Source organism: Alteromonas sp. KS69, from assembly GCF_003989595.1.
Taxonomy (GTDB): Bacteria; Pseudomonadota; Gammaproteobacteria; order Enterobacterales; family Alteromonadaceae; genus Alteromonas; species Alteromonas naphthalenivorans.
In genome coordinates this window covers 1-57,671 of record NZ_PYHU01000024.1, presented here as the reverse complement: position 1 = coordinate 57,671, position 57,671 = coordinate 1, and the positions used below count along the sequence as shown (strand labels likewise).

General features: G+C 45.1%; 47 protein-coding genes (1 of these 47 running past the window's edge). 24 read left to right on the top strand and 23 right to left on the bottom strand.

All coding sequences use genetic code 11. The features are described from left to right. From rapA to C7Y69_RS14400, 6 genes are all read left to right on the top strand, one after another. Window positions 1-2,361, top strand: partial view of an RNA polymerase-associated protein RapA gene (gene rapA, locus C7Y69_RS14425; RefSeq protein WP_126873176.1) — the 3' portion only. 468 nt of this gene lie to the left of the window's left edge; the window shows 2,361 of its 2,829 coding nt (coding positions 469-2,829); its start codon lies beyond the left edge, outside the window; it ends in the stop codon at window positions 2,359-2,361. After that, a complete protein-coding gene (locus C7Y69_RS14420; protein WP_126873175.1) occupies window positions 2,361-3,140 on the top strand; it encodes a pseudouridine synthase in 780 nt (259 codons plus the stop codon). Before rapA ends, C7Y69_RS14420 begins: the two co-directional genes overlap by 1 nt. A 147-nt stretch (window positions 3,141-3,287) precedes the next feature. Further along, window positions 3,288-4,142 carry a DUF3530 family protein gene (locus C7Y69_RS14415; RefSeq protein ID WP_126873174.1) on the top strand — a complete coding sequence of 285 codons (855 nt, stop codon included), beginning with the start codon at window positions 3,288-3,290 and terminating at the stop codon, window positions 4,140-4,142. A 137-nt stretch (window positions 4,143-4,279) separates the two neighbouring features. Then, window positions 4,280-4,603: a hypothetical protein gene (locus tag C7Y69_RS14410; protein ID WP_126873173.1), complete on the top strand. Its 324-nt coding sequence runs from the start codon at window positions 4,280-4,282 to the stop codon at window positions 4,601-4,603. Window positions 4,604-4,721: 118 nt separating this feature from the next. Beyond that, window positions 4,722-6,056, top strand: coding sequence for an AmpG family muropeptide MFS transporter (locus tag C7Y69_RS14405; RefSeq protein WP_126873172.1), 1,335 nt, complete (start codon window positions 4,722-4,724; stop codon window positions 6,054-6,056). Between the two features lie 248 nt (window positions 6,057-6,304). Then, window positions 6,305-8,491: a response regulator gene (locus C7Y69_RS14400; RefSeq protein ID WP_126873171.1), complete on the top strand. Its 2,187-nt coding sequence runs from the start codon at window positions 6,305-6,307 to the stop codon at window positions 8,489-8,491. An 83-nt stretch (window positions 8,492-8,574) separates the two neighbouring features. Here C7Y69_RS14400 and C7Y69_RS14395 read toward each other — a convergent pair whose 3' ends face one another. The 7 genes from C7Y69_RS14395 to rppH are packed head-to-tail and all read right to left on the bottom strand — an operon-like array spanning window position 8,575 to window position 15,979. Beyond that, a complete protein-coding gene (locus tag C7Y69_RS14395; RefSeq protein WP_013785510.1) occupies window positions 8,575-9,534 on the bottom strand; it encodes a sensor domain-containing diguanylate cyclase in 960 nt (319 codons plus the stop codon). Next, window positions 9,534-10,559 (bottom strand): response regulator, encoded by a 1,026-nt coding sequence (locus C7Y69_RS14390; RefSeq protein ID WP_126873170.1) that lies wholly within the window; start codon window positions 10,557-10,559, stop codon window positions 9,534-9,536. The genes C7Y69_RS14395 and C7Y69_RS14390 overlap by 1 nt, the downstream gene beginning before the upstream one ends. 9 nt (window positions 10,560-10,568) lie before the next feature. Continuing rightward, window positions 10,569-11,402: a thymidylate synthase gene (locus C7Y69_RS14385; RefSeq protein WP_126873169.1), complete on the bottom strand. Its 834-nt coding sequence runs from the start codon at window positions 11,400-11,402 to the stop codon at window positions 10,569-10,571. A gap of 12 nt (window positions 11,403-11,414) precedes the next feature. Beyond that, entirely contained in the window at window positions 11,415-12,218 is an 804-nt protein-coding gene (gene lgt, locus C7Y69_RS14380; protein WP_013785513.1) for a prolipoprotein diacylglyceryl transferase, read from the bottom strand. Window positions 12,219-12,222: 4 nt separating this feature from the next. Next, complete coding sequence (locus C7Y69_RS14375; protein WP_057794086.1) at window positions 12,223-13,029, bottom strand: sulfite exporter TauE/SafE family protein; 807 nt, start codon at window positions 13,027-13,029, stop codon at window positions 12,223-12,225. A gap of 59 nt (window positions 13,030-13,088) precedes the next feature. Continuing rightward, on the bottom strand, window positions 13,089-15,380 hold the full coding sequence (gene ptsP / locus C7Y69_RS14370) for a phosphoenolpyruvate--protein phosphotransferase (RefSeq protein ID WP_041452591.1): 2,292 nt from the start codon (window positions 15,378-15,380) through the stop codon (window positions 13,089-13,091). A 56-nt stretch (window positions 15,381-15,436) separates the two neighbouring features. After that, window positions 15,437-15,979 carry an RNA pyrophosphohydrolase gene (gene rppH / locus C7Y69_RS14365; RefSeq protein WP_041453052.1) on the bottom strand — a complete coding sequence of 181 codons (543 nt, stop codon included), beginning with the start codon at window positions 15,977-15,979 and terminating at the stop codon, window positions 15,437-15,439. Between the two features lie 116 nt (window positions 15,980-16,095). Between rppH and mutH the strand changes: the two genes are divergently transcribed. After that, on the top strand, window positions 16,096-16,770 hold the full coding sequence (gene mutH, locus C7Y69_RS14360; RefSeq protein ID WP_126873168.1) for a DNA mismatch repair endonuclease MutH: 675 nt from the start codon (window positions 16,096-16,098) through the stop codon (window positions 16,768-16,770). Between the two features lie 37 nt (window positions 16,771-16,807). On the opposite strand, the gene C7Y69_RS14355 is transcribed toward mutH, so the two are convergent. Together C7Y69_RS14355 and C7Y69_RS14350 are read right to left on the bottom strand one after the other, a co-directional pair. Then, window positions 16,808-17,893, bottom strand: coding sequence for a helix-turn-helix domain-containing protein (locus C7Y69_RS14355; RefSeq protein ID WP_013785518.1), 1,086 nt, complete (start codon window positions 17,891-17,893; stop codon window positions 16,808-16,810). A 36-nt stretch (window positions 17,894-17,929) separates the two neighbouring features. Continuing rightward, the gene (locus tag C7Y69_RS14350) at window positions 17,930-19,435 is read right to left on the bottom strand and encodes an inorganic triphosphatase (protein WP_126873167.1); all 1,506 of its coding nucleotides are present in this window, start codon (window positions 19,433-19,435) and stop codon (window positions 17,930-17,932) included. A gap of 177 nt (window positions 19,436-19,612) precedes the next feature. Between C7Y69_RS14350 and C7Y69_RS14345 the strand changes: the two genes are divergently transcribed. Beyond that, window positions 19,613-20,215: a TIGR04211 family SH3 domain-containing protein gene (locus C7Y69_RS14345; protein WP_126873166.1), complete on the top strand. Its 603-nt coding sequence runs from the start codon at window positions 19,613-19,615 to the stop codon at window positions 20,213-20,215. 117 nt (window positions 20,216-20,332) lie between these two features. Here the strand turns inward: C7Y69_RS14345 and C7Y69_RS14340 are convergent, their stop codons facing one another. The 6 genes from C7Y69_RS14340 to putA form a co-directional block, all read right to left on the bottom strand. After that, a complete protein-coding gene (locus C7Y69_RS14340) occupies window positions 20,333-21,646 on the bottom strand; it encodes a sensor histidine kinase (RefSeq protein WP_126873165.1) in 1,314 nt (437 codons plus the stop codon). 1 nt (window position 21,647) lies between these two features. Next, window positions 21,648-22,319 (bottom strand): response regulator transcription factor, encoded by a 672-nt coding sequence (locus tag C7Y69_RS14335; RefSeq protein ID WP_126873164.1) that lies wholly within the window; start codon window positions 22,317-22,319, stop codon window positions 21,648-21,650. Window positions 22,320-22,333: 14 nt separating this feature from the next. Then, window positions 22,334-25,465, bottom strand: coding sequence for an efflux RND transporter permease subunit (locus C7Y69_RS14330; protein WP_126873163.1), 3,132 nt, complete (start codon window positions 25,463-25,465; stop codon window positions 22,334-22,336). After that, window positions 25,458-26,894 carry an efflux RND transporter periplasmic adaptor subunit gene (locus C7Y69_RS14325; protein WP_126873162.1) on the bottom strand — a complete coding sequence of 479 codons (1,437 nt, stop codon included), beginning with the start codon at window positions 26,892-26,894 and terminating at the stop codon, window positions 25,458-25,460. The genes C7Y69_RS14330 and C7Y69_RS14325 overlap by 8 nt, the downstream gene beginning before the upstream one ends. Then, on the bottom strand, window positions 26,891-28,237 hold the full coding sequence (locus C7Y69_RS14320; RefSeq protein WP_244360423.1) for a TolC family protein: 1,347 nt from the start codon (window positions 28,235-28,237) through the stop codon (window positions 26,891-26,893). The genes C7Y69_RS14325 and C7Y69_RS14320 overlap by 4 nt, the downstream gene beginning before the upstream one ends. 227 nt (window positions 28,238-28,464) lie before the next feature. Beyond that, complete coding sequence (putA, locus tag C7Y69_RS14315; RefSeq protein ID WP_126873160.1) at window positions 28,465-32,262, bottom strand: bifunctional proline dehydrogenase/L-glutamate gamma-semialdehyde dehydrogenase PutA; 3,798 nt, start codon at window positions 32,260-32,262, stop codon at window positions 28,465-28,467. 421 nt (window positions 32,263-32,683) lie between these two features. Here putA and C7Y69_RS14310 point away from each other — a divergent pair, with 421 nt between their 5' ends. The 11 genes from C7Y69_RS14310 (at window position 32,684) to rpoS (ending at window position 42,778) form a co-directional block, all read left to right on the top strand. Beyond that, window positions 32,684-34,306: a methyl-accepting chemotaxis protein gene (locus C7Y69_RS14310; protein ID WP_126873159.1), complete on the top strand. Its 1,623-nt coding sequence runs from the start codon at window positions 32,684-32,686 to the stop codon at window positions 34,304-34,306. A 140-nt stretch (window positions 34,307-34,446) separates the two neighbouring features. Continuing rightward, entirely contained in the window at window positions 34,447-36,165 is a 1,719-nt protein-coding gene (locus C7Y69_RS14305) for a TIGR03545 family protein (protein WP_126873158.1), read from the top strand. Between the two features lie 107 nt (window positions 36,166-36,272). Next, complete coding sequence (gene ftsB, locus C7Y69_RS14300; RefSeq protein ID WP_013785529.1) at window positions 36,273-36,563, top strand: cell division protein FtsB; 291 nt, start codon at window positions 36,273-36,275, stop codon at window positions 36,561-36,563. Between the two features lie 5 nt (window positions 36,564-36,568). Further along, window positions 36,569-37,300 (top strand): 2-C-methyl-D-erythritol 4-phosphate cytidylyltransferase, encoded by a 732-nt coding sequence (ispD, locus tag C7Y69_RS14295; protein WP_126873157.1) that lies wholly within the window; start codon window positions 36,569-36,571, stop codon window positions 37,298-37,300. Beyond that, complete coding sequence (gene ispF / locus C7Y69_RS14290; RefSeq protein WP_126873156.1) at window positions 37,291-37,764, top strand: 2-C-methyl-D-erythritol 2,4-cyclodiphosphate synthase; 474 nt, start codon at window positions 37,291-37,293, stop codon at window positions 37,762-37,764. Before ispD ends, ispF begins: the two co-directional genes overlap by 10 nt. Further along, a complete protein-coding gene (truD, locus tag C7Y69_RS14285; RefSeq protein WP_013785532.1) occupies window positions 37,761-38,831 on the top strand; it encodes a tRNA pseudouridine(13) synthase TruD in 1,071 nt (356 codons plus the stop codon). The genes ispF and truD overlap by 4 nt, the downstream gene beginning before the upstream one ends. Window positions 38,832-38,841: 10 nt before the next feature. After that, the gene (gene surE / locus C7Y69_RS14280) at window positions 38,842-39,585 is read left to right on the top strand and encodes a 5'/3'-nucleotidase SurE (RefSeq protein ID WP_126873155.1); all 744 of its coding nucleotides are present in this window, start codon (window positions 38,842-38,844) and stop codon (window positions 39,583-39,585) included. 42 nt (window positions 39,586-39,627) lie between these two features. Further along, window positions 39,628-40,263 carry a protein-L-isoaspartate(D-aspartate) O-methyltransferase gene (locus C7Y69_RS14275; protein WP_126873154.1) on the top strand — a complete coding sequence of 212 codons (636 nt, stop codon included), beginning with the start codon at window positions 39,628-39,630 and terminating at the stop codon, window positions 40,261-40,263. Further along, a complete protein-coding gene (locus tag C7Y69_RS14270; RefSeq protein WP_013785535.1) occupies window positions 40,260-40,838 on the top strand; it encodes a YqaA family protein in 579 nt (192 codons plus the stop codon). The genes C7Y69_RS14275 and C7Y69_RS14270 overlap by 4 nt, the downstream gene beginning before the upstream one ends. 10 nt (window positions 40,839-40,848) lie before the next feature. After that, window positions 40,849-41,712, top strand: coding sequence for a peptidoglycan DD-metalloendopeptidase family protein (locus tag C7Y69_RS14265; RefSeq protein WP_013785536.1), 864 nt, complete (start codon window positions 40,849-40,851; stop codon window positions 41,710-41,712). A gap of 73 nt (window positions 41,713-41,785) precedes the next feature. Beyond that, window positions 41,786-42,778, top strand: coding sequence for an RNA polymerase sigma factor RpoS (gene rpoS / locus C7Y69_RS14260; protein WP_013785537.1), 993 nt, complete (start codon window positions 41,786-41,788; stop codon window positions 42,776-42,778). Between the two features lie 62 nt (window positions 42,779-42,840). Here rpoS and folA read toward each other — a convergent pair whose 3' ends face one another. After that, window positions 42,841-43,329: a type 3 dihydrofolate reductase gene (gene folA, locus C7Y69_RS14255; RefSeq protein WP_013785538.1), complete on the bottom strand. Its 489-nt coding sequence runs from the start codon at window positions 43,327-43,329 to the stop codon at window positions 42,841-42,843. 375 nt (window positions 43,330-43,704) lie between these two features. Between folA and C7Y69_RS14250 the strand changes: the two genes are divergently transcribed. Beyond that, complete coding sequence (locus C7Y69_RS14250) at window positions 43,705-44,073, top strand: hypothetical protein (protein WP_013785539.1); 369 nt, start codon at window positions 43,705-43,707, stop codon at window positions 44,071-44,073. Between the two features lie 149 nt (window positions 44,074-44,222). Here C7Y69_RS14250 and cgtA read toward each other — a convergent pair whose 3' ends face one another. The 3 genes from cgtA to rplU all read right to left on the bottom strand — a co-directional run bounded on the left by cgtA (window position 44,223) and on the right by rplU (window position 46,176). Next, entirely contained in the window at window positions 44,223-45,419 is a 1,197-nt protein-coding gene (cgtA, locus tag C7Y69_RS14245; protein ID WP_126873153.1) for an Obg family GTPase CgtA, read from the bottom strand. A gap of 172 nt (window positions 45,420-45,591) precedes the next feature. Further along, on the bottom strand, window positions 45,592-45,849 hold the full coding sequence (gene rpmA, locus C7Y69_RS14240; protein ID WP_013785541.1) for a 50S ribosomal protein L27: 258 nt from the start codon (window positions 45,847-45,849) through the stop codon (window positions 45,592-45,594). Between the two features lie 15 nt (window positions 45,850-45,864). Beyond that, window positions 45,865-46,176: a 50S ribosomal protein L21 gene (gene rplU, locus C7Y69_RS14235; RefSeq protein ID WP_013785542.1), complete on the bottom strand. Its 312-nt coding sequence runs from the start codon at window positions 46,174-46,176 to the stop codon at window positions 45,865-45,867. A 568-nt stretch (window positions 46,177-46,744) separates the two neighbouring features. Here rplU and C7Y69_RS21595 point away from each other — a divergent pair. Beyond that, complete coding sequence (locus tag C7Y69_RS21595; protein ID WP_126873152.1) at window positions 46,745-46,936, top strand: hypothetical protein; 192 nt, start codon at window positions 46,745-46,747, stop codon at window positions 46,934-46,936. Window positions 46,937-46,954: 18 nt separating this feature from the next. Continuing rightward, a complete protein-coding gene (ispB, locus tag C7Y69_RS14225; RefSeq protein ID WP_013785543.1) occupies window positions 46,955-47,929 on the top strand; it encodes an octaprenyl diphosphate synthase in 975 nt (324 codons plus the stop codon). Window positions 47,930-47,933: 4 nt separating this feature from the next. Here ispB and C7Y69_RS14220 read toward each other — a convergent pair whose 3' ends face one another. From C7Y69_RS14220 to C7Y69_RS14210, 3 genes are all read right to left on the bottom strand, one after another. Then, window positions 47,934-48,653, bottom strand: coding sequence for a ZIP family metal transporter (locus tag C7Y69_RS14220; RefSeq protein WP_013785544.1), 720 nt, complete (start codon window positions 48,651-48,653; stop codon window positions 47,934-47,936). 179 nt (window positions 48,654-48,832) lie between these two features. Continuing rightward, a complete protein-coding gene (gene pepQ, locus C7Y69_RS14215) occupies window positions 48,833-50,152 on the bottom strand; it encodes a Xaa-Pro dipeptidase (RefSeq protein ID WP_013785545.1) in 1,320 nt (439 codons plus the stop codon). A gap of 254 nt (window positions 50,153-50,406) precedes the next feature. After that, the gene (locus C7Y69_RS14210) at window positions 50,407-52,470 is read right to left on the bottom strand and encodes a transglycosylase SLT domain-containing protein (protein ID WP_260563520.1); all 2,064 of its coding nucleotides are present in this window, start codon (window positions 52,468-52,470) and stop codon (window positions 50,407-50,409) included. A gap of 448 nt (window positions 52,471-52,918) precedes the next feature. Between C7Y69_RS14210 and fadB the strand changes: the two genes are divergently transcribed. Continuing rightward, the gene (fadB, locus tag C7Y69_RS14205; RefSeq protein ID WP_013785547.1) at window positions 52,919-55,069 is read left to right on the top strand and encodes a fatty acid oxidation complex subunit alpha FadB; all 2,151 of its coding nucleotides are present in this window, start codon (window positions 52,919-52,921) and stop codon (window positions 55,067-55,069) included. An 18-nt stretch (window positions 55,070-55,087) separates the two neighbouring features. Further along, window positions 55,088-56,251 carry an acetyl-CoA C-acyltransferase FadA gene (gene fadA, locus C7Y69_RS14200; protein ID WP_013785548.1) on the top strand — a complete coding sequence of 388 codons (1,164 nt, stop codon included), beginning with the start codon at window positions 55,088-55,090 and terminating at the stop codon, window positions 56,249-56,251. An 89-nt stretch (window positions 56,252-56,340) separates the two neighbouring features. Here the strand turns inward: fadA and C7Y69_RS14195 are convergent, their stop codons facing one another. Next, window positions 56,341-57,309 carry an integron integrase gene (locus C7Y69_RS14195; protein ID WP_126873150.1) on the bottom strand — a complete coding sequence of 323 codons (969 nt, stop codon included), beginning with the start codon at window positions 57,307-57,309 and terminating at the stop codon, window positions 56,341-56,343. Between the last annotated feature and the right edge of the window lie 362 nt (window positions 57,310-57,671).

Here is a 57,671-nt window from a genome sequence, read left to right as displayed (position 1 = left end):
CTCATTCCCCACCAGCTACATATTGCCTCTGAAGTGGGTGGACGCCACGCACCACGTGTTTTACTTGCCGATGAAGTTGGCTTAGGTAAAACCATTGAAGCCGCGCTTATTATTCATCAGCAACTGCGCACGGGGCGCGCTCAGCGAGTATTAATATTAGTGCCCGATTCATTGGTACATCAGTGGTTAGTTGAAATGCTGCGCAGAATTAATCTGCCTTTCGCTATTTTTGATGAAAGTCGATGCGAAGCTTTAGATGATGATGGAGAAACCAACCCATTTGATAACGACCAGTTAGTGCTATGTAGCATAGACTTTTTAAGTCAGAGCGAAAAACGTCAACAACAAATTCAAGCGGCGTCGTGGGATTTAATGGTGGTTGATGAGGCCCATCACCTTGCGTGGTCTGCCGATGCCCCTTCTGCTGAATACACTTTGGTGGAAGCGTTGGCTAATGAAACCCCAGGGGTATTGCTATTAACCGCAACACCAGATCAACTTGGCCATGAAAGCCACTTTGCCCGCTTGCGATTACTCGACCCTGCCCGCTTCCATAGTTACGAAGCGTTTTTAACAGAAGAGTCGCGTTACAGTCAGCTTGCTGACGCGGTAGCCCCGTTACTTTCAGACACCACACCGGACGAAAAGCAGCGCACTAAGCTAACCGACTTCGCCCCGGATGTGATGGAAAATGCAGGTAATTTAGCACAACCTGAAGCACGCCGAGAACTAGTACATCAGCTTATTGATTGCCACGGTACTGGTAGAATGCTGTTTAGAAACCGCAGAGCCAATATTGAAGGCTTTCCTGACCGCGTATTGCTTGGCTACCAACTTGAACTGCCAGAGGTATATGAAAGTGCGGTAACCGGTGGTGATTTAACCCATGCGTTATACCCTGAACGTATGCCAAGCGTGGTGAATAGCTGGATGGATGAAGATCCTCGGGTAGGCTGGTTACTTGATTTTATGCAATCAGTAAAACCAGAAAAGATATTACTGATTTGTGCCAGTGCGCGCACCGCACAAGAACTTGGTGAAGTCATTCGCACTCAAACCGGTGTACGTCATAGCGTATTCCACGAAGGCATGACCATTGTAGAACGAGACAAAGCCGCCCATTATTTTTCTGATGAAGAAGATGGCGCGCAAATATTGCTGTGTAGCGAAATTGGCAGTGAAGGGCGTAACTTCCAATTTGCTCATCACTTGGTGTTATTCGATTTACCCGTCACTCCCGACTTACTTGAACAACGAATTGGTCGCTTAGATCGTATCGGTCAAACTCAAACCGTTGAAATTCACGTGCCTTATTTGAAAAACACCGCTCAGCATGTGTTGGTGGATTGGTATCATGAAGGGCTTAATGCGTTCGAGAAAACCTGCCCTACCGGCTCAGGTGTGTTTGACGACGTAAAAACCTTGTTGATTGGTGCGTGTTTGCATCCTCACGATCTCCATACTCGTGATGAACTTATCAACTTAAGTACCACGTTAAATAGTCAGTTAGTGGCACAGTTGGAAGCCGGCCGTGACCGTTTATTAGAACTTAATGCCTCTGGTGAAGGCCGCGTTGAACAGTTGCTTGAAGACATCATATTGCTTGATAACTCGCAAGATTTGTCACGTTTTATGGGCCGTTTGTTCGATGCTATTGGGGTTCAACAAGAAGAAAAGGGCAGCGATTGCTTTATTCTAATGCCAACCGAATCTATGGTTAGCCAATTACCGGGGCTTGATCCTGAAGGCATGACGGTAACCTATAAACGCCGCGTTGCTACCACCTTAGAAAATGTGCAATTCTTAAGTTGGGATCACCCTCTTGTACATACCGCTATCGATTTAGTGCTTAGTGATGTGCACGGTAAGAGCAGCATTGGCTTTATCGCCGATCCTGACCTCCCTAAGGGCGCTTACTGGTTAGAGGCCTTGTTCGTGTTAGACGCCAATGCCCCCAAAGCCCTTCAGCTTGGCCGCTTCTTACCTCAAACGCCACTGCGTATTTGTTTAGATGCACAAGGTAACCAAGTAGATTTAACCTTCGAGATAAAGCGTAAAGTAAACCGCAAAATTTCGCATCAGTTAATAAAAGCGCTTCAACAGCCACTTACCTTAGCGATTGAGAGCAGCCGTAAACTGGCGCATCAACAAGCGAATCAAAAGCTACACGATGCACTGCAAGACATGCATAAAACCCTAAACAGTGAAATCCAGCGTTTAGTCGATTTGCAGAAGCGTAACCCGTCAGTACGTGACAGTGAAATTGAGTTTATTGAAAATCAAATGAACGCATTGGACAAAGTAATACAAGGCGCTGATGTGCAATTTGATGCCCTTCGTCTAGTGGTGAATAACCCTTAATGGCTAATCCAGCGTTTGTTTATAACCCGCCCGTACAGCCCTATTTAACCATTCTCTACCAAGATGATGACATCTTGGTAGCGAATAAGCCCAGCGGCCTGTTAAGTGTGCCAGGTAAAGCAGAAGAACATAAAGACTCACTCATTAGCAGAGTTAATACTGTGTTTCCTACGGCGACAGTAGTCCATAGGCTAGATATGGCCACATCGGGCATTATGGTGATGGCCCTTAACAAAGAAAGCCATCGGCATATTTCAAAGCAATTTGAACTACGCAAAACCAAGAAGCGCTATTTCGCTCGTGTTTTTGGCAACGTGAAAAGCAACCAAGGGGAAGTGAACTTACCCCTTATTTGTGATTGGCCTAACCGTCCTAAGCAAATGGTGGATTTTGAGCGAGGCAAAAAAGCCCTTACCCATTATGAAGTAGTAGACGTTATACCAAAAGCATCACCTCAACCCGTTAATTCAGCCGCCAGCGCTAGTTCTTGTGCTAGCCCCAGCACTACGAGTGAGCTAAGCGAAACGTTAGTGGCCTTGTACCCCGTTACTGGGCGCTCCCACCAACTACGTGTGCACATGCTTGAGTTAGGTCACCCTATCTTAGGTGATAGGTTGTATGCTCATGCTGAAGCGCTGAGTATGGCCGAACGTTTGCAGTTGCATGCAGAAAGCTTGAGCTTTGCGCATCCTGCCTCGGAAGACTGGTTAACCTTTCAAACGCCTATCCCGTTTACTGCTTATGCCCATTACTCCCCCGCCCCACTATCTATAGATTGAGACTTTGGGGCGCTTCTTAGCTACCTGTTTCAGCTTTTATCATTTAAGCGGTTGATTAACCAAGTGCTAAAAAATACTATTGGTTCGAACTGAAGTTTTCAAAGCTTTAGCCGATAATAAAACTGTTGAGTGCTTTATTGGTACGCCATGTTACGTTTATTTCGCTTTCTCGTGGTGGGTTGCAGCTTTAGCTTTATGTTTTTGATGGGATATTTTGCGCCTGGTGCGCAAGCCCAAAGCTTGTATGAGGATATTACCCACGCTTTTTTACCCGATGACATTACTTATGTAATGGCTGGGGAAATCCGCGTGCCTATATTTGAGAGCCCCTCAGCATTACCTATTTCACGCGGCGCCGCCATTATTTTAGCTGATGCCTCGCCTAGCGGTCTTTCCATAGGGGATGCACGTCACTTAGCCAGTTTACTGAATGAAAAAGGTTGGCATGCTGTGGTTAGCCCAGTTTCATTCACGCTAGAAGAAGAGCCTGACCTTCCCGTTGATGAAGCCATTCACCCGAAAAGTGACAGTCGACTTCAGCGACAAAGTTACGTATCGTCCAGTCAGCATTTAACCATCTTAATCAATGCGCTTAATACGCACCTTGAAAGTCATCAAGGGTTTAGAATGAACATTGCTTATGGTATGCAGGCTGCACAATTGCTGGATTTAGGTTCTAAAGGCATTATTCCCTCACCAGACACTTTAGTCGCCATCACCCCCTTTTGGCCGAATGCCGACATTAATCGCGGTGTACCTGAATTTATTGCCGGAACAGAATTTCCGGTATTAGATTTATCTATTAACGACACCAATACATGGGCGTCGCAAACAGAAACGAAACGAAAACAACTTGCCATCACCTCCCTCAAACTCCACTACAGACAACAGTCACTCTCAACCCATAATTCAACCTTTGGTCTAATGGACAATGAAAATAGCGCTAAAATTCAGTTAATTGCTGGCAGCGTTCTTGGATGGACTCAACATTTAGGCTGGTAATTAGAATCTAAACCAACTAGTCTAATTTACAGCTCAAAACAGATAATCTATCTCATGTGCCTTATGTTTCACAAGGTATCACTGAGTGTTCTGAACTATAATTCATTTTAATCTTTAATAACGGCGGCTGTGTGTCTATGACTGTTCAAACATTCGTAAACAAAAAGGCCAAGCAGCTGTGTTTTTATCTGAGGTCATTTTGGCAAGGAGAGCTTCCTATCGAGGAGATAGAGCTATTCTTTTGGGATAGCATGGAAGAGTGGGGCCAGATAGAATACACATTTACCCAACCTTATACTTATAAGGAGCGGGTGTTTTGGCATTTGCTTCATCAAGTCCATTTTTGGCAAGAAGATAAGTTACGTTCAGATAAATACCTCGTCGATGAGTTAATGAATTGTGTATTGTTCCTAGAAGGCAAAGGGCACTGCCCCATCGACTGTGTAGGTATCCGCCCCTAGCGGCTTTCTTTATTCGTTAATTTATCAGTGATTCAACCCTTTATTGCTCGTTTTCATTGAAACTCAAGCGTGATCATGGCTCAATACGAATGGATCACGCTTTGGCCATGGAACGCAATTGTTAGACTCTCTCAAAACTTATCACGACCGACGTTACCTCAGTATTTTTCTATTTGGCATTACCAGTGGTTTTCCATGGATTATGATTGGTTCAGTGCTATCTGCTTGGTTAAAAGATGAAGGCCTATCTCGGTCAGCCATTGGCTTGTTTGGTGCTATCTTTGCGGTCTATTCATTCAATTTTCTTTGGTCTCCTTTAATTGACCGCGTAAAACCTCGCTTTCTTGGCCAGCGTCGAGGCTGGATTTTCATCATGCAAGGTGGCATAGCCCTGTGTTGTGCGTTGATGACACAGTTATCGGCCAATAGTCACTTATTTTATTTGGCATTGGTGGGTTTGCTCATCGCCATTTTTTCTTCTACTCAAGACATTGCGATAGATGGTTATCGAATTGATGTTATTGAAGAAAATGACAATGACGGTTTATCTGCTGCCTCTTCCGTTGCCACCGCAGGATGGTGGACGGGTTATGGTGGACTTGGGGCCATCCCGTTTTTTATTGCAGACAACAGCAGCTGGTATTGGCCTGATATTTACGGTTTACTCGCCCTTTTTATGCTTGTGCTTATGGTCACTACTGTGTTTGCTAAAGAGCCAGACATAGATCGGGACCTATTGCGTAGCCAAGCAACGGGGAACCCAGCACACAGCAATACAGGCGCAACGCCTTCTAAAATAGCGCTTTGGTTTAAACAAACCTTAGTGGCCCCCTTTTCTGAGTTTTTCTCACGCAATGGCGTAAAACTCGCTTTGTCGTTTTTACTGTTTATATTCTTGTTTAAAATTGGGGAAGCTTTCTTAGGAAGAATGAGTATCGTTTTTTACAAAGAAATTGGTTTTTCAAATAGCGATATCGGCACTTACTCAAAGCTGCTCAACTGGTGGGTAACCATTATCTTTTCTCTGATAGGTGGGTTGGTCAATATTCGCTATGGTATTTACAAGGGCCTAATGACTGCCGGCATTGCTATGGCGGCTTCCAACCTTATGTTCTCGCTTATTGCCACTACCGGGCCTGATGTTACCCTTCTGGCCGCTGCGGTCATTATCGACGGCTTTACGGCTGCTTGGAGCACCGTGGCCATGGTCGCTTTTATTTCCCTGTTGTGTAATCGCGCTTTCAGTGCCACCCAATACGCCCTTATGGCATCGCTAAGTGTAGCGGGAAGAACCTTAGTAGCATCCAGTAGTGGTTTCGTGGTTGATTTCCTTGACGGTAATTGGAGCCAGTTCTTTGTTATTACAGCACTTATGGTTATTCCCAGCTTGCTGTTCTTACACAATATTCGACATAAGATCACTCATTTAGAAAAATCTAAAACTTCTGAGTAATAAGGTTGCAATAACTCATTTCCCATCTAAAGTTAAACTACTGTGCATATAAGCAATAATGAGGAATGAGTTCGTAAAAGGATGGCCTAAATTAGCCATACGATAAGCTTTCACTTGGCTTCAATGTAGCCGATTAAAACGTAGTAGTAGTGGGTTTGGCGAAAGCCCTATGGCTAAGTGGAAAGCTAGTAACGTCTAAGAGAAAATCAAGAAAAGACCAATAGTAGGCGTAGTAGCATGGAGTCGCTATGAGCAAGAATGAAGTACCGTTTAACGAAGCAACGCATTGGAATTTATACATCGCTACAGGGTTTGCCGTAGTTATATTGTGTTTTTTCGCCTACCTATACCACTTTTTACACACCCACTATACGTTGTCGCAATCGCTAAGTGCGAGCAACTCACTGCATCATGCACTCATTGAAATAGAAAACCATATTGAGACACTTACTAAGCCACAACCTTCAGATGAAATAGCCACTATTCAGAGGGAATTAATGCCCCTTGTCGTTGAAGCAAAGTATCACTTTCAACATGCTTTTTTAATTGACGATGCGCATTTCGATGACTTTAATACCCAAGCACTCAGTTTAGATGCCTATATCAGCGAACAACAAATGAGCACTTCACTTTCACTTCCCGAGCAGGTGAAAGTCACTTTTTATTTGCTCCGTACTATTGTTGGTTTACCCCCTAGTGAAGTAGCGGGTTATCTATCCCCCCCGCTTCAGCTTTCGCCACTCATTAGAGATATTCGGCTTCAAGAACAAATCACCTTGAATCGGTTGAGTCACAGTGCTCAGAACCTCAAGGTAAGCTTGTTCGTGATTACCGCCTTGTTAGCACTTTCTCTTATGGCGCTGTGGCTATTTGTTTTCTCAAAAATCAACCAAAATAGAACTCGCCTACTTAAGAAAGAAGCGCATATCTCTTCGAAATATCGAGAATCTGAAGCCTTACTTGAGAATGAAAAGCGCGACTTCCTAAACTTAATGAGCCACGAGTTTAGAGGACCAATTAGTGCCATCATTACTGCACTAGAACTTATTCCTAACATGAAACAGCAGCAAGGAAAGCTTATTCAACAAGCTGAGCAATCATGCTATCGGCTATTGAATTTAACCAACAACTTGCTGGATATCTTGTCGATTGGCAGCGAACAAGATAAACACATCGGTCGTGTTGACCTCATCAGCTTGCTCGACGAATGCATTGCCCCTTACTCCGTTCAGGTTAGAGGGAAAAAAGTCGAATTCACAATGCATTGCAACCATAGCGTACCGCACTTTATTGAAGGGGATGCCACAAACTTATCTAAAGTCATCCGCAACACGTTAGACAATGCCGTTAAGTTTACACCCAATGGCATTATCCACGTAGATGTCACAACTTTGGTGAAAAACAAAAAAATATTTTTAGTCATAAAAGTTAAAGACTCAGGACTAGGTATTGCAGATGACATAAAACCTAAAATTTTTGAACGCTTTTTCCGTGGCGAACAGCCGCTAGATCATCGGTTTCCCGGTGCTGGCATTGGGCTCACCGTGGTACAAAAAAGCATTAATCAACTCGGTGGCAGCCTTTCCTTTACTAGCCAAGAAGGCATTGGCACTGAGTTTGTTGCCACTATTCCCATTACGCCTTTACCTGATATCGAAACATCCAAAACGAACACTAGCAATGCGCGCTTCGCTATCGTTGATGATTTAGAAATTTCTCGACTGCATATTCAAAACATTATTACGGGCGAAGGATTTTCCGCGCGTTGTTTTGCTTCAGGTTCAGACCTACTAAGTCTGCATGATGAGTTACTTCAATACACCGCCATTTTCGCTGACCTTTACATGCCGGGTATCGATGGCTTAGAGCTTACTCGAACACTTCATGCTATTTACGGAAAGCGTACGCCACCTATTGTGGTGTTGTCGGCGACACCAGATATTGCCAATGTTATTGCAAACAGTAAGCTTGAAATATGGCAATCTTTTGTTAAGCCAGTTGATAAAAACCGTATTGTAGATACGCTTCATCACTTAGCACATCCGAATAAATCCGCCTATCAATCGGTGAGTCATGCCAAGATACTGGTGGTAGAAGATGAGCCTATCAATGCACAGATGCTTGAAAATATGCTGATATGCATGGGTCACTCACCTAAGACAGTAACCAATGGTAATGACGCCATCATGCTAGCGAGTGAAGAGTCCTACGACTCTATTTTGTTAGATATTAATTTACCTGATATAAGCGGTTTAGAAGTGGCAAAAATTATTAAAGAGAAGAAGCCGAACATTCCTATAATTGCTATTACGGCTAACGCACATAAAGACGATAGAAAGGCCTCTGAGCTTGCAGGTATTCGCTACCACTTGGTCAAGCCTGTAACCTTTCAAGAATTGAAAAATACGCTTGGATTGACGCTGCTAAAGTTATAGAGCGTAGACGCAGAGTTGGTGTGTAATAAGCGCACCACCAACTCTGTTTTATACTACCGAAAACGACGATGTAAATAGCAGCGTTACGCTCCGGCCAGCGCGCTAATACAGTATTTGTTTCGACCACTTTCTTTAGCTTCGTAAAGCGCCTGATCGGCTTTCTCAAGCCAAGCCATAGAGCTTTTACTGTGAGGGTCGAATTCAGCTAAGCCTAAACTCACTGTAAAGGTAATTTCTTCACCATCATGCTCTACCACCAAACGCTCGGCCAAACGACGAATACGCTCAGCGACTATGACGGCTTTTTCAACGGAGGAATCGGTGAGAATAACGGCAAATTCTTCGCCGCCATAACGGCCAGCTAAATCGGTTTCTCGGACACAGCGCTTAATAAGGGCAGAAAGCATTTGAATAACTTTATCGCCAGCTTGGTGACCATAAGTATCGTTCACTTTTTTAAAGTGATCGATATCTAACATCATTGCGGTACTCGCCTTATCTTGGCGCTTCGCTAACTTATAAGATTGCTCAAAACGCTCCTGCCAGTATCGACGATTAAATAGCCCTGTTAAGCCATCAATTCGACTGGCTGTTTTCAGCTCTTCATTCAGCCTTTCCATACCAATTTTGCTGAGTGCTTGGTCTGTTACGTCATAAACTACGATACAGAACCTCTCAACCTCACCGGTTTCAGAAATTAAGGGAAACATGGTCACGTTCTGATACATGTAACTGGCTTGGCAAGTAATGGGCCTATTGCCGCCAAATTTAAATAAATATTGGCGCTGTTCCCAAATAATAAATACAGGGCTTTTTAAGTTGAAGACCGGACCTGATTTAAGCCTTAACCATTTTTCATCTATTTCTGAAAAATGGTTAAACAACGAGGTGCCTTTAATATCGTGCGGTGGAATGGAAGAGTGGTTTTCCATGAATTTATTCCACTCCTCTACATTGAAATCTCTATCTAACACGACAATACCTACTTCGATAGAGTCGAGCAGTTCAGCAGGCAAATTTCCGTTTTGGGTGAGTGAAATCATTATGAAGCTTCCTTGTCTACATCCACTAAACGACCATAAATATGGTTCATCGCTTCATCGGGAAACAGCAGTAACAAGTCGAATGCAATATCTCTGGCTTTAATAGCGTAACCAATCTCGATTGCCATGACTTTGCCCCACTTCTTAACATTGTCGTTTAGTAACGCAGCTAGCCCCTGATGACGACCGAGCAATACAGGAAGCGTATGGCTAAACGACACGTTTAATTGTTCAGACAGTCCATTTAGGCATGCGCCGATTAAAATGTTCGACACATCCATTAACGCTTCAAGTTCTAAGCTGCCAGTGGATTGGTGGGCATCGTATTTTAATAACTCAACAATGTTCTGCGAGTTAGTATCATTGAAGATAACCAGCGCTTCACCGCGAATTCCCGCACTGACAAAACCTTTCGATACTGCCGACACACAGTCATTGCGATTAATTTCGGCAATCGCCATCGACAGTTCGTTACTTTCTAGTAAATTGACATTGGGAATAGGCAGGTCGACAAACTCGCCCATAAGCTGCGCTAGGCTTTCACCTGCTCGCCCCATAGCGATGTTCACCATTTCACGGTAAGCATCTAGCTTGTCTTCCAGCGACGACGCATCGGTGTCTCTGGCAACGGCTTCTCGCTGTACTGCAGTCGAAACACCGCTATAAATGCCATAGGAGGATAAAATGTTGGTGAGTTTTTCGTTATCGATAGGTTTACGGATGAAATCAATGGCACCTAAGGCTAGCATTCGTTCTCGCGCTTGGGCTTGAACATCTCCTGATACTACGATAACTAAGCAAGGTAGGTCTTCTTTTCGAATGGCTTCCATGGTTTCATAGCCATCCATGACCGGCATATTCAAGTCAAGAAAGACTACATCGCCTTTACCAGCACGTATAACCTCAAGCGCTTCTTGTCCATTACCGGCAAATGAAATCTCAACCTCCCAACTATCTGGGATACTGCGTGCCATTTGGCGTCGTGCAAAGCCTGAATCATCACATATAAGAATAGGTGTAGACACAAAACCTCCTTATATTGCGACAGGTGCTTTGATGTGAGGGTGAGACTGATAGCCTTTAAGCGTAAAGTCCTCAAATGAAAAATCAAAAATGTCTTTCACGCTTTTGTTTAATTCCATAACGGGCGGCGCGAAAGGCTCTCGGCTTAACTGCAGGTCAACTTGCTCTAGATGATTACTGTATAAATGTGCATCACCTAAGGTCAGGATAAAATCACCTGGCTCAAGGTCACACACTTGGGCGATCATCATGGTAAGTAAGGCATAGCTAGCAATATTGAAAGGAATACCTAAGAAAATATCACCGCTGCGTTGATATAGCTGACAACTCAATTTGCCATCAAGTACATAGAATTGAAACATGGTATGACACGGTGGCAATGCTTGCTTACCCATACTCGCATTTTCACTTGGCGAATATTGCGTATCTGGCAAGACAGACGGATTCCATGCACTGACAATAAGACGGCGAGAATCTGGGTTGGTTTTAATTTGTTCAATCACATCAGCTATCTGATCGATAGTGGTGCCATCGCCATTGTCCCAACTGCGCCACTGCTTACCGTAAACAGGGCCTAGTTCACCCTCTTCTGTTGCCCAACCATCCCAAATGCTCACGCCATTCTCTTTCAAATAAGCGATATTACTTTCGCCTTTCAAGAACCATAGCAGTTCGTGAATAATAGATTTGAGGTGGCATTTTTTAGTGGTAACTAACGGAAAGCCTTGTTGTAAGTCAAACCGCATTTGATAGCCAAATACACTTAACGTGCCGGTTCCAGTGCGGTCTTCCTTTTTTACACCTGTATCACGTACATGGCGCATCAATGCGAGATATTCTTTCATCTTTCTTCTTATTTATTGTTTAGTTTGTTGCTGTTGGCGGGTGTAGGCGCGCACTATTAGCCCTATGCCTAATGCAATCATAGGTAAACATAATAGCTGCCCTTGGCTAAGCCCCATTTGGTATAAACCAATGTGAGCATCTGGCTCTCTAAAGTATTCCACGATAAAACGGAAACTCCCATAACCAAGTAAAAAGACACCACTTACCGCGCCAACCGGTCGAGGTTTGGCAGAATAAAGCCACAAAATAACAAACAATAATACGCCTTCCAAGGCAAATTCATATAACTGGGAAGGATGGCGAGGCACATTACCGGCGTTTGGGAAAATGATAGCCCAAGGCACATCAGTGGTACGGCCCCATAATTCAGCGTTAAGGAAGTTTCCGATGCGTCCTGCGCCTAAACCAATGGGAACTAGTGGTGCGACGAAATCGCCTAATTGCAAGAAGGTGGCTTTCATTCGCTTAGCTTGCCACATTAACGCCACTAATACGCCAACAAGCCCGCCATGGAACGACATACCACCGGCCCATATTTTAAACAGGTAGAGGGGGTTTTCTAGAAACATGCCAAACTGATAGAAGAACACATAGCCAATACGACCACCTAAAATCACACCAACAAAGCTCCAGAACAATAAGTCGCTAAGTTGATCTCGCGTCCATTCAGTGCGCGACAAACGCTTCTGCGCTAACAAATACGCGGCAATAAAACCAACGAGGTACATCATGCCGTACCAACGGACACTTAATGGCCCGAGGCTAAAAATAATAGGGTCTATACTGGGAAAAACCAAATAACTGCTTTCAGCCATACGCTTAATTAATTCCTACAAACATTTTGATACTTACCAACACTAACAAACACGCTAGCATTGCTTTTAAAACTCGAGTATTTACTCGCTGGCCCAGCTTAGCGCCGATACCTGCGGTAAATATTGATGTGGTGACAATACCTGCTGTGGCGGGCAAATATACGTAACCTAAACTCCACTGTGGCATACCTGCTTGCTGCCAGCCCGCAGCAACAAAACTAGCGGTGCCAAATACTGCGATTAGCAAGCCACTAAATGCCGCGCAGCCAATCGCCAATCTTATGTTAATTCTGAACCACACTAAAGCTGGTACTAACAAGGCGCCACCACCAATACCCATCAGTGCGCTAATTAAACCTGTGCCGCTACCCACGCAACTTAGCACCCATGGCGATGCTTCGCTGTCTGATGTTTTCTGCTTACCAAATATCATTTGTGCGGCAATAATAATAACCAAAACCGCAAAGATGTCTTTTAATAGCGCACCGGAAATATGACTGGCAATTTGCGCCCCTAAGATAGCACCTATTGCTATACCAAACCCAGTATAAAGCACCGTTGGTTTATGGATATTACCTAAGCGATAGTGTGCGAACGCAGACGACATGCCCGTAAAAATGATGGTAGAAAGTGAGGTAGCTATGGCCACCGGCATCACGGTCTCAACGGTCATACCAGCAAAGTGAATCAGTAAGTAGGAGAGTACAGGAACGATGATAAGACCACCACCTATACCTAACATTCCTGCTAATAACCCGACGACCACGCCAAGGACTAAGCAGCTCACAAAAATGATGGTTAACGGTTCCATACAAAATCCTTTATCACACAGCAGAAACTAGCATTTACACTGCTAGCGCCATGCCTATTTTACGCACCTGCCCGTATTAACCCACCTAAGCCTTTTGTTTCTAAATATTCGTTTAAATGTCCGAATACTTGTTCATGGCTTTGCGACGTTAACGCGAGAGAAAGAAGCTGTTTGCTTTCCGCCAGCGAAACCTTACGAATAAGCCAATTAATTTTTCGAATATTGAACGCATTCATACTTAAACGACGATACCCCATGCCCATTAATAAAATAGCACCTGCCGGTTCACCGGCAATCTCGCCGCAAATGGTAACAGGGATTTGGTTCTCGTTTGATTGCTGCACAATGTCGTAGAGTGCAGCCAATACCGCAGGATGGTAGCTGTTGTACAGCCCCGCCACACGAGTGTTGTTTCTATCTACCGCCAACAAGTATTGCGTTAAGTCGTTACTGCCCACCGAGAAGAAATCTACGTGTTTCGCAAGCTGCGGCAGTTGATACAATACCGAGGGTACTTCTAACATGATACCTAACTTAGGCCGCTGAAGTACTTCACCCGACTCACAAACCTCGTCACATATCTCAAAGTAGGCTTGGTTAACTAAGCGCTTGGCTTCTTGCACTTCTGCCACCGTGGATATCATTGGTAACATAATGCGTAGGTTTTTAAGCCCAATACTGGCTCTTAGCATGGCCCGTACTTGTACCAAGAATATCTCGGGGTGATCGAGTGTTAACCGTATGCCCCGCCACCCTAAGAACGGGTTCTCTTCATTGATGGGGAAATAAGGAAGGGGTTTGTCTCCTCCCACATCAAGGGTACGCATGGTAATCGGTAAATCGGGTGCCGACTCTAAGATTTGGCGATAAAGCTCAACTTGCTCTTGCTCAGAAGGAAAACGCTCCCGTAGCATAAAGGGAATTTCAGTACGGTACAGACCAATACCCGAGCCAATATGCCCAGCATTAAGCTCGGCTTCAGCAGACAAACCCGCATTGATGTATAGCGACATGCGACAGCCATCTACGCTTTCACAAGGCTGCCCGGCTTCGGCGTCTATGCGCTCGGTTATTGCCGACTCTTCTTCAATAAGCTGAATAAATTCAGTTTTGATGTTCCGCTCTGGGGAAACAATTACCTCACCTGCATAACCATCGAGTAAAAGCTCTTTACCCTCAAGCAGTGCAGGAGACACATTCTGACACCCCATCACCGCAGGCACACCCATTGCCCTTGCTAAAATAGCGGCATGAGAGTTGTTTGACCCCCGTATAGAGATAATGCCTTTGAGCTTTTCTCTTGGAAACTCAGCCAGCATGGTTGCCGATACTTCATCGGCCACCAAAATACTATCTTCGGTGGCGAGTTTTTCTACCAGCTTTTGCCCTTGGCCTTCGGTAAGAATATTCGCCAAAATACGATCGGAAAGGTCGACGATATCGATGGCACGCTCTTGCATGTAAGGGTCGTCCATCGCGCGAAAACGTGCGGCGTAATTTTCGACCACCATTTTAAGTGACGACGCAGCATCCCAACCTTGCCTGATTTTCTCTTCTACCTCGCGGCCTAAGCTATTGGCATCAAGTAAATGGTGATAAAGCTGAAATATGGATTTAACGTCATCAGGAATATCGTCATCTAAACTTTTCGATAATCCATCCACGTGTTGGCGCGTGACTTCCACGCCTTTGCGGTAGGTTTGGATTTCGTCGTTTGGATTTTTACTGCGTTTAACAACCCAGTTTTTTAAATTAAGTGACTTATCTGGTGAGAAGCCTTTACCAATTGCTAAGCCGGGCGAACCCGCAATACCAGAGACATTTTTTTGCAGTGCAATACTGTTTACATTGGCGGTATTGTTTAGTGCGCCGCGCATGTCAGCATTGGTAATTTCAAGCGCTAGCTGGGCAGCGAGGGTGACTAAGAATGCTTCTTCGTCTTCACTGAAACGGCGCATTTCACTTTGCTGTAGGGTAATGACGCCTAACACTTTACGCTGGTGAATAATGGGCGTACCCAAAAATGCGTTGTAATTTTCTTCTTTAACTTCAGGGTAGTGTTTGAATCGAGGATGATGCTGGGCGTTAACAATGTTAAGCGGTTCTTCACGCTGACCGACTAAGCCAATTAAGCCTTCAGAAAAGCCTATATGAACTTGCTCTACTGCATCAGGGTGCAGACCGTCGGTAGCCTTTAGAATAAAGGTTTGTTTCTCGTAATCGGCAAGATAAATAGAGCATGAGTCTACATCCAGCGTTTGTTTAACGCGAGATGCCAGACGAAACAAGGCAGTATCTAGCGCAGGAATTTGATTCATTTCCTGCACGATACGTTTAAGCGTGGTTAACATTGCGCCTTTGTGACCCTGAGTGTCCAATCGCTACTCCCTATACTTTGCTCGTTCGCCTAGCCTCGTCTACGCTTTTTACCGCGCTTTTGCGACGACGTATTATGGCGCTGTTGTGGACGCTGTTGAGCAGCCATTACAACAGGGGAAAACTCCTTCATAACCCGACGGTAGACGTCTCGCTTGAACGACACGACATTTCTAATTGGATACCAATAGCTCACCCAACGCCAATCATCAAATTCTGGGTGCCCTGTTTTCAATACATTCACGTCCCGCTCATTACAGTCAAGCTGCAGCAGGAACCACTTTTGTTTTTGGCCTATACAGACCGGATTACTTCCCTGACGAATTAATCGCTTAGGAAGCTTATATCTAAGCCAGTTACGTGTAACACTTAAAATGGTGACATCTTTCGGCGTCAGTCCCACTTCTTCGTGCAGCTCGCGGTACATAGCTTGTTCGGCAGATTCCCCTTCATCAATTCCGCCTTGAGGGAACTGCCATGAATGTTGACCATAACGCCTTGCCCAAAATATTTGACCCATTTTGTTGCAAATCACTATGCCCACATTCGCACGGAATCCATCGGCATCTATCACATAGACTCCCGGGCACACTATACTTTTATATCTCTGCATTCTTCCATAATATATACACCATTCAAAGCATTAATCGAAATTCATGCTTTCCTTATAGAAAATTACTGAGCTGAACTATGCGTCCACCCGAGTCTCCACCTGAAAATTCAACCACGTTATTAGCGCGCTGTGACGCCATTGCGGGCTTAACCTTGGGAGAATTAGCAGCCATGGCTGAGGTTGCCATACCAGAAAACTTACAGCGTCATAAAGGTTGGCCAGGCATGTTAATTGAACGTTGGCTAGGGGCCAGTGCCGGCTCTAAACCTCAGCAAGACTTCCCAGAGCTGGGTATTGAACTTAAAACTATTCCCATCGATGCCAATTTTATGCCTCTTGAAACCACCTATGTTTGCTACGCCCCCTTATTGATGCAGCCAGGGTTAACGTGGGAAACAAGCAGTGTACGCAATAAAATTCAACAAGTGCTGTGGTTACCTATTGAGGGAGACAGGCGCATACCATTGGCGCAGCGCAGAGTCGCCAGTGCGTTTTATTGGCAGCCGAGTGCACTAGAAGATGCGATGTTAAAACAAGACTGGGAAGAGCTTACAGAGCAAATACTGACGGGGCATGTAGAATCAATCACTTCACGTCAAGGGGAGGCGTTGCACCTTCGCCCTAAGGCTGCTAGCGGCAAAGTATTAACTGATGCTTTAGGTCCGCAAGGCGAGCGAATTAAAACTCGCCCTCGTGGGTTCTACTTGCGTAAAACCTTTACCCAGCAGGTGCTTTATAATGCGTTTAGCTAGCATGGCTTTGTAGATTAAATAAACAAAGCCTACTGAACTAGTGTGGTTCTTGGCTATTGCGCAGGTATTTCACTAACACATCGCCTAAAAACTTTTCAGAATTAAGACCTAAGCGTTTCGCCACTTTTGCTATTTTGGCATCACTTCGCAGCAGTACATTTTTGGCGTAGTCCAGCCGGTACTGGTACACAAAACCGCGAAAGTTTTTCTTAAGCTCTAAGTGCAAGGCAATCGCCAAGGTGGTGGGATCGACTCCTGCCTCATCGCTAAAGTCTTTCAATGTTAGCCCCAGCTTCTTGTAGTTTTTACCATCAATCATGGTGCGCTTAGCTTGACCAATGACCGCTCGCACTTCGGCTGGCTTTACTGCACCTTCATCCAGCCGCTCGTAATCTAAAGGCGACGGTGACGTTACCCTAGGAAAAGTAAGGCTGAATAGCACCACGAGCAGAGAAACGCCAAGGGCCGTATGATGTAGGCTTTCCCAAAAAGGCACTGCAAAAAAGCCAAAGGTGGCAGCAGTCACCAGCAAAATACTGGCAAACGCCACAACAACCGTATTTGCCATGACGCTGGCAAGTCTTGGTACGCGAAACTCTTGAACGTCAACCGCCTGTTCGGGTAAATGCCTATGATACATTTGAATGTGTTCAATGATGAGAATACCAATGAGCAACACGCAGAACCCTGTAGTTAACGAAGCTAAGTAAGCTGGCCATAACATTAATGGCTCGCCACTTGGGGAGGCTTCTAACCACAATAGCTTGTCTTCAGTGGGAATAAGCAAAATAGTTAGTTGCAGCACGGCCATTACCCAAAAAGGCACCCACAATCGAGAACGTTTAGACGGATAAGCCAAAAGCATGGGCTTTACCATTCTATAGCTACAGCTCATTAATAGCACCGCAAAGACGTCTGATAGCCCATACAGTGGCGCCAGTTGGGTTAACTGCCACAACCGCATCCATTCATCTAGCATGAAAATGGGCCAGCTCAGAATAGCCGCAGCTAGCCAGGGGCTCTGAAATATACGGTGGCGATAATACACAAATCTTATTACCACAATAAAATAGAAGAACAGCGCCGCATAAAGGGCGTAGTCATACACCATATCTGCTTTCACCTTACTACATCCTTGTTCACGATTTACCTAGTGTCATTACCAGTAAATATCTCGTTCTAACGCCACAGCGCGGGTTCGCTCCATGACTTTCACGAGCACGGTCAGCTTACTGCTTGTCCACTTACTAAGTTCATCTTGTGTCTCTAATTCGGAGTCTTGTACCGCTTGGCGAAGCATAAGTAACGCATTAAGCTCCTCTATGCCGGTTAACAAATCTAACCAAGGTGCTCTGAAGTTACCCCGCTCTTCTAAAAACAAATCCCCAAGTAAAAAACCGCTCCACAAGGTTTGTCGAAGCACAACTTCTACCAACGTATAGTTGGCGGGGCCCATGGTTTTATTGGCTGGCATACTTTGCTGCACCGTTTGCCACCCCTGAGATAACCACCCTTTGGCATGATCTAATACCAGCAAATCGTACCCTGTAGCTTCTCTACGCCATGGTTTTGCGTTAATTAAGTCGATAGCTTTCAGCTTAATATCGGTAGCCATGCTGTCGAAAAATAAACTGGCTGGGTCATGTGCATGCAGCAGCCCTGCTTTACGTCCCTGCAAATAACTGACAATAGCCGGGTGTTTGCTTAAGGTTTTGTGGAACAGGCTCTTTTTAGACAATAAATACCGTAAGCTTTGCAAGTCATCTTGCCAGGCCCATTGCTGTGCGTAAGCAATAAGCTTTTTATGCAACGCAAGCATTTCTGGGCACTGTAAAACAGGTAAATACAAAGACACACTTTGTAACAGCAAGCGCACGCTCTTGGCCACTTCAGCTAAGGTTTTAATAGAGCCACTTTCAATAAATACATGCTCATGGTGCTGCCAATGGGCTAAAGCCAATTGAAGTGCGCTTGAAAAGGCTTCTTCGGTAGACGATTTTGGATTTAGCGGCAAAAAGTCTGGCAAGGGTTTTACTTTGGCGTTAAAGCCATGCAGTAGCTGATACCCTTGCGCCGCTTTAGACACGTCGCTTAGCCTGACATCCATACAACTATTTATGTGCGTTGCCAATATAAAGAGGCTGTCTAGGTCTCCACTTTGCAATTCTAGCTCAATTTCATTAATGGGCGAGCTGGCTTTATCGGTAGCCGCCTCACCGCAATCAAGCACTACCTCTACGCGACTCTTCTCTACCTCTACAATATAAGCATGGCGAGTAAAGTGGGTACTAAATTGCTTTTCCAATTTGCTGTTCATGCTGGGAATATTCCAGCTAGAAGGCCACACTGAAGTATCAAACAGGGTTAAGTCGGGTTCAGGTGCATCAAGGTCAATGTTGTATTCTGCACGTTGATGTAACCCACCACTGACTTTCCCATTGGTTTTTAAGGTTTGCTCGTAGCTGCCATTATTGCCGCGCACACGAAAACCCATCTTACTTTCTTGAAAATCGTGATTTACCGTATCGTAGTAATCGTTTTCAAGCCGAAGTTCGGTGTGGGAAATGAGGGTAATATTATTTTTTTCAAAAAGAGGGAGTACGCGGTCTTTAAAAGCTTGATGCGCACCATCTTGAGTAACAAATTTTAGTTCAATTTCAGACATATTTGCGCAGTGGCACACGTGATAATGATGCAACCTTACCTGTGTCCAAACTAATTCGCAATGACACTGTTAACTGGTTGCGATGAAATTAACCAGTAGACAAAAGTGGAACAAACTTGCCTTTATCGCGGTCAACCAATACCATCTCCATGTTTTAGACGAGTATTTGGACTACCTATGATTCGAAAGTGGTTAGCAGTTGCCCTTTTTGCATGCTCTTGCCAAGCGCTGGCTCTTCAAGAGAGCGATACGCTAGAAGCGTCGTCGTCGCACTATATTCGCGATGATTTATTTATCTTTTTACACACGGGCCCAGGCCGAAACTACCGTATTCTAGGGTCTGTAGAGGCAGGCACACCGATTACTGTGCTAGACCGTGATGCTGATGCAGAGTTCACACAAGTGACCGATGATGAAGGTCGTAAGGGGTGGATTGAATCAAAGTATGTGACTACAGAGATGTCACAAGCTGAAAAACTACCTATGCTAAGTGAGCAGTTAGCACAAAGCCAAACCAGCTTACAAACTACCCAACGTGAGAATGCAAACCTGCGCCAGCAGCTTAATGATGCGCGCCAGCAAATTACGCAACTCACAACGGATACTGAACAACAAAGCAACGATATTAAACGCTTAAGTGCTCAAGTAGAAAGCGCTGATAAAGATGAACTGGTCACCTGGTTCACCCGTGGCGGTATTGTTGCCGGCGCAGGTATTTTATTAGGCGTACTTCTGACTTATATGCCGAAAAAGCGTAATCGCAGTAAAGAATGGATGTAATTACCTGTACTGCTCTATCGACAAGGCAAAATTGTCGAGGTTAAACAAAATAAGCGGCATGTTAGCCGCTTATTTTAAATCCAGCCTGTTAAGTGACATTCACAATTACACTCACAACTACACATCGGTATTTTCAGGTTCATTGAGAGTTAGCGTGACGTGATAACCATTTACGACCACACCTGCTTGGCACTGCCATCCCAACCGTTCTGTTAATTTAGTAATTAGCTTAAGTCCCAACCCGTAACCAGTATCTTCAACGTTTGATAGTGGAGAAGCCTCTGCGTCATTCTGGTTCTCGATGGTTAAGGTAGTGTCACATAATGTAATAGACACTACGCCGCTGTCGGTATGTTGGAAGGCATTTCGGATAACATTACCAATAATTATTCTACTAGCAGTATCTGGCAGGTACATTGTTGTACTTGGCACATTCACATCGACGGTTACGGTTTTTCCTTTTAGTAAGTATGCTAAGTCATCACAAAGCTGCTCAACCGTGGTGGCAATATCCACGGGATGATAAGGCAAAGGTTGACTGTCTTCGCGCGCTAACCACAATAAGGTTTCAGTTAAATCGGTCATTGTTTTAGAGGCATTATCAATCCGCATTAAGGCATTTTCCCCTTTACTGCCTATTGTATGCGCTTGATTTTCTAACTGCTCTTTTTCCAAAACACGCTGTAGCAATTCCGTACTGCTTCGAATAACAGCAATGGGAGTACGTAACTCATGACTCGCGTGATTAACAAAAGTACGCTCTCGCTCAAGGGTTTGTTTCACGCTTTGCAGGCTGTTGTGTATCAGTGACGCAAGCGCATTGAGCTCTTTGTAACGAAACCTTGGGATAGGCGCATCAAGTTGCTTTTCATCTAGCGCCGCCGCCCAATCCTGAAGCATTTCTACGGGCTTAGTCACGCTTCGCATGATAAGCAACAATACAATTGCAAACACAACCAGTGCACTTATTCCAATAATGATACTCACCAACTCATGGCTTAACCACACCGGCCGACGGCCACGCCCTTTTGGCTCACCAAACACCTGAGAAATGTACCTTACCTCGCCGCTTTCAAGCGGTACCATCACTAAAAATCGTGCTGCGTACGGGCGCGTGAAAAACCAATCACGCTTTAAATCTTTAGCTAAAACAAAAGGAATAAGCTCGTCTTGCCTAAATGACGCGAGGATTTCTTCTGGTTGTTGGTCAAATTCGGCACTGATGTAGAAGTTCAAAACACGTTGAGGTAACTCACCTGTTAACTCGGTATTGCTTGCCACGCTTACCATAGTGCCGCGCAACATGCCGTCCATACCTTGAAAAAAGCGCTCAGCTGAAAACATTGAAAACAACGTGATCAGCACACTTCCTACGGCAAGCAAGGTCCACAACACATAGCGACGTAAACTCAGGTGTAAGCCTTTAACCATATCAAACGTCCTCGGCGAGGTAAAAACCACTGTTTGGTTTACTTAGCACCGAAAGTGAGGCATTCACCTGTTCTAGACTTTTTCGTAAATGATGCATGTGCACTTTGAGCACATTGCTTTCGGGTGCTCCATCTTTCCAAGCTGCTTCAATAAGCCGTTCTCGGCTAACCACTTCCCCTTTAGCTAACAACAGTTTTTTAAGCAGTGCATAGGTAATGGGGCTAAGTTTAATAAGGTTGCCACTTGTATGGGCTTCTTGCGTATTCATGTTGAGTGTCACATTACCCATAGCGATTTGATTTACCTGCCCAGAACGGCGCCCCGATAATGCGGTTATCCGCGCCACTAATTCAGCCATCGCAAAGGGTTTAATCAAATAATCGTCGGCCCCTTTTTGAAACCCCGTGAGTTTGTCTTCAAGCTGATCTCGCGCGGTGAGCATAATAACAGGGGTATCGTTGCCGTCGTTTCGCAAACGCTCACAAACGCTGAAACCGTCGAGTCGAGGCAAGTTGATATCAAGCACTAGCACATCGTATTGATGCTGATTAATAAACTGCAATGCCGCCACGCCATTGCTGGCATGGTCGCATTGCATATCCTCTAGTTCCAAGTAGTCAAGAACGTTACCAGCCAAGCCAATATCATCTTCCACTAACAACACCCGAATCATTCCGTCCACCTTTTCTACCCTGCCACTTGTACAGCAGCGTCTTTGGTTTTTTTACCTAGCTGCGCTACATCTTCGTAAATTAACAGCAATGCAGGAATTAATACTAATGTAATAGCCGTGGCAAACAAAATACCATACCCCAAGGACGCAGCGGCAGGTATTAAGAATTGTGCCTGCATGGAGGTTTCACCCAATATGGGGTACAAACCTAAAAAGGTAGTAATGGAAGTAAGCAATACGGCACGAAGACGACTTGAACAGGCTTCAATAACCGCCTCTTGCACACGCATACCCGCTTCTTTCAATGCGTTATAGCGAGACACCAACAACAGGCTGTCGTTAACTACTACCCCGCTCAACGCCAATATTCCGTTAAGAGAGAGTATGCTAAGCATTAGCCCGTTGCTCCAATGTCCTAATACCGCACCTACAATGCCAAACGGAATAGCGGTCATAATAATAAGCGGCTGAACGTAAGATTTAAGCGGAATGGCGAGCAAGGCGTAAATAGAAATTAACGCTAATATAAATACGCTCTCCATTGAGCTTTGGGTTTCTTCTTGCTGCTCGGCTTCCCCCGCAAAATGCAGTGACAAGTCTTGATACTGACGAGATATAGTAGGCACGAAACTTTCGTTTAAGTAGTTCACCAGTTCAGTGGCGGTTATTACGTCACTGTCTACTGAGGCGCTAACAGTAAGCGCACGAAGCCCGTCAATACGCACCACCTGCTTTTGCTGAACATCAGGTGTCATAGTGGCGATAACACTTAATGGCACTACCGTACCGTTATCTAAACGTACTCGCGTATTCATCACATCAGACGGGTCCATTCTGTCTTCTTCAGGGTAACGTACGCGCACTTTCACTTCGTTTTTATTGCGCAAGTAACGCTGCACTATTTCGCCCCCAAACGCTTTTAACAGCTGTTGCGATAAGCTTTGGGTGTCCATGCCCATAGCACGACCTTCAGGCGTTAACTCAAAGCGCATCATGGCTTCACCGGGCGTTAAAGAACTTTCCACACCAAATACGCCATCTATGTTTTCCAATGCGTCTTGAAAGGCGGTGTTAGCCGCTGTTAAGGTGGCGTCGTCTATACTTTTTAGCTCTACTCTGAAGGCATCAACCATTTCACGTCGCGCTTGAATCTTAAGCTTTTTCACCGCCTCTAAGTTGCCACTTAGTGCTGTCCAGCGTGCGGCTAGTTCATCCAAGGTATAAGGCTTATCTTCAGACAGCGAAATGGTAATTGTGCCACTTTGATCGCCACTAGCTGTCACTTGCAGGCTCTTCATGCCACTCGCACTCACACCCTTTTCTTCTACCAGCTGCTTGTCGGCTTCAAGTGCAGCGTTTTCTAAGCGTAATAAGTTACGTTCGGTTTGACCAAAGCTGGCATCACTGTAAAGCGACATATTGGCCGACACGGTATCGCCTTGCATACTTGGGAAAAACCCTACCCGTACTACGCCGGTCAACGGCAAACTCATAACTACAATAAACAAGGTAATGAACAACAGCACCGCCGCATAGCGATAAGCAATCGTGGCACTTAATGCTGGTTGATAGAGCTTTTCGTTAAACCAATTTAGCCCATTGTCGGCACCGTCTTGCACTTTACCCCACAAACCAGCAATGCCTTTTTTCGTAGTTTTCTTGGTGGGTAGATGCGCCAAATGAGAAGGCAGTATTAATTTAGATTCCACTACCGACAATAAAAGGCAAAGGGTAACAATGGTACCGAACTGAGAATACAAGGTGCCAAGGCCGCCAGATACGTTCGACAAGGCAAAGAAAGTGGCCACCGTAGTAAGCACACCAAAAATAGTAGGGACGGCGACTTTTCGGGTACCTTCTATGGTATTTGCTAAAGTATCGCCGTAACGTCGCCTAGTGGAATAAACACTTTCGCCCACCACTACTGCATCGTCCACCACAATACCCAGCGCCATAATAAAGCCGAACGTGGTCATTTCGTTAAGTGTCATGCCGGTATAAGAATCGGTCATGAAATATAAAGTGCCGAAGAAAATAAACGGTAAACCAGCAGCAACCCAAAAGGCGACCCGTAAGTTTAGAAAAACCGCGAGGGTAATAAATACCAGCACAATCCCCATTAAAGCATTACTGGTAAGTAAGTCTAAACGCTCGGTAATAAGCGTACTTCTGTCATACCAAGTTTCTAGCTGCACGCCTTCGGGCAATAAGCCGCGCTCGTGCCAGCTATCTACCACCGCATGGGCTTGCGCCACCATGTCGGTTACATCGCCGTATTTATCCATAAGTACTTGCAGACCATACCCATTTTGGCCGTTATATCGTGCTAATGAGTAGCTATCGTCTGCAAACGTGTCGTTAATTTCTGCAACATCACCTACCATCAACACCGTACCATCGGCGCTTGTCACGAGGGGAATTTTGGCAAAATCGCCCGCGTAGTAAGCTTGTTCAGACGCTTTTAAGCGAATCACTTTTTCTTGGTTTCGCAAGCTTGTGGTGAGTGCCGTAGAAGACTCTTCGTTTATACGCGAGGCTACATCTGACAACGTTAATCCGTAGGCTTGTAGCTTAGCCTCATCAATTTCTATCGACATCATAGGGTCGATAAAGCTGCCCGCGTTCACATCGCGAATATCATCTTGTGCCAATAAGTCACGCTCTAACTGCTCACCTAAATACTGCAATTCAGCATGACTGGCATCGCCGTAAAGCTGCACCCAGATAACATGTTCATCGCGGGTAGCTTTGTCGATAATGGCGTTTTCAGCATCAGAAGGTAAGTTTGAAATACTATCAACTTCGGTTTTAATGTCGTTAAACAGTGTGTCTAAATCGTAGTCGGTTTCTTTTTCTACCTGAACGCTGGCGCCGTTGGAGTTGGAAGTAGACGTAATGCGTTTAATACCCGGTACGGCTTCTAATGCGTTTTCTATTTTAATCGCGATGCCTTCTTCGGCTTGTTCGGCATCACCACTTTCATAGGTCATAGATATAGTAACAAACCTAGGCTCCATACTAGGAAAGGCTTCCTTTCTAATATCGCCGTAGGACACCATGCCTAGCACGATAAGACCAACCATTAGAAGGTTGGAGGCCACCGAATTTTGCGCAAACCACGCAATAATGCCCTTGTGACTATTCATTGCCATTGCCCTCAACTACAGGCTTCACCAGAGTGTTTACAAGATAGTTATTAAGCGGGCGCGCTACAATAAGCGCTTGGTTAGCACCCGCCATAGGCGTGATATAAGCAAAACCTTCGTACTCAAAAAGCACGGTAGGGGTAAACTTGTTGAGCAAGTTAGTGTCGGGCGCGACAAACCATACTTCTTGTTTTTGCGATATGGCCGAGGACGGCACTTTCCATACATTATCAAGGTCACGGCCTTCAATTTCAGCCACTAGAAACGTACCGAAATACAAAGGGCTCGCTAACGATAATGGCCTTTCCACAACGGCAACAGCTCTGCGCTGACGGGTATCTTCGTCTTGGTGTAACTCTATACGCTCAATACTTGCCAGCCACTGATGTTCGCCAGTGGTATCGGTTAGTTGTACTTTCCAATCTGGCTTTTCACCTACCTGTGCTTGGGGCAACTGTGCCCATTGGCTAGGCGAGAGTGGGATAGAAATTTCTGCCACATCAGCGGAATACAAACCGGCCACTTCGGTGCCCACTTGTACATAACTTCCAGGCTGAATGCTGCGGCTAACCACTAAGGCATTAAATGGGGCGCTGATGTTAGCAAAAGCTAAATCGCGCTTTGCCGCCGCGACATTCTGCTCGGCTTCTCGCAATGCTGCTTGCGCTGATTTAAGTTGAGGTGCGCGAAGCACTAAGGCCGACTCTGGCTCACCGGTCAACCCTGAGCGTGTCCATTCGTCTTGTGCTTGCAACCCTTGAAGGCGTTCTTCTTCAAGAGCGACGAAAGCAGTTTCATAAGTTGCTTCGGCAGCGGCTAGTGCTTGGCGATAATCAGTATTATCTACATACGCCATCACCTCACCTTTATTTAACAAAGCGCCGGTTTCAAAGCGTGGCGACAATTCAGTAATTTGCCCACTCACTTGCGCTGATAACGTAAGCATGTGAGTAGCACTGGCTTGCCCGTACCCTTTTACTTTTGCATTGTAGGTAGTTGGGTAAACCTCTACCACGCCCACTTCGGCAACATCTGCTGAGCTACTGCCAGCCGTTTGATTATTGGCTGCACTTTTCGCCCCGTTTTGATTTTGGCTTTGATCAGGCTTTTGACCTGACTTTTGACTAGACATATCGCGATGCGGGCGCTCACCAGGCTGACGGCCTTCACCTTGTTCATCTGTCGGCGCAAGCACGGTTTGTTCTACACCACGTTGTGCTTCTACTTGAGTAATCGCTTTTTCAGCATTCGCATTTCTAGGCGCACTAATCTCTTGATTTCCTTTACCTGCCCGGCCTTCTTTTCCTCCTTTGGGGCCAGGGCCCATACCCGGACCTCCTGAGCCACCTAATTGGCTCATGGTATAAAGAATGGCAATAACAATAGTCATTGCGGCACCAAGGGTTACGATAATTTTTTTCTTGTTCATTGTGACACTCCAAGGCCTAGCGCAAGGCCCAAGTCGATACGATTACTTAACTGAGAATATTGAAGCTCGACGCGCTGCGCCTGCAAATTAAAGGTGGTGTCGTAAACTGACAGTAAATCTAAAATGTCTACCAAGCCTTGACGGTATTGCCCCGAAAAAGTTTCGGCGCTATTTAATGCATTACGGTAAGCAATGTCGGTGTAATACTGACGCTGAGTAAACGCTTTTTCGTTATCTAACGCGTTTTGCACTTCTTGTACTGCGTTAAGTAATGTTTCCCGATATTGCCACCAACTGTTTAACGTATTTAACTTGGCATCATCGATTTGCGCGCGAAGAGCGCCGCCTTGAAACAAGGGGGCGGTTACCTGCCCAAGAAGATTCCACAGAGGGTTAGAAAACAGCGATTGAGAAGGTGTGACACCGTTGTCAGTTAGTCCCGCCGACAGATTGATACTAGGTAGGAGTGCTTTGTATGCGACTTTCACATTGGCTTCATCGGCTTTAATAGCATAGTAAGCCGCTTGTAAATCGGGGCGTCTAGCTAGGTCTTGCTCTGGCAAGGCAAGCATTGGTTCAAGCACTTCTGGAAATTTCGTTACTGCGGGAAAGTCAGATAAAGATTGGTCTTGGCGACCTAGCAACACCGCTAGCGTTCGCTTGGCAGCACTAATCGTATTTTCATACAATGCGATAGAGGCTCGGGTATTTGCGCTACTGGTTTTCGCGTTGTCTAAATCATCAAGAGATCCAAGCCCAGTACGGTAGCGCTTAAGGATAATACTTTCACTATTTTCGTAAACGCCCAACCGTTCCTGCTCAATAGCAAGCAATTGTTTCTGCGTGATAATGTCTAAGTAATTACGGATAACACTGGCAACAAGTGCATCGCGAGAAGATTGATACGCTGAGCGGGCGCTAGCAGCATCAAAACTAGCGGCAGTTACACTGTCGCTAATTTTTTGCCATAGATCCACTTCCCAGCTAACGGTTAAGCCGCTAGTGTAATTTGCATCACTATTTTCCGTTTTAGCGCCTGAAAAGCTGGCATCTACATTAAGGTTATCTGCCGCATCAGCCGACTTAATCGCCACCTGCGCTTTCCTCAACGTAATAAGCGTTTGCTGCAAGCTTGCATTGTTTTCAAGCGCTTCATCAATATAGGCTTGCAGCCCTTCTACCGACACTAAGTCGGTTAATGCAGTGGCCGCAACAGCATCTTCTGATTGCACTTGCCACGTAACACTTTCTCCTGTCATTGCAGATGCCGACTCGCTAAGCGAAGCCTCGTCATGACTGGCACACGCGGTTAACCCCGTCAGTACAAGTGCCACAAATGGCATAAATGAAATTTTACCTAACCCGATCATTGTAATTCGATTATTGCCTACCATGCATACAGGGTGTCACAGCGGGGGTTAAGGCGGGGTTAACGACCAAAATTTTGTTTGAAGTTTTTTATCGCGCTCAAATAAGCGAGTCACTAATGCACTATGAAATAAAAAAAGCCAGTCACAAGGACTGGCTTTACATGGTTACCGATTACTACAAGGAAAATTACCTTGTGCTATTACTCATCGTCTTCCACTAACGTCATGAGAGATGTATTACCACCGGATGCCGTAGTATCGATACTAATGGTTTTTTCAGTCATTAAACGCTGAATCAACTTATCGTTATATTCAGCGGTGATCACTGGCAAAATAGCCCCTTCACGCGATGACAGCATTGCGGTAATACGCGCCGTACGTTCAGTGCTTGAATCCACAACTACGCCCGCTAAGTCTTCATCCATCAATAAGGCATCGAAGTGACCTAAACGCGCTACTTGGAATACCCCTTTCGGCGCACCCGTAGATTCAAACTTATTTTGAATCTCAATAGCTTCTTCGTAGAAGATTTCAGATACCACCGATACCACCGTGTTACCTGTAGCAAGTGCGGTAACGATAGACAGCATCCAGTACTCAAACGATACGTCTTTATCGGCGAAACATACCAGGGTGCCTCTGGGTTCAAGGTAAAGTTTGTTAGATTCGCCTGTAGGACCAGGAAGCTCGGTAGGTTTCGCTAACTTACGCTCAACACTGGTTAACTGCTGGCGGGCAGTGGCCAACGTGCGGTTTAAATCATCGGCTAGGTCGTCAACAATGTCGACCTTGGCAATTTTGGCCAGTAACTGACGTACCATAGAGATACGATCATTTAAGGCCATATGTCGCCACTGGGCTTCAACTTCCTTAGCTTGATCCATCACAACATGGGCACGTTCGGCAATTTTATCGTCACCGACTAGCGCGTTATCTGTACCATCAACATCATCAATCAATGTTGGTTTCGGTGTAGCACGTTCCATCATTAAACGTGGCAAGTAGTTAGGCCCACCCGCTTTTGGACCCGTACCTGATAACCCACGTCCACCGAAGGGTTGTACGCCAACAATAGCGCCAATCATGTTGCGGTTAATATAGACATTACCTGCACGGCTCTTAGCAGCAAGCTCGTATGCACGCTCTTCAATGCGCGAGTGAATACCCATGGTTAGGCCGTAACCCGTACCATTAATTTGCTCTAAAACATTGTCTAGCTCTTTCGATTTAAAGCGCACTAGATGCACCACTGGGCCAAATACTTCTTTTTCCAGCACATCCAAGTTATCAATCTGATAAAGCGTAGGTGGGAAGAAAGTACCGTTTTCAGTGCCTTCAGGCAGATCGTTTCGATAAAGCAGTTTTCCTTTTCCTTCCATAAAGTCTACATGGTCGGTTAGGCTCTTAAGTGCTTTTTCGTCGATAACTGGGCCAACGTCAGTGGCCAGCATGGTCGGATCGCCAATGGTTAACTCTTTCATGGCACCGATTAACATACTGATAAGATCATCAGCAATTTCTTCTTGCACGAATAATACGCGAAGGGCTGAACAGCGTTGTCCCGCACTTTGGAAACCAGAATGAATAACATCATCAACTACCTGCTCTGGTAGCGCGGTTGAATCCACAATCATGCAGTTTTGCCCGCCAGTTTCAGCAATGAGCGGTACTTGCTCACCACCACGATTAGCAAGTTCTTGTGAGATTAGCGTGCCCGTTTGGGTAGAACCGGTAAACATCACCGCTTTAATGCGTTCATCAGAAAGCAGGGTTTCACCTACTTCTTTACCTGGGGCAATAATGAGTTTTAACGCGTCTTCAGGCAGGCCTACCGATTGCATAATATCCACAGCGCGTTTCGCCACCATACTGGTTTGTTCAGCTGGTTTGGCAATAACCGTATTACCGGTAACTAATGCTGCGGATACCTGACCTAAAAATATTGCCAGAGGGAAGTTCCACGGGCTAATACACAGCACCACACCACGAGGAAGCAAGCGCTTGTCTTCAGCCAATTCTTGGGCACGGGCCGCGTAGTAACGACAAAAATCCACCGCTTCACGTACTTCATCAATGCTGTCTTGCGCGACTTTACCTGCTTCACGCATACAAATAGCAATAAGTTCTGCCATGTGGCGCTCTAGGGCATCAGCGGAGCGATTAAGAATTTCAGCACGTTCTGAAGTGTCACGCTTAGACCAAGCGTCGAAGCCTGCATCTGCGTCGTCTAACGCTTTTCGCATATCATCAGGTTGTGCGTAATAATGGTAACCCACCACATCGTCGTGGTTCATTGGGTTTCTTACCGCTGTTGCGCCCTCAGGAACACCATCGGTTACACTGTAAAACTCTTGCCAACGCTCTAGTTCGTGTTGAAGCGCGGTAACCGCGTTCACGTCGGTTAAATCTAGTCCGCGAGAGTTATCACGTTCAGGTGCGTATAAACCACGTGGTGTTTTAATTAGTTTGTTGAAACGCACTTTAAGGCGCTGGGTTTTTTCCACCGGATCTTCAAGTAATGATTCAACCGGCTTTTCATCATCAACAATGGCGTTTACGAACGACGAGTTTGCGCCATTTTCTAATAAGCGACGCACTAGATAAGCTAATAAGTCTTCATGTTCACCCACAGGCGCATAAACACGGCACTGAATTTTTTCTTCGGTTACTACCGTATCGTAAAGGGTATCGCCCATGCCGTGTAAGCACTGGAACTCAAACCCTTCTTTATCGTCGCCAGCCAGTTCAATAATCACTGATGCAGAGTAGGCATTGTGAGTAGCAAATTGCGGGTACAAAGTATCGCGGTATTCTAATAATCGGTTTGCACAAGCATGGTAAGACACATCGGTAGATGACTTACGGGTAAACACAGGAAACTCTTCTAAGCCCGCTTGTTGGGTAAGCTTAATTTCCGTATCCCAGTAAGCGCCTTTTACCAATCGCACCATTAACGAACGGCCGACTTCTAACGAAAGCGCGCGTAAATGTTCAATTACATGAATAGCACGTTTTTGATAGGCTTGAACCGCTAAACCAAAGCCAGTCCATCCGTTTAAATCTTCATCACGGAATACCGCTTCAATGATATCGAGGGAAAGCTCTAAACGGTCAGCTTCTTCAGCGTCAACCGTTAAGCCAATATCGTACTCTTTAGCCAACATACACAAGGCTTTTAAGCGCGGCGGAATATCACGCATTGCGCGCTCTCTGTGTAAGAACTCAAAGCGTGGATGTATTGCCGACAACTTAACTGAAATACCTGGTGAGCGCTTAGGTCCACGGCCGTTAGCCGCTTTACCAATCACTTCAATAGCTTTAACGTAAGAATCATAATAACGGTCTGCATCTTCCATAGTGCGAGCGCCTTCGCCCAGCATGTCGTAGGAATATACATAGCCTTTGGTTTCTTTTTCCTTAGCACGCTCTACCGCATCTTTGATGGTTTCGCCCATCACAAACTGACGACCCATTACCCGCATGGCAATATTCATTGCGCGGCGGATAACCGGCTCACCTAAGCGACCCAAGGTTTTCTTCAACAGTCCAAACTGTTCTTTCTTGCGCTTGTCAGCATAATTGACCATGTTGCCAGTAAACAATAAGCCCCATGCTGAAGCGTTCACGAACAAAGAATCTGAATTGCCAAGGTGTGGTGTCCACTGCCCTTTAGATAATTTGTCGCGGATGAGTTCATCTTGCGTATCGCCATCAGGCACACGCAACAAGGCTTCAGCCAAACACATCAATACCACACCTTCTGAGGTGGATAGTGAATACTCATTTAACAACGCATCTACGCCACCATGGCCTTCTTGGTTTCGACGAATTTGCAGTACCATTTTACGGGCGCGTTCCCACGCACGACTTCTCGCACGAGGGTTTACCTCAGCAATGGGTAAAATTTGATCTACAGCCACAGATTCACTAATTCGATAGTAGTCTCGAATGCGCTGGCGTAGGGGAGATGTAGTATGAAGTGTGTCGTTAATGAGCATTGCAACCCTTTATTCGAATAGCTGTAGAAAATGGTTCCGGTAACGTAAAACTAGCATAACGTTACATGGAAAAAATGAATTAACAAGTAAAGCTAAGCTTTGCTTGAAGCGCCCCACCTAAAGTGGGCCGCGCTTGCGTCAATAGGTATTTAAACTTCGATCTTCTCAATGAAGATCACGATATCGCCGAAATTGCGCGGATACTAGCATAAATGCGTCTTTCGCCAAGCCCTCGCTGTCAACTTTTTGCGCCACTGTGATAGAGCGTCTAAGAACGCAGGTGAATAACATTTCACAGGGATTCAACTCACGGGTGGCACTCCACACCATGTTAAATAAATGTTTAAAAATATCTATTCAAGGCCAACAACTTCAATATAAGGTCTACACTAGATAATATAAAAACTGGAGGTTCCTGCTGATGTGGTTACGCAATTTTAGTTTAATTCAAAGGCTCAGTATCATTGTCGCGCTGACGGCGCTGTTGTTTTTGGTGCTAACCGGTGCGGTATTAAACCAGCACTACAAGGCGCTCAAAGAAAAGTCGTATAAAGAAAATCAACACCTGGTAGAAGTTGTTCATACCTTGCTTGCAAGCTTTGAATCCTTGGAAGGAGTAGATGAAGACGCCGCTAAACAACAGGCGCTGACCGCAGTTAGCCGCCTTAGATACGATGAGAGCAACTATTTTTGGATTCAAGATGCTACCCCTGCCATGGTCATGCACCCCATCAAACCATCGCTGAACGGGCAAGATTTACGAAGCTTTAAAGATGGAAACGGTAAAGCGTTTTTTGTGGAAATGGCCCAACTGGTTAAGTCTTCAGGCAGTGGCTTTGTTGATTATGTTTGGCCACTACCAGGTGAGGAAACGCCGGTAGACAAAATTTCGTATGTTAAAGAGTTCAAACCATGGGGTTGGACTGTAGGTTCAGGTATTTACTTATCCACTCTTGAAGCAGAGTACGCCAACTTACGCAATTTGCTTATCGTTATTTGTATTATTAGCGTGTTATTGGTGGTAGCGCTTATCTTCTATATTGGCGGCAGTATTGTTAAACCTGTCCATGAAGTCACTGAAAGAATGAAAGATATTGCCATGGGAGAGGGCGATTTAACACGGTCACTTCCAGAATCAGGCCACGATGAAATAACGCGCCTTGCTCGCTACTTCAATGAATACACCAATAAAATGCGGCAATCCTTGTTAGGTATACGTGAAAATATCACCGCCCTAACGCAGCAAGCCGTTCTGGTTGAAACCGTTAGCCAAGATAGCAATGACCAAGCGCAAAGCCAAAATGAAAATATGATGCAAGTTGCCGTGGCCATGGAACAAATGACCACCCAAATTCAGCAAGTGAGCCAAAATGCAGATACTGCTGAAACGAGTACTAGCGGCGCACGCGCCAATGTAGAACAAGGCACCAGCGTAGTAGAAAGTACCGTGAGTGATATTCGTTCTTTGACGTCGAACATTGAGAGCGTGAGCCATGTGGTGAGCGAGCTTGCCGAACAAACTAACAGTATTGGCGCTGTACTAGACGTTATTCGCGGCATTGCCGATCAAACTAACTTACTTGCACTGAATGCTGCTATTGAGGCCGCTCGCGCTGGGGAACAAGGCCGAGGGTTTGCCGTGGTGGCCGATGAAGTTCGTACGCTAGCCAGTCGTACAGGCCAAAGTACCGATGAAATTCAAGCGATGATTGAAAAGCTACAGAGCAATGCAAAAGCTGCTGTAGACGCCGTGCAAGTCAGTCAGAGTGCTTCAGCAAATACGGTGGACAATGCCAACAAAGCAAACGATAGCTTAAAAGAAGCCGACCGGCTTATGAATGAGATTTCAGGTATGAGTAGCCAAATAGCTCGTGCGACAGAACAACAGGCAGAGGCCGCCAATGAAGCCAATATTCGCATCAATGCCTTATCAGGTGCAGCTGATAACAGTCTAAAAACGGCGGAAAAATTAGCGAGTGCCAGTCAGGCACTAAAAGCTAGCTGTATGGCGATAAAAGAAATTGCCAGCAAATTTAAACTTTAGTGAACCAAATTAGTCGTAAAAAGGAAGGTATTCACAGGTTTATACTACTTCCTGCGTATGGAAGTATTTAAAGCGGTGCTTTAGACTGGTTATCTACATCGTTAGATAACCAGCTAAACGTCGTTTACAAGGAGTGATATATGAGCAGTGATAGTAAAGGGATCCCAATCAAGTATTGGGTATTGGGCTTTTTTGTTTTACTTATCTTAGTGTATGTTCTATTTGCTAATACCATTATTAAAGCCGTACTAGAATCGAAATTAGGCGAGTCTTATGGCGCAGAAGTCAACATTGCCGAATTTGATCACTCTTTATATCCTACCACTGTTACTCTTAAAGGCATTGGCTTAACCAACGCAACAAAGCCTTCTCACAATCAAGTGCTAGTTGGCGAAGCAAATGCTGACGTTGCCCTAATGCCGCTGCTTTCCAATCAAGTTGTGGTAAACAACCTGAACTTACTTGATGTGCAATTTGACCAAGTCCGTGAGCACGAAGGTGAAGTTTACCGGGTGCCTGAAAGCTCACTGTCCTACGATGAAATTAAAGCAAAAGCCAAAGAAGCAGTGCCTTCTGTAGACGAACTGCTTGCCCGTAATCCATTAAAAACGACCGCCGCTGTTGCCGAGGCAAAAGAAGCCTACGCCACCTATTCTGAAGGCTTGAAGCAAGAATATGAAAACTTGCCTGATAAAGAACGCATCGACTATTACAAAACCCAGGTTGCTGCGCTTAAAGAAACGAATTACAAAGATCCACAAGCCCTCATTCAAGCTAAGTCGTCGTTAGATAAGCTAAAAGAAGAAATGAGTGCAGATCGTGCGCTTATTAGCAGCTTTACCGAAAAAGCGTCGAATGCTAAGAGTGCGTTGAGCAACTCGGTAAAGGCCTTAAAAGAAGCGCCTAGTGAAGATTATGCATTACTTAAAGGCGTGATTGCGGGCGATGAAGCGGCACTATCTCAAGTGACTTACTTTGTATTTGGCGACAAAGCTGCTGAATACTCAGAGTACCTAATGTCGGCCATGCAAATTGTGATGCCCCTACTCCAAGGCGGTGATACACCCGAAGAACCTGCTGCCGATATGCCTTCTATTTTGGTGAAGCAAGCTAATGTGTCTGTGCTTTGGCAAAACGAGTCGATAAGTAGCTCATGGCAGAACATTACCAACACCCACAGTGTGTTTGGAGACCCAACGACCTTTACCATTGAAGCAGCTGGCGACATGCTTAAGCAATTTACCTCAAGTGGTGAATTCTGGATTGATGAAAGTGGCGTAGATGCGAGCCAAGTATGGGAGTTAGCTGGGGTAAATATGTCAAATATTCCAGTAAGCGGTAATGAAACCCTTAACGCCGTGATGAAAACTGCACTCATGGCAACCACAGGCTCAATGGAAGTGGTTGATAACCAGCTAAGCGGCAACGGTAAGGTTAACTTGCAAGAGTTAGTGATGGAAGCTACAGGAACTAGCGACGTGACTAGCGCGATTGCCTCTGCACTTCAATCGTTAAGTAGTTTATCGATGACCATGCTACTTGATGGCACTTTAGCTAACCCTGGGTTTAATATTAAGTCAGATTTAGACAATAAATTGGCCCAAGCTGCTATCTCTCAACTCACCGCGTCTCAGCAAGATAAGCTTGATGAACTTAATGCCAAGCTAAATGCGATGGTTGCCAGTGAACAAGATGCTCTATCGAGTGAATTGGTTGATGTTAATTCAATGCTAAGTGCGGCACAGGGCGACAGCGGCGCCTTACAAGAACTACTTCAAAGCCAATTGAGCAGCGTAGTTGAAGAACAAAAGAATAAATTGTTCGACAAACTCAAAGGGAAATTAGGGCAAGGTGAATAAAGCACCTTTGATTCCTAAGCCCTTCGCGGCATAATAGGTCATAACGTAGAGGGCAGTTTACTGCCCTTTTTAAATTTTCCTCCGCTTACCGGTTTTTAGGTGATTTTGTGTGGCAAGATAAATGGCTTCCTATTGTACTCATCACCCTATTAGGGTTGTTGCAGTATCGACTGTGGTTTGGGAAAAACAGTATTCCTGACTACCTTAGTCGAGAGCAGGAAGTAAAAACTCAAGCGCAGCAAAACGCAAACCTTGCACAGCGAAATGCCTTGCTAAACGCAGATATCACCGACCTTAAAGTAGGTTTAGAAGCCATTGAAGAGCGCGCTCGCAATGAATTAGGTCTGATTAAGCAAGGGGAAACTTTTTACCGGATTTTACCGCCAGAAACTAAGTGAGTAACATGACATCCTCCTCTGTGGTTGCGGTTATTCCCGCAGCTGGAATTGGCAGCCGAATGCAGGCTGATCGCCCCAAACAGTATTTAACCCTTCAAGGGAAAACGATTCTTGAACACACCGTTGAAATACTGCTAAACCATCACGCCATCGATTACCTTGTTATTGCCATTAGCCCTCACGACACCTACTTCCCTTCTCTTGCCATTGCTAATAATCCGAAGGTTAAAGTCGTAGAAGGTGGCAATGAACGGGCTGACTCTGTGCTAAATGCCGTAAACACCCTGCCAGAAAATACGTGGGCATTAGTGCACGATGCCGCGCGTCCTTGCGTAAGTGCTCATGACATTACTCAATTGCTAACGGTGATGGATAATGGACAGGTAGCAGGCGGTATTTTAGCGTCTCGGGTACGAGATACCATGAAACGAGGTGCCGATAGCCGGGCTGCTAATGCCAATTTCCCAACGGTTCTTCATACTGAAAGTAGAGAAAATTTATGGCATGCCCTTACGCCGCAGTTGTTTCCCACTGCGCTGCTTAAGAGTGCGTTATACGATGGGCTCGCCGCTGGTGCATCCATTACCGATGAAGCATCGGCCATAGAATACAGCGGGTACAAGGTTGCACTTATTGATAGCGACCCAGCCAATATTAAAATAACCCACCCTGGGGATTTACCCTTGGCAGATTTTTACTTACATCAACGACAGAAGGCACAAGTAGAATGCGAATAGGACACGGTTTCGACGTTCATAAATTTGGTGGTAACGGCCCCATTGTTATTGGTGGTGTAAGCATTGACTATGAACAAGGCCTAGTCGCCCATTCTGATGGCGACGTATTACTACATGCGTTATGCGACGCTTTACTTGGCGCTGCAGCCCTAGGTGATATAGGCAAACATTTTCCCGATACTGATGACGCCTATTCAGGTGCCGATAGTCGTGTACTACTCAGGCATGTCGTTCACGTAGTCAATGAAAAAGGCTATACCTTAGGCAATGCCGATATGACCATAGTGGCGCAAGCCCCAAAAATGGCACCACACATTCAGGCCATGCGAGAGATCATAGCCAAAGACTGTCATTGCGAGCTTGATGTAATCAACGTAAAAGCGACTACGACAGAAAAGTTAGGATATACAGGCAGAAAGGAAGGCATTGCTGCACATGCGGTCGTGTTACTGGAAAAGATATGAAACCATTACATACTCAACACTGGAATTACTACTTCAATAAACCCGTTTCAACTGGCTTATTTAAATTCCAACCTGATGACTTTCAGGTTGTGGAAGACTTAGGTTATGAACCCTGCGGTGAAGGCGAGCATCAATTCATATTTGTAGAGAAAATTAATACCAATACTGCTTTTGTGGCTGAACAACTGGCTCGCTATACCAAATTGCCCCTTCGCCAAGTAACTTATGCTGGCCGCAAAGATAAGTATGCTCTTACCCGTCAGTGGTTTGGTTTGCATGCACCAGGGCAAGCTGATTTCGATTTTAGCGATTTTGAGCTAGAAGGTGTGCGGGTTATTAAGCAAACTCGCCACAATAGAAAACTTCGTACCGGTCAATTAAAAGGTAATGCCTTCACCATTACGCTGCGCCAAGTTGTACACCCTGAAGCCATTGAAGAACGCCTGCAGGAAATCGCCAAACATGGTGTGCCTAATTATTATGGCGAACAGCGCTTTGGGGTCATGCGTGTGAACGAGCAAGGTGAAGTGCAGCGCGGTGGCAACCTTGCCATGGCTGAGCGGATGATAAACGGTGAAACCATTCGTCATAGAAATAAGCGCTCTATGGCATTATCGGCCTTGCGTAGCTGGCTATTCAATGAGGTCATCTCTACTCGTTTAGAAAACGAGACCTTCGATAAAGTAGTTACCGGTGATGCATTGGTATTAACCGGCTCAAACAGTTTCTTTATTGACGATGACAAGCAGCAAGACAGTCAGCAACGTTATGAAGACAAAGATGTATGTCCTTCGGCACCGCTTTGGGGTAAGGGTGACTTAGTTACCACATCAGAAGCAAACGCTACGGAGGAGAAAGTAGCGATAGGCCATCCTGAAGTTATCGACTTCCTAGGGCAATGTGGTTTCGAGCAAGAACGTCGTGCAATAAAAATATGGCCATCGCAACTTGAATGGCAAAGTAAGGGTGATACATTAACCCTATCTTTTTCATTACCTAGCGGTTGTTTTGCCACATCCGTACTTAGGGAATGTGTTGAAACCGTTTCTCCCATTCACAGTATTTAGTTGAGATTGCATGAAAATCCTAATGAGTAACGATGATGGTGTGTTTGCAAAAGGCTTAGCTATTTTGCACGAAACTATCGCCAGCGAGCACGATATTACTGTTGTCGCCCCCGATCGTAACTGTAGCGGCGCAAGTAACGCCCTTTCGTTACATCAACCCCTTCGTATTCAACGCATGGACAGTGGCTTTTATTCTGTCAATGGCACGCCATCAGACTGTGTTCATTTAGGTATCAGCCGAATATTAAAAGATGACCCCGAACTGGTGGTATCTGGCATTAATCATGGTGCTAACTTAGGCGATGATGTAGTTTATTCAGGTACGGTAGCCGCGGCGACGGAAGGGCGATATATGGGCTTGCCTGCCATTGCCGTGTCGCTTGCCAGTAAGAAAGGTGAGAACTTTGAAACAGCAGCTCGGGTAGTGCTAGATATTATCCGTAAACTTCAATCTCATCCTTTACCTGCAAATCAAATTTTGAACGTAAATGTTCCTGATATACCCTATGATGAACTTAAAGGTATAGAAGTTACCAGACAGGGTCGCCGACATCGTGCTGAACCTATGTTTGAAGATAAAGACCCGTTTGGTCAAACCATCTATTGGTATGGCCCAGCAGGTTCAGAACAAGATGCTGGCCCAGGTACAGACTTTCACGCAGTGGCAAACGGATATTGCTCCGTTACCCCGCTCAGTGTAGATATGACTGCCTACCAAAGCTTAGACAATATGAAAGAATGGTTAGCCAAATAACCGAATAATGCGCGGCCGATAATAAGGATAATAAGCACCACCATGAGAGCCTCCAGAAAAGGGGATGCGCTAGCACAGCTGCTTTATGATGAAGGGATCCGTTCGCAGCCTGTGCTCAATGCCATTGCCGGTACACCCCGGGAAACATTCTTACCTGATGCGCTTAAGCATAAAGCCTATCAGAATACTGCGCTGCCTATCGGGCAGGGGCAAACCATTTCGCAACCCTATATTGTTGCGAAAATGACTGAACTGCTGCTAGATAGTCCGAATAAACCGGAAAAAGTGTTAGAAATTGGTACCGGCTCTGGTTATCAGACCGCTATTCTTGCACAGCTTTTTTCGGCTGTATTCAGCGTAGAACGAATCAAATCGCTACAGTTTCATGCAAAAAGACGGATGAACCAACTCGATTTACATAATATTGCCATGAAGCATGGTGATGGATGGAAAGGGTGGACATCTAAAGGTCCTTACGATGCCATTATTGTGACGGCTGCGGCCAGTAGTTTGCCGCAAGATTTATGCGATCAATTAAAAGAAGGAGGCCGCCTGATCATTCCCGTAGGAAATGAACAGCAGTCTCTATTGTGTATCGACAGGATAGAAGGCGAGCTAAAAACCACCACAATAGAGGCGGTGCGTTTTGTTCCCTTAGTAGCAGGAGAGCTATTGTGAAATTGTTCGAGCCAATGTACGACATGGCACTTCGATGGGCTAGACACCGCCATGCGGTTAAATATTTAGGTGGGCTTAGTTTTGCTGAGTCAGTATTTTTCCCAATTCCACCTGATGTCATGCTTGCGCCCATGTCGTTGTCTCAACCGGACAAAGCGTGGCGCTTCGCGCTTATTACTACGCTTGCGTCTATTTTTGGGGGGATAGCGGGTTATTGGCTGGGGTATTTTGCCTTTGATGCATGGTTAGCGCCTATCATTGAAAGTTGGGGCTATACCCACAAAATAGAAACTGCGACGCAGTGGTTTGCCGATTACGGCGTTTGGGTGGTGTTTGTAGCGGGGTTCTCCCCTATTCCCTATAAAGTCTTCACTACCAGTGCTGGCTTTCTACAAATGGCGTTCTTTCCGTTTCTTATTGCCTCTGCGGTAGGCCGTGGCGCAAGATTTTTCTTGGTCGCAGGACTTATGCGCTGGGGCGGCGCCCCTATGGAAGCAAAGCTACGCCAATATGTGGAAGTATTAGGCTGGGCAGTGGTGCTATTGGCTGTTGCCGCTTACCTTATCTTGCGATAATAGCAGAGCGATGTCATACCGCTTAGTTCTGATTGGTGCTGTGCTACTGCTACTACAAAGTTGCAGTAGCCGAACCGGCCCTGCCCCCGTTGTTCTATTAAATAGTCAAGCAGATCAAGAGTCTGGTGGATTCACATCAGATACCTATAAAGTACAGCCAGGAGACACCCTTTTTGGCATCGCTTGGTATACCGGAAATGACTATCGAGATATCGCTAAATTTAACAGTTTATCAGAACCTTATCGTATTTTCCCTGGTCAAGAATTACGCATCACTCCCCCCCCTAAAATTGTAAAGATTTCGACAAGATCCAAGCCGCAGACCACTCAGTCAGCAGATCCGACCACGACAACAGTAGACAAAAGTTTGATTGACCCCCCCAAACCACGGGCGTATGGTGAAGGTGAAAAAGTTGTTAAGCGACAAAACGTTACGAGCGTCAACAGGCCGTCAGAAAGCGTCAAAATAACGGCAGCCAATAGTTTTCCTAACAAGGTAAAGAAGTGGGTTTGGCCTACCAAAGGTAGGGTTGTTGAAACGTTCAGTAAGTCAGAGTCGGGCAACAAAGGAATTGATATCGCTGCGGCAAAAGGTACATCGATACACGCGGCAGCAGATGGAAAAGTTGTTTATTCAGGAAGCGCCTTAAGAGGCTACGGTAATTTGGTTATTATCAAACATACCGACACCTTTTTAAGTGCCTACGCATACAACGACAACATTATCGTTAAAGAACGAGACTGGGTGTCAGCGGGGCAAAAAATCGCCACCATGGGTGACAGCGGAACAAATTCGGTAAAACTTCATTTTGAAGTTAGGTATCGTGGAAAGTCTTTAGACCCACTGCGTTATCTGCCAGCTACACGACCATAATAATAACAAATAACAATAAGAAACGAATTAAGGAGAAACGTCGTAAGGTAAACCTTGAAGCAGGAGATTCATTGTGGGTCATATAAATCAAAGCCTAGAATCAAATACGAAAGATGACTTAAATGTCATTGATATACCAGCCGATCTGAAAACAGATAAAATAATATCTGATGACACTGACACCAATTCAGAAGAATTAGTGTTAAGCCAAGACGACCAACCAAAAAATCTAGACGCCACACAGTTATATCTAGGTGAAATCGGCTTCTCGCCTCTGCTTAGTGCAGAAGAAGAAGTGTTTTTCGCCAGAAAGGCTCTACGTGGATGTGAAGCCTCACGCAAGCGCATGATTGTTAGCAATTTACGCCTAGTAGTGAAAATAGCGCGTCGATACAACAACCGCGGTCTTGCCCTGTTAGATTTAATCGAAGAAGGGAATCTAGGACTTATACGTGCTGTTGAAAAGTTCGATCCCGAACGTGGTTTTCGTTTTTCAACGTACGCAACCTGGTGGATAAGACAAACCATTGAACGCGCAATTATGAATCAAACGCGCACGATTCGGTTACCTATCCATGTTGTAAAAGAACTTAATGTATATTTACGTGCAGCTCGTGAGTTATCTCAGAAACTCGATCACGAACCTACTGCTGAAGAAATTGCACTTGCCTTAGACAAACCTGTCGAAGACGTTACCAAGATGCTGCGACTTAATGAACGTATTACGTCGGTAGATACCCCAATTGGTGGCGAAAACGATAAAGCGTTGTTAGATATTCTAGCCGATGAAAAAGAATTCGGTCCAGAAGAGAACTTACAAGACTCAGACATCAAATCAAATATTGTTGGCTGGCTGGAAGAACTCAACCCTAAGCAACGTGAAGTGTTGGCAAGACGCTTTGGATTAATGGGTTATGAGCCCTCAACGCTTGAAGATGTGGGTGCTGAAATTGGTCTTACTCGTGAACGAGTTCGTCAAATTCAAGTAGAGGCATTACGTCGATTGCGAGACATTCTAGGCCACCAAGGCCTATCGCTAGAAAATTTATTTAACCAAATGAATTAATAGCACATTGTACTAACACCATGCCGAGGCGCATTTTGCCCTCGGCATTTTTGTTTGTAGTCTTAAACCCTGGTTAAACTCACAAAAGTGTAGTTATGTGGGTTCTTCTCATCAGCGGTGTGCTCCTCACGGCTTTTCTCTTTCCAATGGCCATGGGCATCATAATCAGGAAACTGTGTATCGCCTTCTACTGCCAAATTAATAAATGTTAGGTGCAAAGTATCAGCCTTATCTAAAAACGCCTGATAAATGGTGCCACCACCAATAATCATAACCTCATCTGGGTGACTCTCTAATGCTGAAGCATATTCGATAGCCGCTTCAGGTGATGATACAACCGACGCGTCTGGCAAACTGTAAGCGCTGTTTGTAGTGATAACAATATTCGGTCTTCCCGGCAAAGCGCGTCCGATAGACTCATAGGTTTTACGCCCCATAATGACAGGCTTACCCATGGTTACTTGTTTGAAATGTTTCAAATCTGCTGGCAAATGCCAAGGCATGTCGTTATCAGCTCCGATAACACGGTTATTAGCCATCGCGGCAATCATCGCAATTTTCATAGTAATACTGACCAAAAGTGTTTCAATTGCACCTATGATAACTGATTAAAACCGAGGCGATAACACCCTTCGACTTACCTGCCCCAGTTACTATGAATTTAAACAAACCTAGCCACTTTTCTGTCCTGTTTATTTTCTCATTTTTGACTTACTTAGATACAGATCAAATAGTCTTCCTCTTTCTCCTTTCTCCTTTCTCCTTTCTCCCCATATGGTCTGCTGGGCCTTATTGTCTACTGCGCGTTGCTAGGGTGAAAAAAGCGAGACGAGTCAATCTTAATTACGAACCACATGCAAATAAAAACAATTATCATTTGCGATAATCTTTTATATCGTCTAGGGTGTAATTAGGAGGGCAAGCAAATGCAAATAACTTACTTGTGTGCAAAACACGAAGATTGGATTTACAGCAACCCGAAGCAAGCGCTTCACTTTATGGCCAGAGACGAGATGCAAGGCACACTTTTACTGCACTGCGGACAATACACCGAAGCTATTCCTTACTTAGGTTGCGCTTTTGATATTGCGGTTATTCTCTTAGAAGTAGATGGCGGCGAAAATGAAGCGATGAAAAGCAAAGTGACGAGCCTAGCTGGGCTACTTGAAGAAACCTATTACAACCTCAAACTTCCCGAGTACCGAAACGCCATTTTAGATAGAGCTAATTCTGTATTACAAGCCACAGAATCAGCAATGTTGTCAGCTTTTTTGCTTAAATCTGTGCATCAGTAAGCTGATAAAAATGCTTACCGGCTTAGCATGTAAACTGTGTGTTTTAAAAAGAAATCAAATGCTATTAATAAAAAAACCGCTAGTTTTCGCAAACTAGCGGTTTTAATGTTGTTCGTTTAGCACTGAAATAAGCGTGAATGCTTTTTTAGTTAACGACGGTACTCAACTTCTACATCGTAGTCATCTTCGTCCCAATCTTCATCATCGTCTAAGTCATCACTTAAATTGTCTTCGAAGTCGTCGCCTAAGTCAGCTTCTTGTGCTTCTAACGTATTACGATGGTAAGTATCCCACTTGAACTCAACATCTTTCGTTTCTTCTTCTGCAATAACTTCGGTTGGAAGCGTATCGATGAAGTCCATGATTTCTCGGCAAAGCGGCTCTAAGCCAATCTTCTGGAAAGCAGATATTTGGTATATTGGGCCTTCCCAACCAATTTGTGCGGCAATTTCTTTGCAGCGCTCATTGGCTTCTTCTTCAAGCATCAAATCGACTTTGTTAAACACTAACCAGCGAGGTTTACTTGCTAATTTAGGGTTGTACTTTTCGAGCTCTTCAACAATAGCCTTGGCATTTTCAGCTGGATCGCTTTCATCCACAGGCATAATGTCTACAACATGAAGCAGTATACGGCAGCGCTCTAAATGCTTAAGGAAACGAATACCTAAACCTGCGCCGTCAGCTGCACCTTCAATAAGCCCAGGAATGTCGGCTACTACGAAGCTGCGCTGTGCGTCTTGACGAACTACACCTAGGTTTGGTACTAGCGTAGTAAACGGGTAATCGGCCACTTTAGGCTTAGCTGCAGATACAGAGCGGATAAACGTAGATTTACCTGCATTCGGCATACCTAGTAAACCCACATCGGCCAATAGCATTAATTCGAGTTTTAAATTACGAATTTCGCCTGGCGTACCGTTGGTTTTATGACGTGGTGCACGGTTAGTACTGCTCTTAAAACGCGCATTACCTAAACCGTGAAACCCACCTTGTGCCACTTTAAGCTGTTGCCCATGACGAGTAAGGTCGCCAAGTACTTCACCGGTATCGCTGTCGGTAGCTCGGGTTCCTACTGGAACACTTACCGTTAAATCTTTACCGCCACGGCCAATACAGTTAGCGCCTTGACCATTTTGGCCACGCTCTGCACGGTGGAAACGCTCGAAACGATAGTCGATCAATGTATTCAGGTTTTCATCGGCAAGAAGAAAAACACTACCGCCGTCGCCCCCGTCGCCACCATCAGGGCCACCTTTGGGAACATATTTTTCCCTTCTAAAGCCAATTACGCCGTTGCCGCCGTCACCGGCTTCAACACGAATTTCAGCTTCATCTACAAATTTCATTTATCACTCCGGGCATTGTTGCCGTAGGGGTTATTTATACTCAGTATTTAACTACTAAGTTTACACCAAATTGTTATGTACTGCCCAGATACTAAAGCTCGGGTTTCCATAAAACAAAAAACCCCGCAAGCGCGGGGTTTTTCTAAGCCTGTTCGGCGAGTAGCTAAGGCGCTTACTCTGCTACGATGCTTACAAATTTACGGTTGTTCGGTCCTTTAACATCAAACTGAACTTTACCGCTTTTTAATGCAAACAACGTGTGGTCTTTACCGATACCCATGTTGTCACCAGCGTGGAAACGAGTACCACGTTGACGAACAATGATGTTACCAGCAAGAACAGATTCTCCACCAAAGCGTTTAACACCTAGGCGTTTACTCTCTGAATCACGACCGTTTTTGGTACTACCACCAGCTTTTTTATGTGCCATGTGTTCGTGCTCCTATTAAGCGTTAATGCCAGTAATTTTCACTTCCGTGAACCACTGACGGTGACCCATCTGCTTACGTGAATGCTTACGACGACGGAACTTAACGATTTTAATTTTATCGCCACGACCGTGTGTAACCACCTCAGCAGTCACCTTACCACCAGCAACGTTTGGTGTGCCGATTTTTACGTCGTCACCGTTGCTTACCATTAAAACTTTGTCGAATTCAATCGTGTCACCTGGGGCAACTTCGATTTTTTCTAGACGAACGGTTTGGCCTTCGGCCACACGGTGTTGTTTACCGCCACTTTGGAAAACCGCGTACATAGTTAACTCCGCTCTGCGTCACTGACGCAATCAATTCAAAAAACAGGGCGCGAATTGTACGTGAAACATCCGCAAATCACAACCCCGATTCTGATAAAAGTAGATTATTTTTCCAACATGGGTGAATTTTTGCGTGAATTCACCCAAAAATGCACGTTGTCACACTTAGAAAACAGCGCTAAGTAAATGGACAAACGGTAAAATTCGAGATGATAACCGCCAAATTCGATAAGCATTTATAACTAATAAAAGCATGGAATGCGTTATCTGTAGATGGAAAATCGAATACGATCCAACCGCGCCGATCTGATCATAAAAACGCGCATAAACCGCGCCTTTAAATCACCGTGATCAAAACGATCGAATAACAGATCCGAGATTGTAGCATTTTGATCTGAACTTCGCAGCTAGCAAAAAGAATATTTCTGAAAATACACATTTCACATCAAAATTGAGTGATAGCACCTATAATGAGACTTAACGTAAGTATATTAAGTATATATTAACGACTGATTGATAATTGGCTGTGCAATTCCCGAAGATATGTTCACCGTGACCTTTTCAAGACATGTCGACTGCGATTCGGTTGAATTGGCTGGGTAATACGTTTAATTCGGTAGCCAATGCGTTTAATTCGGTGGCCAATGCGTTTAATTCGGTGGCCAATGTGTTTAATTGGGTGGCTAATGTGTTTAATTGGGTGGATAGTACAGCGCATTCAGGTACAATCAGCCCCTATAATTGCCTAAGAAATGAATAAGTTTTTACGCCCATGCCAATGGATATAAATCAAATACGCGCGCTATCAAACGATGATATGCAAGCGGTTAACCACTTGATTCAACAGCAAGTCGACTCTGACGTTGCACTTATTAATCAATTGGGATTCTACATTGTTAATAGTGGCGGTAAGCGCCTTCGCCCATTACTTACCGTGTTAAGTGCACGTGCAATGGGCATTGAAAATGCTGACCACCATACCCTCGCCGCTATTGTTGAATTTATACATACCGCCACCTTGTTGCACGACGATGTGGTAGATGAATCGACCATGCGACGCGGACGTGAAACCGCTAACGCCGTATTTGGTAACCAAGCATCAGTGTTAGTAGGTGACTTTCTATATACCCGCTCATTTCAGATGATGGTAAGTTTAAAACGCATGCGTGTTATGGACATTTTATCTGAAGCAACCAATCAAATTGCCGAGGGTGAAGTATTGCAGTTAATGAACTGCAACGATGCCTCTACCACAGAAGCACGGTATTTCGACGTAATTTACGGTAAAACCGCCCGCTTGTTTGAAGCGGCTACGCAACTGGCAGCGGTATTAACCGACCAACCAGAAAACGTAGAGCATGCCATGCAAGAATACGGCAAGCACTTAGGCACCGCCTTTCAGTTAGCCGACGATATTCTAGATTACATGGCCGACAGTGATGAAATGGGCAAAAACGCAGGTGATGATCTAGCGGAAGGAAAGCCTACGCTACCTTTGCTATATGCAATGTGGAATACCGACAGTGAAGAAGATAAAGCCCTTATTCGCGATGCCATAGAGCAAAGCAACGGTTTACCTCACCTTACCCGCATTCAACAAATCATGGAAAGCACTGGGGCACTCGATTACACCCGCACGTGCGCCAACAACGAAGTAAAAATGGCTATTGATAGTTTATCTATTATTCCAGATTCACCTTACAAAGAGGCATTGATTGCTCTTGCTCATATCTCGGTAGAACGCACTAGTTAGTGCGTTAACCCGCTTCAAGCATAGCGCCCACCAGCCCCACTAAAAAGCCAAGTATTGCGCCTAAGGGGGGTAACCAATGGTTTTCCATGCGAATACCAGGGGCTATGTCTTGAAATACTGAATACAAAATTCCCCCTGCTGCAAATAGCATAATGCCACTCATGATGACGGGGAAATCTGCCAAATAATAAAACCCTACTGCGCTCATTATTGGGCCAAGTAAGCTCATCAATACAAAAATCCAAATAAGCTTAGTACTACGGTTTTTGTTTGCTGGGGTCATTTCACGATAAGCATTAAACCCTTCTGGTAGATTTTGTACTGCTATTAACACGCCTAACAACATAGTACCTCCACCTAATGCGGCAGTGGTGCCTAGCGCTACGGATTCTGGCACAAAATCACTTAACATGGCGGCAAGTTGGCTTCCTGCGGTTTTCTTTTTTGCCAGATAAATATCCAACGCCATAAAGGCAAGTGCCCCGCCGACAAAACACCTACACGCCATTAAAACCGATACGTCTTTGATACCTTCAGGCACCAACACTAATGCTACCGCTGAAATTAACGCACCCGCCCCCAAGGCTAAAATACCGTGACGCAATTCTTGTTCTAACCACTTAGGACGGAAGCCTTTTACCTTAGATAAGAGCGCACCAGCAGGCATAGCGAGGCCAGCTAAGGTTGCCACTATAATGAGATTTAGAATATCGGGTTGCTGCATGTTTGCTCCCTATGCCTTGAGTCGTTCCATTACTTAGCCTAACACTATTGGTAAAGTGCTTAATAACCATAAAAAAAAGACAGCTCAACGTTGCTGCCTTTTTTCATTGTTCTCGCTGAGCGCATCTATAATTTTTAAGCCTAACGCTATTAATCATAGAGTGATGCGTGGCGATGAGATCATTTTAAATTAAGATCTCGGGTCATGTTTTCGTTCTTATCGCGGTGCACAATGATATTGTCCTCAATGCGAATACCACCGAATGGACGATACGTATCTACCGTATCCCAATTGATGTATTTCGACGCTGGGGTGGCTTTTAAGTCTCTGAGCAAGCTGTCAATAAAATACAAACCAGGCTCGATGGTAAACACCTGGCGCGCTTCAATCATGCGCGTACAACGTAAGAAAGGATGATCTTCAGGGGCAGGCTTAGGTGTACCTCTGTCGTCATTTACCAAACCACCTACATCGTGTACTTGCAGCCCTAAAAAGTGGCCAATGCCGTGAGGGAAGAACGTTCGCGTAATACCTTGTTCAACAATATCTGCCGCCGGAAGATTCACAATGCCTGTGTCTTGTAGGATTTGAGCTATACCTGCATGGGCAAGCAAATGAATATCGGTATAGGCGACACTTGGCTTAAGCGAATCTACCAAGGTTAGCGTAACTTTATCCACGGCTTGAATAAGGTCTGAAAATAGCGTCGAGTTTTGACTGTAGGTTCGGGTGATATCAGCAGCATAACCGTGATAATTTGCTCCTGCATCAATTAAGAAAGAACGAGACTGCTTTGGGGCAATGGTATCGCACTGCATGTAATGCAGAATTGCCGCGTGTTCGTTTAGCGCAATAATACTTGTGTAAGGCACGTCGTTATCGCCTTGGCGGCACGCTGCGCTGTACGCTAAATTAATATCAAATTCACTTTTGCCTTCAATAAAGGCTTGCTCTGCCGCTTTGTGCCCTGCTACCGCCAGCTTGTTTGCTTCACGCATACACTCTAGTTCGTAATCGGTTTTATACGCCCGTTGGTAATGCAAATAATGCAGCACTCTATCTGGGTTTACGTTTTCAAACCCTAATGCTTTAGCTACTTCAATGTATTCCCCAACATAAGCAAAACCACGCTTATCGTAAGGCAGGTGTTTCTCGACAGCATCGGCTTGTTGAAGCAAAATAATATTGAAGCTGTCGGTCCAAAAATCTTGTGGCTCTGGCGGTACTTTGTGCCAGAAGTCTTCTGGGCGATAAAAAATAAGGGTAGGCTTATCTTCACCATTAACCACTAACCAGCAATTGGGGTTATCGATAACCGGCACCCATGCTTTAAATTGTGGGTTTACCTTAAATGGATAATGGTTATCGTCTAAGAACAAGCGCTTGCCTTGCCCTGAATGGATGACTAACCCTTCTAGCCCTTCACGCTGAAGTGCTTCACGAGTGCGAGATTGAAGTTCATCGATATGTTGCTGATAGCTTGCCTGATGTTTTGACATAACACCTCATTTAAGTTTTTTGATTTGCATGGCTAACTGGCCTTCTTCAATGAGCAACGCGTTACCAGCCGTTTCAAATACGCTGGTTCTACGCTAGCTTCACTAAGTGCGAGAAGTGAATAATATTAGCCATTGTCGTTAAGTGTGCTTCTCTTCTAAGGCGACTTGAGTACGCTCTCTTAAAGGAGAATAGTGTACCACGATAGCCGCTTAGCTTTCACCGAGCGGCTTGTATCATTAGTTAAACATCTGCGCTAGTGAGGCGCTAATTGCAAGGTTCCCGTTACAGGGTGGGTGCTAACTGCACTTGATGAAGGAATAACATCTTGGGTAAGCTGCGGAAACACGTTTTTATTTTCACCCAGCTGATGCTCGTAAATATACTGATAAGCCAATACCGCTTTTACGTAACTACGGGTTTCTTTGTAAGGAATATTCTCAATCCAAATGTCCACTGGCAACGCTTCGCCTGCGGGTAACCATTCCAACACTTTACGCCAGCCAGCGTTATACGACGCCGACACCAATACAGGATTATTATCAAGTTTATCGCCTAGATAACGTAAATACTGCACACCGTAGTCGAGATTATTCTCAACTTGAAACAAGGTATGTCGACTGACTTTCTTTTTGGCTAAGTATTGCGCGGTACCTGGCATAAGTTGCATTAACCCTGCCGCGCCCACCGGCGATACTGCGTCTACCATGAAAGAGCTTTCACGACGGGCGATTGCCATCGCAAACGCTTTTGATACGTCGTAGGTTTCACTCTTTTCACTAAATTGTGACTCGAACGCCAAGGGGAAACGACGCTCAACATCGTCCCAATAACCACTTTTAGCGAAACTGATGATGGCTTGGTCGTATATACCCCACTCGTAAGCCAGCACTCCTGCATCAGTCACTTGTGAATCGGGTAAATTCGATAGCAAATAGCGCCACTCTCGACGCGCACTCGTAGAACGCTCTAAACGGTAAAATTCCGTTGCCCGTTGGGTAGCGGGGGTATTCGCAATAGCGTGCACCGCACTTTGCACCCGAGGCGCTGGCGTATATGCCAAATTAGGCTGACTATTAATACGGGCACTCGCCATAAAACCATAATAATTGCGTTCGGTGGACAGTTGCTGATACATCACCGTAGCCTGCATCACATTCCCTAGTTCTTCGAGCGCGCGGGCTTTCCAATAGCGGAAGTTTTCCTCTTGCTGGAGTTCAGGACTGGCGGCATCAATCACATCGACGACCCGCTGCCATTGTTTGCCGCGAAGCAAAAACGACACATGCCAAAATTTCACATCATCGCTAGCACCTGCGATATCGGCCTTATCTAGCCATTCATGGGCTTCAGGTAAGAAATCTAAAGTCGCGCTTAAGGCAATAGCCCGTTGAATAATATGTAATTCAGGCTCTGAGAAAATGTTTTTCGGGGCGTAGGTATTGTAAGCCTTTATTGCCGCTTTAGGGTTTCTCCACGCCAGTTTTTCTATACCCCAGGTTAATATTTCAGCTTCGCTGTTTTTGTGTTTCAAAGGAAACAGGCGGGTTCGGTTAACTAAACTTACATCACGTGATACCGATGACCACGCATCGGCTAAATACTGATGACTAGTGGGCAATTGGCGTTTTAAATAAGGAATAATGCGGCGATTATCTTCTTTCGCTGCAATGGCAATACGCTTAACCACTTTATCTGGCGTCATGAGGCCATTGCTTCGCCACTTTGCAAATAGAGGGTCGCATTCATCGGGCTGCGACTGGCCGCTGTACCAAAGAGGGTCTACATCCGTTAGCACAGGTTTGGGATCGTCGGTACGTTTTAATTTGTAACCCAAGGCTTGGCAGGTAAGTTTAGCGCCCATGCCATCACGATAACTACTTAAAAACGCGTTTTCGTGGCCTTGAGAAGATAGGTAGTTCAGCCATCTATAGCGCAAACCATAACTAACAGGTTGCCCCGCGTAATCTTCTAGAAACTGTTCTACTTCACGCTGAGTTTTAAGCGACATGGTGCGTTCTAATCGCAAACGAAGTAGATACGGATAGAGTGGATAATTCGCCAACCCGTAAATTTCTGCGTCTAAATCTTCTAAACGTCTTTTCGGTAGGGTTCGTAAGCTTTTTTCTAAAATTAAGAAACGTGCCCGCTCATCGGCGTAGATGTCATCAGGGAATAGCGGCGAAACTTGCGCATGGCTTAGCTGAAGGCAGCTTGAAATAGCCACTATCGTAAATAACCCCAATGGCTTATGCAAAGGCAACTGCTTGAAAAATGCGAGTGCAGTTGGAAAAAAATTTATTCCTACTTTATACGACACAATGTGAACTCCTACCCCTTGTTGCATTCAAATACACCAGAGTTGGTGTAATGATAAAACGATGCTTGCGTGAAAGCCGAAAAATTATCGGCGTGGATCCGTGCCACAGAAGTAAAAAGTGCCAGCGTTGATGATTATGACTTACAACCATTTACATCATGATTGTAGATTATTGTTTTGCTGGATTGGCGCTTTGCGTCAATAGCATCCATTATACAAGCACTATTATTGAAATGAAGCTTGATTTTCGATGAATGACCTCCATTTTTAACAATTGAAACGCTCGTTTGAATTTTTCATTGATATTTTGTTTAAGTTTAGTTAAAAAGCTAGCCACCCTAACGCATTAGTGTTGTGGTACGACCAGAATGTATGTTTGGTTTATACGCTTATAGCGAATGGTTAGATTGCTACACTACTATCCCGGCCAACGCCGAAGGAGATGATAATGATATACACAGGCAAGAGTTTATCCGTCAGTCTGTTAGATGATGGCTTTGCTGAACTGGTATTTGATGCCGAAGGTTCAGTAAACAAGTTCGACCGCCAAACGGTGACAGAACTTGATGAAGCAACCCAAGCATTGCTTAAAGAAAGCGGTGTTAAAGGCTTAGTAGTACGCAGCGCAAAATCTGCATTTATTGTAGGTGCTGATATCACCGAATTTACCGGCTTATTCGCGATGGATGAAGCCGAAGTACTAAACTGGGTAGCAAACACGTCTCAGGTGTTTGACCGCTTCGAAGATTTGCCTTTCCCTACCGTTGCTGCCATTAACGGTTTTGCATTGGGTGGTGGCTGTGAAATGACACTAGCCTGTGACCTTCGCGTTGCAGATACAACTGCCTCTATTGGCCTACCAGAAGTTAAATTAGGCATAATGCCTGGCTTTGGTGGCACCGTACGTTTACCTCGCTTAATTGGTGCCGACAATGCACTAGAGTGGATGACCACAGGTAAAGACAGAAAAGGCGCAAAAGCCCTTGCTGAAGGCGCCGTTGACGCCGTAGTTGCACCAGAGTCATTACGCGACAGCGCACTTTCTATGCTAAAAGATGCCGCAGATGGCAAGTTCAAATGGGAAGCACGTCGTGCTCAGAAGAAAGCCCCATTACAGCTAAATAAAAACGAAGCTATGATGAGTTTTTCTACCGCACAAGCCATGGTATTTGCCCAAGCAGGCAAGCACTACCCTGCTCCGCACAAAATGGTAGAAACCGTTCAAAAAGCCGCAGGCCTTGACCGCGATGGCGCACTTAAGCTTGAAAACGCTGGCTTTGTTGCCCTAACTAAAACCGATGCAGCGCAAGCGCAAATTGGTATTTTCCTAGCCGACCAGCTAGTAAGAAGTAAAGGTAAGAAACAAGCTAAAGCTGCCACAAAAGAGGTAAAACTTAATGCCGTACTGGGTGCGGGCATTATGGGTGGCGGTATTGCGTATCAAAGTGCTGTTAAAGGCATGCCAGTGATCATGAAAGACATTAACACTGAAGCACTAGACCTAGGCTTAAACGAAGCTGCCAATATTCTTGGTAAAGGTATGCAGCGCGGTAAAGTTGATGCCAAAACCATGGCAAAAACCCTTAACGCTATTACGCCTACCCTTGACTACAACACGCTTAAAGATGCAGATCTTGTGATTGAAGCCGTTGTTGAAAACCCGAAAGTAAAAGGCATAGTGCTTAAAGAAGTAGAAGACGTAGTGGCCGATGACGCTATCATCTGTTCTAACACCTCTACTATTTCAATTAACCAATTAGCGAAAAGCTTAGACAAGCCAGAACGCTTCTGTGGTATGCACTTCTTTAACCCAGTACACCGCATGCCATTGGTTGAAATTATTCGTGGTGAAAATACCTCGGAAGATACTATTAATGCCGTAGTGGCCACCACACTTCGCATGGGTAAAACCCCAATTGTGGTTAACGATTGCCCAGGGTTCTTGGTAAACCGCGTATTGTTCCCTTACTTCGCAGGCTTCAGTAAGTTGCTAATAGATGGCGCTGATTTTGTTGCTGTTGATAAAGTAATGGAAAAACAGTTCGGCTGGCCAATGGGCCCCGCTTACCTAATGGATGTTGTTGGTATTGATACTGGCGACCACGCTGCAGACGTTATGGCAGCAGGTATTCCAGAGCGTATGGCACGTATTGGCGACGACCCAGTAACCGTGCTTTATAAAGAAAAACGCTTAGGCCAGAAAAATGGCAAAGGCTTTTATAACTACGGTAAAGACAAGCGCGGTAAGCCTACGAAAGTGGCTGCTGAAGAAGCATACAGCTTGCTTGCTCCTATTACAGCCGATACCAAAGACTTCGACGCGCAAGACATTATTGCACGCTTGATGATCCCTATGGCTAACGAAGCAATTCGTTGCCTAGAAGAAGGCATTGTAGGTACTGCAGCTGAAGCAGATATGGCCTTACTTTACGGTTTAGGCTTCCCTCCATTCCGCGGTGGTGTATTCCGCTGGATTGAAACAATGGGATTAGCGAACTTTGTCGAACTAGCCGACAAATACGCCAGTCTTGGCCCGATTTACCAAATTTCAGATGGCGTTCGCAAGATGGCCGCTGAAGGTAAATCTTACTTCGCTTAATTCCCAAGGAGACTAATAATGAAAGAAGTCGTAGTTATCGATTGTGTTCGTACCCCTATGGGACGCTCGAAAGCCGGTGTATTTAGAAATGTTCGTGCAGAGACTATGTCTGCCGCGCTAATGACCGCATTACTTGAGCGCAACCCAGGTGTTGATCCAGCAGAAATTGAAGACATTATATGGGGCTGTGTACAGCAAACCAAAGAACAAGGTTTCAACATTGCGCGTAATGCGCAATTGCTAACCCAAATTCCACGTACTACAGGTGCAGTCACCGTTAACCGTTTATGCGGTTCATCGATGCAAGCATTGCATGATGCGACTAGCGGCATTATGAGCGGTCGTGGCGATATATACATGATTGGTGGTGTTGAGCACATGGGCCATGTACCTATGAACTACAACATCGACTTTCACCCAGGCCTTGCTAAGTACACCGCAAAAGCCTCTGGCATGATGGGTATGACCGCCGAGCTACTTGGTCGTCAAAATGGTATCACTCGTGAAATGCAAGATGCGTTTGGCGCACGTTCGCATCAGCTAGCGCATAAAGCACACCTTGAAGGCCGCTGGGCTAACGAGATTGTGCCTATCGAAGGCCATGATGCCAACGGTACGCTTAAACTGATTGACCATGATGAAGTTATTCGCCCAGAAAGCACAGCTGAAAGCATGGCGCAACTTCGCCCTGTGTTCGACCCAGTAAACGGCACCGTTACAGCAGGTACATCATCAGCGTTGTCTGACGGTGCGTCTGCCATGTTGCTTATGTCTGCCGACAAAGCAAAAGCACTAGGTTTAACACCTCGCGCTAAAATTCGTTCAATGGCAGTGGCAGGTTGTGATGCAGCTATTATGGGTTACGGCCCAGTACCGGCAACACAAAAAGCCCTAAAACGTGCTGGCCTTAGCATGGACGATATTCAACTGGCTGAGTTCAACGAAGCCTTTGCTGCCCAAGCACTATCGTGCATTAAGCAACTAGGTTGGATGGACAATCTTGATGACAAGATTAACCTTAACGGCGGCGCTATTTCACTAGGCCACCCTCTAGGTTGTTCTGGTTCACGTATATCAGGTACCTTGATTAACCTGATGGAATCGCAAGATGTAGAGCTAGGCTTAGCCACCATGTGTATTGGTTTAGGCCAAGGTATAGCCACTGTATTTGAACGTGTGTAATTAATTATTTACGTTTTATTGAAAGGGCCTTCGGGCCCTTTTTTGTTGCATGAGGTTCGTAAAGCACAATACAGCTTGAGCAAACACGACTATTTTAAAACACGGGAAAGCGGGCTAACTACCCCTTGCGCCCCCTGTTGTAATACATGAGTGTAAATTTGCGTAGTTTTCACATCAGAATGACCAAGTTGCGTTTGCACAGTACGAATGTCGGCACCCGACTGTAAAAGGTGAGTAGCAAATGAATGTCGTAAGGTATGCGGCGTAACCTTCTTTTTAAGCCCACACGCACTTGCGGTTATTCTTATCGCCTTTTGTATGCTTGATTCATCAATATGATGTCGACGCGTTTTTCCATTCTCGGGATCAACCGATAAACGCGCAGAAGGAAAAAGATAATGCCATCCAAGTTCTTTAGGCGCATTTTGGTATTTAACACGCAAACGATGAGGCAAATATACCCCTTGGTAACTAGGGTTATCTAAATCTGCAATAAGGTAACTTTCAACTACACTTATTTGCCGATTAAGCCCAGGTTTTAGCTCTGATGCTAAAGTAACAACACGATGTTTGCCGCCTTTACCATCCCATATTCGAATAGCGTTGTAGTCGAAATCAATGTCTTTTACACGCAACCTCACAGCCTCCATTAAACGTAACCCGCTTCCATAAAGTAACGAAATAGGTAACTTTAAATGAGCAGGAAGTTGAGCAAAAAGCGCAACCACTTCGTCTTGCGTAAGCACAACAGGTAACTTGGCTTGCCTGCGACTTGTAACAAAATCAAGGCTCAAGGAAAGAGGCTTTTCTAGTATGTCTCGATAAAGAAATGCCAACGCATTGAGTGCGCTGGCTTGAGTAGCCGGTGCTACATTCTTTTTATTCACTAAGTGAGATAGAAACAATTCTACTTCTTTGTCTCCCATCTCGGCAGGATGCCTAGTATTGTGAAACCGAATATAACTAACAATCCACCCACTATAAAGCTGTATAGAGCGCTTAGCGTAACGGTGATTTCGCATGTGTTGAACCACCATTTGCATAAACATTGATTTCATTTTTATTTTTCACATTTAAACTGTAATTACATACAGCATTACGATTTTTTAGTACGCCGTAAAATAAAAAGGAAACATTCCGTACTTAAGTACAGTGTTTTCAGATACAAAGTGTAGGATATTGATATAAGTTAACTTACGTGCGAAAGTTAAAATATTATTTGGGTGATATATGGAAACTTTCCGCCTTGCATAAAGGATTTTTTCCGTACACTAAATTGTTATATGCCACTAGGAAAACCTAACTTATGGTTTACTTATTAGCTGGGATTGTGTGTGTTCATTTGGCTTGGGCATTTTTTAATACTCTAGCGGTTCACAGCACATTGTTTATCAATAATAGCTCTCGAGCTATTACCTTA

Bases quoted from the DNA above. Each gene is read 5' to 3' on its own strand.
- C7Y69_RS14420 (WP_126873175.1), top strand. From the start codon at position 2,361: ATGGCTAATCCAGCGTTTGTTTATAACCCGCCCGTACAGCCCTATTTA.
- C7Y69_RS14415 (WP_126873174.1), top strand. From the start codon at position 3,288: ATGTTACGTTTATTTCGCTTTCTCGTGGTGGGTTGCAGCTTTAGCTTT.
- C7Y69_RS14410 (WP_126873173.1), top strand. From the start codon at position 4,280: ATGACTGTTCAAACATTCGTAAACAAAAAGGCCAAGCAGCTGTGTTTT.
- C7Y69_RS14400 (WP_126873171.1), top strand. From the start codon at position 6,305: ATGAGCAAGAATGAAGTACCGTTTAACGAAGCAACGCATTGGAATTTA.
- C7Y69_RS14395 (WP_013785510.1), bottom strand. From the start codon at position 9,534: ATGATTTCACTCACCCAAAACGGAAATTTGCCTGCTGAACTGCTCGAC.
- C7Y69_RS14385 (WP_126873169.1), bottom strand. From the start codon at position 11,402: ATGAAAGAATATCTCGCATTGATGCGCCATGTACGTGATACAGGTGTA.
- lgt (WP_013785513.1), bottom strand. From the start codon at position 12,218: ATGGCTGAAAGCAGTTATTTGGTTTTTCCCAGTATAGACCCTATTATT.
- C7Y69_RS14375 (WP_057794086.1), bottom strand. From the start codon at position 13,029: ATGGAACCGTTAACCATCATTTTTGTGAGCTGCTTAGTCCTTGGCGTG.
- ptsP (WP_041452591.1), bottom strand. From the start codon at position 15,380: ATGTTAACCACGCTTAAACGTATCGTGCAGGAAATGAATCAAATTCCT.
- mutH (WP_126873168.1), top strand. From the start codon at position 16,096: ATGCGTCCACCCGAGTCTCCACCTGAAAATTCAACCACGTTATTAGCG.
- C7Y69_RS14350 (WP_126873167.1), bottom strand. From the start codon at position 19,435: ATGTCTGAAATTGAACTAAAATTTGTTACTCAAGATGGTGCGCATCAA.
- C7Y69_RS14345 (WP_126873166.1), top strand. From the start codon at position 19,613: ATGATTCGAAAGTGGTTAGCAGTTGCCCTTTTTGCATGCTCTTGCCAA.
- C7Y69_RS14340 (WP_126873165.1), bottom strand. From the start codon at position 21,646: ATGGTTAAAGGCTTACACCTGAGTTTACGTCGCTATGTGTTGTGGACC.
- C7Y69_RS14335 (WP_126873164.1), bottom strand. From the start codon at position 22,319: ATGATTCGGGTGTTGTTAGTGGAAGATGATATTGGCTTGGCTGGTAAC.
- C7Y69_RS14330 (WP_126873163.1), bottom strand. From the start codon at position 25,465: ATGAATAGTCACAAGGGCATTATTGCGTGGTTTGCGCAAAATTCGGTG.
- C7Y69_RS14325 (WP_126873162.1), bottom strand. From the start codon at position 26,894: ATGAACAAGAAAAAAATTATCGTAACCCTTGGTGCCGCAATGACTATT.
- C7Y69_RS14320 (WP_244360423.1), bottom strand. From the start codon at position 28,237: ATGCCATTTGTGGCACTTGTACTGACGGGGTTAACCGCGTGTGCCAGT.
- putA (WP_126873160.1), bottom strand. From the start codon at position 32,262: ATGCTCATTAACGACACACTTCATACTACATCTCCCCTACGCCAGCGC.
- C7Y69_RS14310 (WP_126873159.1), top strand. From the start codon at position 32,684: ATGTGGTTACGCAATTTTAGTTTAATTCAAAGGCTCAGTATCATTGTC.
- C7Y69_RS14305 (WP_126873158.1), top strand. From the start codon at position 34,447: ATGAGCAGTGATAGTAAAGGGATCCCAATCAAGTATTGGGTATTGGGC.
- ispD (WP_126873157.1), top strand. From the start codon at position 36,569: ATGACATCCTCCTCTGTGGTTGCGGTTATTCCCGCAGCTGGAATTGGC.
- ispF (WP_126873156.1), top strand. From the start codon at position 37,291: ATGCGAATAGGACACGGTTTCGACGTTCATAAATTTGGTGGTAACGGC.
- truD (WP_013785532.1), top strand. From the start codon at position 37,761: ATGAAACCATTACATACTCAACACTGGAATTACTACTTCAATAAACCC.
- surE (WP_126873155.1), top strand. From the start codon at position 38,842: ATGAAAATCCTAATGAGTAACGATGATGGTGTGTTTGCAAAAGGCTTA.
- C7Y69_RS14275 (WP_126873154.1), top strand. From the start codon at position 39,628: ATGAGAGCCTCCAGAAAAGGGGATGCGCTAGCACAGCTGCTTTATGAT.
- C7Y69_RS14265 (WP_013785536.1), top strand. From the start codon at position 40,849: ATGTCATACCGCTTAGTTCTGATTGGTGCTGTGCTACTGCTACTACAA.
- folA (WP_013785538.1), bottom strand. From the start codon at position 43,329: ATGATTGCCGCGATGGCTAATAACCGTGTTATCGGAGCTGATAACGAC.
- C7Y69_RS14250 (WP_013785539.1), top strand. From the start codon at position 43,705: ATGCAAATAACTTACTTGTGTGCAAAACACGAAGATTGGATTTACAGC.
- cgtA (WP_126873153.1), bottom strand. From the start codon at position 45,419: ATGAAATTTGTAGATGAAGCTGAAATTCGTGTTGAAGCCGGTGACGGC.
- rpmA (WP_013785541.1), bottom strand. From the start codon at position 45,849: ATGGCACATAAAAAAGCTGGTGGTAGTACCAAAAACGGTCGTGATTCA.
- rplU (WP_013785542.1), bottom strand. From the start codon at position 46,176: ATGTACGCGGTTTTCCAAAGTGGCGGTAAACAACACCGTGTGGCCGAA.
- C7Y69_RS21595 (WP_126873152.1), top strand. From the start codon at position 46,745: ATGTCGACTGCGATTCGGTTGAATTGGCTGGGTAATACGTTTAATTCG.
- ispB (WP_013785543.1), top strand. From the start codon at position 46,955: ATGGATATAAATCAAATACGCGCGCTATCAAACGATGATATGCAAGCG.
- C7Y69_RS14220 (WP_013785544.1), bottom strand. From the start codon at position 48,653: ATGCAGCAACCCGATATTCTAAATCTCATTATAGTGGCAACCTTAGCT.
- pepQ (WP_013785545.1), bottom strand. From the start codon at position 50,152: ATGTCAAAACATCAGGCAAGCTATCAGCAACATATCGATGAACTTCAA.
- fadB (WP_013785547.1), top strand. From the start codon at position 52,919: ATGATATACACAGGCAAGAGTTTATCCGTCAGTCTGTTAGATGATGGC.
- fadA (WP_013785548.1), top strand. From the start codon at position 55,088: ATGAAAGAAGTCGTAGTTATCGATTGTGTTCGTACCCCTATGGGACGC.
- C7Y69_RS14195 (WP_126873150.1), bottom strand. From the start codon at position 57,309: ATGAAATCAATGTTTATGCAAATGGTGGTTCAACACATGCGAAATCAC.